37 protein-coding genes (1 of these 37 only partly in view) are annotated in these 40,496 nt (G+C 60.4%); 17 read left to right on the top strand and 20 right to left on the bottom strand.

Annotated elements, in window-relative coordinates:
- The 11 genes from IB244_RS23040 to pcaD all read right to left on the bottom strand — a co-directional run.
- On the bottom strand, positions 1-810 hold the 5' portion of the coding sequence (locus IB244_RS23040) for an MBL fold metallo-hydrolase (RefSeq protein ID WP_192305737.1). It extends 21 nt beyond the left edge of the window; the window shows 810 of its 831 coding nt (coding positions 1-810); it begins with the start codon at positions 808-810; its stop codon lies off the left edge, out of view.
- 363 nt (positions 811-1,173) lie between these two features.
- The gene (locus IB244_RS23045) at positions 1,174-1,890 is read right to left on the bottom strand and encodes an ABC transporter ATP-binding protein (RefSeq protein WP_113161401.1); all 717 of its coding nucleotides are present in this window, start codon (positions 1,888-1,890) and stop codon (positions 1,174-1,176) included.
- Entirely contained in the window at positions 1,871-2,635 is a 765-nt protein-coding gene (locus IB244_RS23050) for an ABC transporter ATP-binding protein (protein ID WP_192305739.1), read from the bottom strand. The genes IB244_RS23045 and IB244_RS23050 overlap by 20 nt, the downstream gene beginning before the upstream one ends.
- Positions 2,632-3,642: a branched-chain amino acid ABC transporter permease gene (locus tag IB244_RS23055; RefSeq protein ID WP_192305742.1), complete on the bottom strand. Its 1,011-nt coding sequence runs from the start codon at positions 3,640-3,642 to the stop codon at positions 2,632-2,634. The genes IB244_RS23050 and IB244_RS23055 overlap by 4 nt, the downstream gene beginning before the upstream one ends.
- 1 nt (position 3,643) lies before the next feature.
- On the bottom strand, positions 3,644-4,507 hold the full coding sequence (locus IB244_RS23060; RefSeq protein WP_192305744.1) for a branched-chain amino acid ABC transporter permease: 864 nt from the start codon (positions 4,505-4,507) through the stop codon (positions 3,644-3,646).
- Between the two features lie 98 nt (positions 4,508-4,605).
- Complete coding sequence (locus IB244_RS23065; protein ID WP_192305746.1) at positions 4,606-5,778, bottom strand: ABC transporter substrate-binding protein; 1,173 nt, start codon at positions 5,776-5,778, stop codon at positions 4,606-4,608.
- Between the two features lie 126 nt (positions 5,779-5,904).
- Positions 5,905-6,954, bottom strand: a complete 1,050-nt coding sequence (locus IB244_RS23070) for a 3-carboxy-cis,cis-muconate cycloisomerase (RefSeq protein ID WP_169683736.1) — start codon at positions 6,952-6,954, stop codon at positions 5,905-5,907.
- Between the two features lie 63 nt (positions 6,955-7,017).
- On the bottom strand, positions 7,018-7,632 hold the full coding sequence (pcaG, locus tag IB244_RS23075; RefSeq protein WP_018856640.1) for a protocatechuate 3,4-dioxygenase subunit alpha: 615 nt from the start codon (positions 7,630-7,632) through the stop codon (positions 7,018-7,020).
- Entirely contained in the window at positions 7,632-8,381 is a 750-nt protein-coding gene (pcaH, locus tag IB244_RS23080) for a protocatechuate 3,4-dioxygenase subunit beta (protein ID WP_192305748.1), read from the bottom strand. The genes pcaG and pcaH overlap by 1 nt, the downstream gene beginning before the upstream one ends.
- Positions 8,382-8,391: 10 nt before the next feature.
- Positions 8,392-8,796: a 4-carboxymuconolactone decarboxylase gene (gene pcaC / locus IB244_RS23085; RefSeq protein WP_018856638.1), complete on the bottom strand. Its 405-nt coding sequence runs from the start codon at positions 8,794-8,796 to the stop codon at positions 8,392-8,394.
- Positions 8,793-9,602 carry a 3-oxoadipate enol-lactonase gene (gene pcaD / locus IB244_RS23090; RefSeq protein ID WP_192305750.1) on the bottom strand — a complete coding sequence of 270 codons (810 nt, stop codon included), beginning with the start codon at positions 9,600-9,602 and terminating at the stop codon, positions 8,793-8,795. The genes pcaC and pcaD overlap by 4 nt, the downstream gene beginning before the upstream one ends.
- Before the next feature lie 152 nt (positions 9,603-9,754).
- Between pcaD and pcaQ the strand changes: the two genes are divergently transcribed.
- Positions 9,755-10,681 (top strand): pca operon transcription factor PcaQ, encoded by a 927-nt coding sequence (gene pcaQ / locus IB244_RS23095; protein ID WP_192305752.1) that lies wholly within the window; start codon positions 9,755-9,757, stop codon positions 10,679-10,681.
- A gap of 68 nt (positions 10,682-10,749) precedes the next feature.
- Positions 10,750-11,178, top strand: coding sequence for a lipocalin-like domain-containing protein (locus IB244_RS23100; protein WP_192240038.1), 429 nt, complete (start codon positions 10,750-10,752; stop codon positions 11,176-11,178).
- Positions 11,179-11,293: 115 nt separating this feature from the next.
- Here the strand turns inward: IB244_RS23100 and pobA are convergent, their stop codons facing one another.
- The gene (gene pobA / locus IB244_RS23105) at positions 11,294-12,466 is read right to left on the bottom strand and encodes a 4-hydroxybenzoate 3-monooxygenase (protein WP_192305754.1); all 1,173 of its coding nucleotides are present in this window, start codon (positions 12,464-12,466) and stop codon (positions 11,294-11,296) included.
- A 113-nt stretch (positions 12,467-12,579) separates the two neighbouring features.
- Between pobA and IB244_RS23110 the strand changes: the two genes are divergently transcribed.
- A complete protein-coding gene (locus IB244_RS23110) occupies positions 12,580-13,467 on the top strand; it encodes a helix-turn-helix domain-containing protein (protein WP_192305756.1) in 888 nt (295 codons plus the stop codon).
- Here the strand turns inward: IB244_RS23110 and IB244_RS23115 are convergent.
- Positions 13,464-14,219, bottom strand: a complete 756-nt coding sequence (locus IB244_RS23115; protein WP_018856632.1) for an IclR family transcriptional regulator C-terminal domain-containing protein — start codon at positions 14,217-14,219, stop codon at positions 13,464-13,466. The two genes, IB244_RS23110 and IB244_RS23115, sit on opposite strands and share 4 nt — an antisense overlap.
- A gap of 184 nt (positions 14,220-14,403) precedes the next feature.
- On the opposite strand from IB244_RS23115, the gene IB244_RS23120 reads away from it, so the two are divergent.
- From IB244_RS23120 to pcaF, 3 genes are read left to right on the top strand one after another with little or no spacing between them, the layout of a single operon-like run.
- Positions 14,404-15,111 carry a 3-oxoacid CoA-transferase subunit A gene (locus IB244_RS23120; RefSeq protein WP_169680117.1) on the top strand — a complete coding sequence of 236 codons (708 nt, stop codon included), beginning with the start codon at positions 14,404-14,406 and terminating at the stop codon, positions 15,109-15,111.
- Positions 15,108-15,812 (top strand): 3-oxoacid CoA-transferase subunit B, encoded by a 705-nt coding sequence (locus tag IB244_RS23125; RefSeq protein ID WP_113161389.1) that lies wholly within the window; start codon positions 15,108-15,110, stop codon positions 15,810-15,812. Before IB244_RS23120 ends, IB244_RS23125 begins: the two co-directional genes overlap by 4 nt.
- A 12-nt stretch (positions 15,813-15,824) precedes the next feature.
- Positions 15,825-17,030 (top strand): 3-oxoadipyl-CoA thiolase, encoded by a 1,206-nt coding sequence (pcaF, locus tag IB244_RS23130; protein WP_192305758.1) that lies wholly within the window; start codon positions 15,825-15,827, stop codon positions 17,028-17,030.
- A gap of 66 nt (positions 17,031-17,096) precedes the next feature.
- Here the strand turns inward: pcaF and IB244_RS23135 are convergent, their stop codons facing one another.
- The 5 genes from IB244_RS23135 to IB244_RS23155 form a co-directional block, all read right to left on the bottom strand.
- Entirely contained in the window at positions 17,097-17,891 is a 795-nt protein-coding gene (locus IB244_RS23135; protein WP_192305760.1) for an SDR family NAD(P)-dependent oxidoreductase, read from the bottom strand.
- 94 nt (positions 17,892-17,985) lie between these two features.
- On the bottom strand, positions 17,986-18,717 hold the full coding sequence (locus IB244_RS23140; protein ID WP_192305762.1) for a glutathione S-transferase: 732 nt from the start codon (positions 18,715-18,717) through the stop codon (positions 17,986-17,988).
- Positions 18,718-18,744: 27 nt separating this feature from the next.
- Positions 18,745-19,059 (bottom strand): plasmid stabilization protein, encoded by a 315-nt coding sequence (locus tag IB244_RS23145; protein ID WP_192305764.1) that lies wholly within the window; start codon positions 19,057-19,059, stop codon positions 18,745-18,747.
- Positions 19,060-19,173: 114 nt separating this feature from the next.
- A complete protein-coding gene (locus IB244_RS23150; RefSeq protein WP_192305766.1) occupies positions 19,174-19,347 on the bottom strand; it encodes a hypothetical protein in 174 nt (57 codons plus the stop codon).
- Between the two features lie 250 nt (positions 19,348-19,597).
- Positions 19,598-19,849 (bottom strand): DUF2934 domain-containing protein, encoded by a 252-nt coding sequence (locus tag IB244_RS23155; protein ID WP_192305768.1) that lies wholly within the window; start codon positions 19,847-19,849, stop codon positions 19,598-19,600.
- A 245-nt stretch (positions 19,850-20,094) separates the two neighbouring features.
- Here IB244_RS23155 and IB244_RS23160 point away from each other — a divergent pair, with 245 nt between their 5' ends.
- The 4 genes from IB244_RS23160 (at position 20,095) to IB244_RS23175 (ending at position 24,135) form a co-directional block, all read left to right on the top strand.
- Complete coding sequence (locus tag IB244_RS23160; protein ID WP_192305770.1) at positions 20,095-21,558, top strand: phospholipase D-like domain-containing protein; 1,464 nt, start codon at positions 20,095-20,097, stop codon at positions 21,556-21,558.
- A 94-nt stretch (positions 21,559-21,652) separates the two neighbouring features.
- Positions 21,653-22,483 carry an endonuclease/exonuclease/phosphatase family protein gene (locus IB244_RS23165; RefSeq protein ID WP_192305772.1) on the top strand — a complete coding sequence of 277 codons (831 nt, stop codon included), beginning with the start codon at positions 21,653-21,655 and terminating at the stop codon, positions 22,481-22,483.
- 142 nt (positions 22,484-22,625) lie between these two features.
- Entirely contained in the window at positions 22,626-23,699 is a 1,074-nt protein-coding gene (locus IB244_RS23170; RefSeq protein ID WP_192305774.1) for an alpha/beta hydrolase, read from the top strand.
- A gap of 154 nt (positions 23,700-23,853) precedes the next feature.
- The gene (locus IB244_RS23175; RefSeq protein WP_192305776.1) at positions 23,854-24,135 is read left to right on the top strand and encodes a type II toxin-antitoxin system ParD family antitoxin; all 282 of its coding nucleotides are present in this window, start codon (positions 23,854-23,856) and stop codon (positions 24,133-24,135) included.
- 788 nt (positions 24,136-24,923) lie between these two features.
- Here the strand turns inward: IB244_RS23175 and IB244_RS23180 are convergent.
- Entirely contained in the window at positions 24,924-25,766 is an 843-nt protein-coding gene (locus IB244_RS23180; RefSeq protein WP_192305778.1) for a class I SAM-dependent methyltransferase, read from the bottom strand.
- Positions 25,767-25,895: 129 nt separating this feature from the next.
- Between IB244_RS23180 and IB244_RS23185 the strand changes: the two genes are divergently transcribed.
- Positions 25,896-27,911 carry a transcriptional regulator gene (locus IB244_RS23185; RefSeq protein ID WP_192305780.1) on the top strand — a complete coding sequence of 672 codons (2,016 nt, stop codon included), beginning with the start codon at positions 25,896-25,898 and terminating at the stop codon, positions 27,909-27,911.
- A gap of 229 nt (positions 27,912-28,140) precedes the next feature.
- On the opposite strand, the gene IB244_RS23190 is transcribed toward IB244_RS23185, so the two are convergent.
- Positions 28,141-29,163, bottom strand: coding sequence for a LacI family DNA-binding transcriptional regulator (locus IB244_RS23190; protein ID WP_192305782.1), 1,023 nt, complete (start codon positions 29,161-29,163; stop codon positions 28,141-28,143).
- Between the two features lie 182 nt (positions 29,164-29,345).
- Between IB244_RS23190 and IB244_RS23195 the strand changes: the two genes are divergently transcribed.
- The 6 genes from IB244_RS23195 to IB244_RS23220 all read left to right on the top strand — a co-directional run.
- The gene (locus IB244_RS23195; RefSeq protein ID WP_192305784.1) at positions 29,346-32,114 is read left to right on the top strand and encodes a glycoside hydrolase family 2 protein; all 2,769 of its coding nucleotides are present in this window, start codon (positions 29,346-29,348) and stop codon (positions 32,112-32,114) included.
- A 76-nt stretch (positions 32,115-32,190) separates the two neighbouring features.
- Complete coding sequence (locus IB244_RS23200) at positions 32,191-33,273, top strand: ABC transporter ATP-binding protein (protein WP_192305786.1); 1,083 nt, start codon at positions 32,191-32,193, stop codon at positions 33,271-33,273.
- Positions 33,273-34,157, top strand: coding sequence for a carbohydrate ABC transporter permease (locus IB244_RS23205; protein ID WP_192305788.1), 885 nt, complete (start codon positions 33,273-33,275; stop codon positions 34,155-34,157). The genes IB244_RS23200 and IB244_RS23205 overlap by 1 nt, the downstream gene beginning before the upstream one ends.
- Positions 34,154-35,002 (top strand): carbohydrate ABC transporter permease, encoded by an 849-nt coding sequence (locus IB244_RS23210; protein WP_018860264.1) that lies wholly within the window; start codon positions 34,154-34,156, stop codon positions 35,000-35,002. The genes IB244_RS23205 and IB244_RS23210 overlap by 4 nt, the downstream gene beginning before the upstream one ends.
- A 75-nt stretch (positions 35,003-35,077) precedes the next feature.
- A complete protein-coding gene (locus IB244_RS23215) occupies positions 35,078-36,382 on the top strand; it encodes an extracellular solute-binding protein (protein ID WP_409564083.1) in 1,305 nt (434 codons plus the stop codon).
- Positions 36,383-37,074: 692 nt separating this feature from the next.
- Positions 37,075-40,496 (top strand): N,N-dimethylformamidase beta subunit family domain-containing protein (locus IB244_RS23220; RefSeq protein ID WP_192305792.1); only part of this gene is annotated, 3,422 nt, incomplete at its 3' end.

Genomic DNA, 40,496 nt, shown 5'->3' on the forward strand with positions numbered 1-40,496 from the left:
GTCCCTTGCGGCGAAAGCTCCTGGAAATGCGGCCTGGGCCTCCTGTTCCATCTGCTCCAGCTGCGTGTCGGTTCGCGATGGAGCATGGTGGAACAAGGCAAACTGCCTGGTACCCGCCATCTTGGCCAGTTCGACGCCATGCTGCCAGGTGGAATGGCCGAAGCCCTTGAAGCGCTGCATCTCGTCTTCGTTGTAGGTGCAATCATAGACGGCGAGATCGACGTCCTTCATCATTTCAAGCGCAACCGGATCGTAAACGCCGGGAATATGCTCGATATCGTAGATCAGGGCGACGGAGCGCCCCTGCCATTCAATGCGGTAGCCGATCGCACCGCCCGGATGGTTCAGCATGAACGTCTTGATCTTGACGCCGGGCCGCGGCTCCAGCGTCTGGCCGGCGTGAAAGTCGCGGAAACTCATCGTCGCCTGGCAGATGTCGGTCTTGACCGGGAACCACGGCGGGCTGATGAACTGCTCGATCATCTCGCGTGTGCTCATCTTGCCGTCGAGATGGCCCGACCAGATCGTCAGGTCGATCGTCGGATAGTAGATGGCCTTGAAGAAGGGCAGGCCGATGATGTGGTCGTAATGGCAGTGGCTGAAGAACAGGTCGACATCCCTGACATCCTCGTTGAGCATGGCAAGCCCGGCTTCGCGCACGCCTGATCCGGCGTCGAAGATCATCCGGTGTTCACCGCAGCGGATTTCGATACACGAGGTGTTGCCGCCATAGCGATCGAATTCGAGGCCCGAGACCGGGATGCTGCCGCGAACGCCCCAAAACTTTACCTGAAACAGATCTTTACTCATCGCGTCTTCAAAATGGGCCGACCTCTCTACGCCATGGTAATCATACTTTGACGAACAAGCGAAGCGTTGAGTTTTGTCGGCGACCCGTATCCTTCGTGCCGTTTCTACCAGCTGCGAGCAGAATGGTAGATATTTCTAAGCAATCGGTTTTCACGCCAGAACGCAACTGCTTATGGTTTGTTTTCAGTAAACGGACGATGACGCCTGACAAGAAGGGAGACGACATGGCCCGCATTGCCTGTCTATTAGATGGTTTCTCGACTGCCGGAATACAATTGAATGCTTCTCCGTCAATAGTATGAGAGCGCCGCGGGCGGTTTGGCCACGGGGCAGGACGACGATCGTGCCCCGTAGTTGCTCCGCCTAATGCAGACCGCCAACGCCAAGCAAGCGCTCGACAGCCGCGTGATCGTCCGACAGCGCCTTTGGCGTCCCGGCCCAGGCGAGGCGCCCGCGCTCCAGCACGATCACATGGTCGGCAAAATCAAGCGCGCTCTGGATGCGTTGTTCAACCAGCAGGATCGTCATGTCGCCGGTCTTCGCGAGCTCGGCGAACGCAGCCATGAGCTCCTCGCAGATGACGGGTGCCAGGCCCTCCAGCGGCTCGTCAAGCAGAAGCACCGACGGACGACCAAGGATCGTGCGAGCCGTCGACAGCATCTGCTGTTCGCCGCCCGAAAGCTGGTTGCCAAGATTGCGGCGTCGCTCCTTCAGGCGCGGGAACATGCCATAGGCTTCCTCAAGCGCGCTCTTCGGCCGGCCCTTGAGGCCGACGAAGAGGTTCTCCTCCACCGTCAATGTCGGAAAGATGCAGCGCGCCTGCGGAACATAGCCCAGTCCCTTGTGCGCGCGTGACGCACTTGGCATGGCCGTCACGTCGGCACCACCGATCCGGATCGTGCCGTCGTAGCGTTTGGTCTGCCCGGCGAGCGTCGCAAGCAGGGTGGTCTTGCCCATGCCGTTGCGGCCTAGAACGGCAAGGCGCGCGCCTGATGGAACGGAGAATGAGATGCCTTCGAGAACCCGTGTCGGCCCGTAGCCGGCCGACAGATTTTCGACCTCAAGCGGCGTGGCTGGCATTGGCATAGCTCCCGAGATAGGCCTCGCGAACGCGGGCATCCTTGGTAACGTCGGCGGGCGATCCATCAAAGATGATCGTGCCTGCCGCGAGAACGACAACGCGCTTGGCGAAACGGAAAACAAGATCCATGTCGTGCTCGATCATCAACACAGCGAGATCGGCGGGCAGGTCGGCGAGCGCCTGCTCGATGCGACCGGTGTCACTCTGGGGAACACCGGCGGCCGGCTCGTCAAGCAGGAGCACCTTTGGCCGCAGGGCCATCGCAACGGCGATTTCCAGGAGCCGCTGCTGGCCGTACGCAATCTCATTCACCTTGCGATGCATGAGGTGGGCGATCCCCAGCGTACTGAGCAGCTCGCTGACTTCATCCATCACATCGGGCATGGCAAGAAAATTCCCGAACATGCGCCCCGTGCGTCCTTGACGCTGGAGGATGGCAAGGGCGACATGCTCGGCCGACGTCATCTCGAGGAAGAGCCGGGTAACCTGGAAGGACCGCACCAGGCCGCGCTTGACACGGCCATTGGCACCAACCTTGGTGACAGTCTCGCCCGCAAGCCGGACATCGCCGGAATCGGGCTGCAAGTTGCCGGTCACGAGATTGACGAAGGTCGTTTTGCCAGCACCATTCGGTCCGATCAGCGCCACGCGATCGCCCGGCGCCATAGACAGCGAGACATCGTTTGTCACGGCAAGGCCGCCGAAGGATTTCTTCAGGTTGGCAACTTCGAAGAAGGCGTTCATTGTCCCGCCTCCTTCCTGCGGTTAAAGAAGGCTGCGGCGGAGCCGTAGAGCCCCTTCGGTGCGAAAAGGACGACGGCGATCAAAAGCGCGCCCACCATCGTCAGCCAGTGGAATGGGTTTGCCGCCGAGACATAGTCCTCGAAGAGCATGAAGATCACCGTGCCGGAAAGCCCGCCGAACAGTGAGCCCGTGCCACCAAGAACGAGCATGACCAGTGACTCCGCCGACAGGGTGAAGGAGAGACTGTCGAGGCCAACGACCTGTGTGGTGATGGCGTTAAGTGCCCCACCGACGCCGGCGACCGCACCCGAGATCACATACATCTTCATCAGGGCAGCCTTTGGCGAGGCCCCCATGGCCCTAATGCGCAACGGATCCTCCTTTATGCCACGGCACAACATGCCAAAGGGCGAGCGCACGATGAGACGCAGAAGCACAAAGACGATGAGCAGCAGGACAATCGCAAAGACGTAGGCTGTATGGCCATAGAGATCGAATTCGAAATATCCGAGGATAGGGTCGGCAGAGATCCCGGACAGACCGTCGCTCCCGCCGGTCCAGCTGGACGCCTTGTTGGCGAACTCGTGGAAGAGATGGATGAGCGCGATCGACAGGACGAGCTGCGGCAGGCCATGGCCACGCAGGATAATGATACCGCTGATCAGTCCCGCGACAGCACCGCCAGCGATGCCCGCAAGGGTCATCAGCAGCGGATCATTGATGCCATAATGCGCCGAGAGAATACCCGCGGCATAGGCGCCCGAACCGAAGAGGGCCGCGTGTCCAAGCGTCGCGACGCCGCAATAGCCCGTGACAAGATCAAGCGAGAGAACAAGCAGGGCGACGGCGACGATGCGGGTAAGCAGCGCAAGATTATCCGGAAACAGGAAGTAGCCGACGACGGCAACGACCAGGATCGCCGCAGCGCCTGCCGCATCACGGCCGAGCGATCGATGGAGGCGGGCGGAGGCGGAAACACCTGCTTCAGTGTTCATGACGGCAGCCATTCTATTTCGTCCTTCCCGCCAGACCGCGCGGGAAGATGCAGATGATCGCAATGACCGCGAGGTAGAAGAAGAATTCGCCGAATTCCGGCATCAGGTAGCGTCCTGTCGTATCGATGCCGCCGAGCACGAGGCAGGCGATCAATGCGCCCGGGATGGACCCCGCACCGCCGACCGAAACGACCACGAGGAAGGTCACCATATAGCGCAGTGCGTAGTAGGGTTCGACCGGCAGCAGTTCGGCGCCGACAACCCCGCCGAATGCGGCAAGGCCAACGGCAACGGCAAAACTTAGCGCATAGACGATCTCGGTGCGTACCCCGAGTGCTGCCGCCATCGCCGCATTGTCGACGGAGGCGCGCAGCTTCACGCCAAAGCTGGTCCTTTCGATCGCATACCAAAGTCCGCCGGCGACTGCGAGACCGCAAAGGATAGCAAACAGGCGGTGGACAGGGATGGTTCGGAAGCCAAGGTCCGCCGAGCCCTGAAGTCCCGATGGCAGCGGGATCGTCTTCAGGGTTGGACCAAACACGTAATTGGCAATGCCGATGATGCAGAAGGTAATGCCGATCGTCATCAGCACCTGCGTCAGCTCTGGCGCCCCATAAATCCGCCTGTAGAGAAAGCGTTCGACAGGAATTGCGATGATGACGGTCCCAACGACAGAGGCAAGCACCGCAACACCGTAGCCAAGCCCGAGATCGCGCGCGGCATAGGACGCGATGTAACCGCCGATCATGGCGAAGGCGCCGTGGGCGAGATTGACGACGCGCATCAATCCCATGGTTACCGACAGACCGATCGAGATGACGAACAGCACCATGCCATAGGCAAGCGCATCGACGGCTATGCTGAAGACTGTTTGCATGAGGCTATCCCGATGCTGTTGGAGCGGGCCGGCATTGCGGTGCTTAGAGCGCGCTCGGCGCCGCAAGCATCCCGGTCCGCTGCAGATGTCAGAGGTCTCTACTTCGCAGCCGCAAGGCCAGGGTCGCCCTGCTTTTCGAACGTCTGGACTTCCTTGTTGTAATAGGTGCCATCATCGGCCTTGGTGACTTCGCGCAGGTAGATGTTCTGCGTGATATGGCGGCTTTCCGGATCGATCGAGACCGGACCGCGCGGGCTGACCCAGGTCAGGCCCTTGACTGCCTCGACTGCCTTGGCTGCATCCTGCTTGCCGCCGGTCGCCCCGATCATCTTGTAGATGACGTTCATGCCGTCATAGGCACCGACGGCCGGGAAGGACAGTTCCGCCTTGCTGCCGATTGCCTTGGCTGCAGCCTCGACAAACGCCTTGTTCTCCGGCGAATCATGCGAGACGGCATAATGGAAGGTTGTCTGAATGCCGAGAGCAGCATCGCCAAGTGCCGGAAGATCGGATTCCTGCGTCAGGTCACCTGGCGCAAAGAACTTGATACCGGCAGCCTTGAGGCCGTTTTCATTGTAGGCCTTGACGAAGCCGAGCGTCGTCGGACCGGATGGCAGGAAGGCGAAAACGCCCTGCGCGCCGGAATCCTTGACCCGCTGCATGATCGGGCTGAAATCGTTGGTCGAGAGCGGCATGCGGATTGCCTCGACGACCTGACCGCCTTCCTTCTCGAAGGCTGCCTTGAAGGCATTCTCGGCGTCGACGCCCGGACCGTAGTCGCTGACAACGGAGATGACCTTGCTGACGCCGGCGTCATGGGCAACCTTGGCGATCGGCGTCGAGGTCTGCCACGTCGTAAACGAGGTGCGCACCACCAGCGGGCTCTTGGTGACGATTGCCGATGTGGCCGCGTTCATGATGACGAGCGGCGTATTCGCCTGCTTCAGGATCGGCGTCACGGCCATCGCGTCAGGCGTGAAATAGAATCCCGCGAGGTACTGGACCTTTTCCTTGACGACCAGCTCCTGCGCCAGCGCCTTCGACTGCGCCGGATCGGCCGCGGGCAGATCGCGATAGATCACTTCGACGGTGTTGTCGCCGACCTTGTTGCCGTTGATCGCCATGTAGGCATCGATACCGGCTTTGAAGTTCTTGCCCTGCAGGGCGAACGGACCAGAGAACGGCCCGACGACGCCGACCTTGATGGTATCGGCATAGGCCGCTGTGCTCATGACGACTGCCGCAACGGCGGCCAGGACAAACCGTTTCATAAATCCTCCCATTGACGATGGCGCACTCCTACGCCGCTTTAGTTCACAGCTAAAGCCTTGGCGATAGTGTCTCATTCAAAACGGTAATGTAAAATGAAATAAACGGCAAAAATCATACCTCGGGGGTTATGATTTGTGCCCAATTCGCTTGATATTGCCGGCCAGTTCAAGCGCCAGGCGAAGCGAAGTGGCCGTCGCCATGACCATTTGCGGCAGAATGAGCCATTCCAGCGTCCACGCCGCGCCCGATCGCTCCTGTTCGTGCACCAGCGACTGATGCATGCCGGAGAGTTGGGTCGCATTGAAGCGCGCCAGAGCAACGAGCGTTTCGGCTGCGACCGGGTTTTGCTTGTGCGCCATTGCGGACGAACCGCCCCCCCCTGATAGCTCGATCTCATCGCCCGCCTGCGCCAGAAGCGCGACATCCTGCCCGAATTTGCCAAGGCTGCCACCGATGAGCGACAGCAGATTGGCGAAATCCGCGACGACCCCGCGTTGGCTTTGCCATTGCGGCGTGTCTGAGAGGCCGAGCTCCTGGGCCAGGGCTGAGCGCACGGCTGGGGCAAGATCCTGAAGCTTGTCGAGAGTACCGGCTGCCCCGCCGAACTGCAGGGGAAAGCCCTGTTCGGTCAGCCGGTCCCGATAACCGGCAAGCGGTGCGCGCCAGGCGCGAAGACGATCAGAGACTGTGATCGCGATCGCAGCCTGCATGCGGGTCCGCCCCATCAAAGCGCTTTTCCCGAACTGCGCGTCGAGACTGTCGAACACCTTGGCAAGCTTCGTGAGCCGATTTGAAAACAGGAACGTGATTGCCTTCAGGCGAACCATCAGGCTGGTATCGATGACATCCTGGCTCGTGGCGCCGAGGTGAACGCAATCAAAGTACGGCTCCCCGACTGCCTCGCGCAGCTGTTTGACAAGATCGGCAACCACAACTCCGTCGCGGGCCGTGGCCGTTCTCAGATTGAGGACATTCGGTTCAAACGTTGCGCAGACCGTGCCGATATGGCGTGCCGCTTCATGCGAAATCAGACCGTGAATGGCCTCGGCCCTGGCGAGTGCTGCTTCGAACCCGAGCATGGCGCGAATATCTGCCGCCGCGGAGAAATACGAAGCCGTCTCCTCGTCGCCGAGCAGGCCGGACAGAAACGGGTGATCAAAGGCTGAGATGGTCATCGGTGTCTTTCTTGCTGCGACCGACAACTGCGCCTGCAATGTCCTTAACGCAAGTCCCTCCGGTCAGATATCGAGGAACACGGTCTCCCGGTCGCCCTGCAGCCGGATGTCGAAAGTATAGGTCGATCCGTCACGTTGGGCGATCAGCGTGTCGACGCGTTCCCGGTGCTCGATGCGCAGAAGCAGCGGGTCGGCCTTGTTGGCCTCTGCCTCCTCTGGAAAATACATGCGCGTATGCAGGCCGATGTTGATGCCGCGTGCGACGATCCAGAAGGTGATGTGTGGCGCCATCTTGCGGCCGTCCTTGAAGGGAACGCGGCCCGGCTTGACGGTGTCGAAGGTGAAAACGCCGTCTTCGGCGCGTGTCGGGCAACGGCCCCAGCCGGTAAAGTTCGGATCTGCCGTGCCCCGCATCTCCGACGGGCTGTTATAGAGGCCGGCGCCGTCGGCCTGCCAGATTTCGATGACTGCATCGCGCACCAGAGCACCGGCACCGTCAAAAACGCGGCCTGTCACCGTGATGCGCTCGCCAAGCGTCTTGTCGTTGACCATCACCGTTCCGAGGTCATTTTCATAGACGCCCTTGATGTCACAGAAGTTCGGGGTCAGGCCGATATGGACATAGGGGCCTGCCGTCTGCGAGGGCGTTTCCTTGAGATAGCCGAGTTCCTGAACCATCAGTTCCCCTCCATGCGGTTTTCGAACATCGTCGAGCGGCGGCCGCGCAAAACGATGTCGAACTTGTAGGCGCGCGCATCCATCGGAATCGTGTTGCCCCAGTCGAGCGGCGCAATCAATTGCTCGATGGCGCGCTTGTCGGGGATCGTGCCGACGATCGGACACTTCCAGATCATCGGATCACCCTCGAAATACATCTGCGTGATCAGACGCTGGGAAAAGCCATGGCCGAAGATCGAGAAGTGGATATGGGCCGGGCGCCAGTCGTTGACGCCGTTGGGCCAGGGATAGGCTCCCGGGCGAACCGTGCGAAACGCATACTGACCATGCTCATCGGTGATGCAGCGCCCGCATCCGCCGAAGTTCGGATCGATGGCGGCGAGATAGGTTTCCTTCTTGTGCCGATAGCGCCCGCCGGCATTGGCCTGCCAGAACTCGACAAGGGCACCGGGTACCGGGCGTGCACGTTCGTCGAGCACACGGCCGTGGACGATAATGCGCTCGCCGATGGCACTTTCGCCCGGCTTGGCGAAGTTGTGGATCAGGTCGTTGTCGAGCTCACCGATGACGGAGTGGCCGAAGACCGGCCCGGTGATTTCCGAAATCGTTCCGTCAAGCGACAACAGCGCGCGCTGCGGCGAACGCAGGACCGAGGTCTTGTAGCCTGGGGTGAAGGCAGGCGCATGCCATTCGCGGTCTCGCGCGAAGAATGCGCCGGTTTCGGGAATGCGGTTGGGAAGATCGGACATCCTATGCCTTTCAGGCCGCCTTGCCGGCGTCCATCTGTTCGAAAACATGCTTGGCGATCTTGATGGCGTGATTGGCGGCGGGAACGCCGGCATAGATCGCCACGTGCAGCAACGCTTCGCAAATATCATCGCGCGAGGCGCCGGTGTTGGCGGTGGCGCGGACATGCATCGCCACCTCGTCGTCCTGGCCAAGTGCTGCCAGAAGCGCGATCGTCACGATCGACCGCTCGCGGCGCGTCAGTGTCGGGCGCGACCAGACATGTCCCCAGGCGGCTTCCGTGATCAGGTCCTGGAACGGCTTGTCAAACGGGGTCGAGCTTGATTCGGCGCGATCGACATGGGCATCGCCCAGCACGGCACGCCGCGTCGCCATACCCTGCTCGAAGCGCTTCGACGGCTGGTGGAGTTCACTCATGAGCTCTTTTCTCCATGCAATGCGAAATCGATGAATGCGCGAATGATTGCCGTCAGCGCTTCCGGCTGCTCGACGCAAGGGATATGGCCCGCATCGCGTATGATCTCGAAGCGGGCGTTGGGAATGAGCCTGGCCGTCGACTTGACGAGATCGGGCGGCGTCGAGCCGTCCTGATCACCGACAATGCAGATCGTCGGAACGCTGATCCTGGAGGCCACGTCCGTGTAGTCGGCATCGCGGATTGCCTCGCAGGTGGCAAGGTAGCCTTCCACCGGCTGGCGCACGAGCATGTTGCTGTAGCCGTGATAAGCCGTGTTCTCAGGTCGCCGGAAAGCCGGCGTGAACCAGAGCTTCATGACGCCGTCGACGATGCTCGCAATACCCTTGCTGGCGACGGTTTCAATCCGTGTATTCCAGCTCTCGGTGGTGCCGATCTTGTGCGCCGTATCGCAAAGGATCAGTCCCTGCACCATGTCGGGCCGCGCCTTGTAGAGCGCCTGAGCAATCAGCCCGCCCACGGAAAGACCGCAGATGAAGGCCTGCTTGACCGCCAGAAGATCGAGCAGGCCGGCAAGATCGGAAGCATGATCTTCGATCGAATAGGGAACCTGGCCGACATCGGAAAGCCCGTGGCCTCGCTTGTCGTAGACAATGATCGCGTAGTCCCCGGCCAGTCGTACGATCACGTCGCGCCAGATGCGAAAATCGGTGCCAAGCGAATTAGCAAAGACGATGACCGGCTTGTCAGCGGGGCCGCTGATCAGCTGGTAGTGGATCGCGATGTCGTTGATACGGGCAAACTGCACGGCAAATCTCCTCTCCGTGCCGGTCACCATGCAAGTCGCGGCCGACTTGAATGAGAGGGGCCGACACAGACCCTGGTTCAAATTGGATGTTTAATCTGGTTAGGTAAAATGATATTTCGTGGCATTTCGATAACTCCGGAGTTATGAAATCCATGATCGACAGTCGGGTGAAGTTTCGTCATCTACAGACATTTGTCGAGGTGGCGCGGCAGAAAAGCGTGATGAAGGCAGCCGGATTGCTCAATGTCAGCCAGCCGGCGGTGACGAAGACGATCCGCGAACTGGAGGAGGTGCTTGGCGTTGCGGTCTTCGAGCGCGACGGGCGCGGCATCAAGATCACCCGCTATGGCGACGTTTTTCTGCGCCATGCGGGAGCAGCGCTCACGGCCTTGCGCCAGGGCCTTGATTCGGTATCCCAGGAGCGTTTCGGCGAGGCCCCGCCGATCCGGATCGGCGCCTTGCCGACGGTCTCGACGCGGATCATGCCGCGCGCCATGGAGCTTTTCCTCAAGGAAAACACCTGGAGCCGCATCAAGATCGTGACGGGAGAGAATGCGGTGCTCTTGGAGCAGCTGCGCGTCGGCGACCTCGATCTCGTCGTCGGGCGGCTTGCCGGCGCGGAAAAGATGGCCGGCTTTTCCTTCGAGCATCTTTACTCCGAACAGGTCGTCTTTGCGGTTCGTGCAGGCCATCCGCTGCTGAAATCGCGCCAGTCGCTGTTTGCGAAGCTCGGTGAATATACCGTGCTGATGCCGACGCGCGCCTCGATCATTCGCCCCTTCGTGGAAGGCTTCCTGATTGCCAACGGCGTCGCCAGTCTGCCGAACCAGATCGAAACGGTGTCTGACTCCTTCGGCCGCGCCTTCGTGCGGTCGAGCAACGCCATCTGGATCATTTCCACAGGTGTGGTCGCAACCGATATCGCCGACGGCCTCCTGGAAGTCTTGCCGATTGACACCAGCGAAACAAAAGGGCCGGTTGGACTGACAATGCGCACGGACGCCATTCCCTCGCTGCCGCTTTCGATCCTCATGCAGACGCTGCGGGAGGCGGCGATGGAGGTTGCCGCCAAGACCTAGCGACCCTGTTGCGGATAGGGCCTGCGTGGTATCGTCCAGCTCGTGCAACTGCGCGTGGGAGCCACACTATGGGAAGTGCAGCCGCATTACATGGAACATGGAGAATGGTATCCTGGACGCGCCGTGCTGTTGCGACCGGGTTGGTTACGAATGCGATGGGACCCGACCCTGTCGGATATCTTTCCTATCATCCGGATGGCCGGGTAATGGCTGTGGTCGTCAGCCGCGAACGGCCGGCGCTGAAAGGCGAAGTCCCGACCGACGCCGAAAAGGTCGCGCTGTTCGATTCCATGCTCGCCTATGCCGGAACCTATACCTTCGAGAATGGACGCGTGGTGCACCATGTCGACGCGAGCTGGAATCCGGCCTGGGGCGTCAGCGACCTGATCCGGCCGTTCTCCATCGACGGCAACAGGCTTGTCATCAGCGGCGCCCCTGGGGTCGATCCAAAGAACGGCGAGGAAGTTGTCTACGAACTCGAGTTCCGCAAGGTCTGACGCCAGCAAGCCTGCCAGCCGACAAGGTGCCGATCGACGGGCGAGCAGCGGTGGGACGCATGAACCACCGCCGCTCCCCGTGCACCCTTCCGTGGATGGCGGAAGGGAAACTAAATTAGTAGGGAAGGCCGACGTAGTTTTCCGCAAGCGCGGTCGAAGCTGCGCGTGAATGCGTCAGATAGTCGAGTTCGGCTTCCTGAATCTTTTGGTCGAAATCACCGGTATCGGGGAACCGGTGCATCATCGTTGTCATCCACCAGGAGAAACGGACCGCCTTCCAAACGCGGGCGAGTGCCTTTTGGGAATAGGTGTCGATGCCTGCGTTCGAACGATCCTGGTAGTGTTCGATCAGGCCCGAGAACAGATAATGCACGTCGCTCGCGGCGAGATTGAGGCCTTTCGCACCGGTCGGCGGAACAATATGGGCGGCATCGCCGACAAGGAACATGCGGCCAAAGCGCATCGGCTCGGCAACGAAGGAGCGAAGCGGTGCGATCGACTTCTCGAAGGAAGGCGCGGTCACAAGTGCATCGGCATGATGCGCAGGCAGGCGGCGGCGAAGTTCGTCAAAGAAGCGGTCATCGCTCCAATCCTCGACCTTTTCATCGAGCGGACACTGGATGTAGTAGCGGCTGCGATGCTCCGAGCGCATGGAACAGAGCGCAAATCCCCGCGGGTGGTTGGCATAGATCAGCTCATGGTTGACGGGAGCGACCTCGGCCAGAATTCCAAGCCATCCAAAGGGGTAGATCTTCTCGAATGTGCGCAACGATTTTTCGGGAACCGCCTTGCGGCTGGCGCCATGGAAACCGTCGCAGCCGGCGATGAAATCACAGTCGATGCGGCGCGTGGCACCATCCTTTTCGTAGGTGACGTAAGGGGCCGCTCCATCGAAATCGTGCGGCTTGACATTCGCTGCCTCATAGATCGTCAGCGCGCCGCTGGCTTCGCGTCGCTCCATCAGGTCGCGGGTGACTTCCGTTTGCCCGTAGATCATGACGCGCTTGCCGCCGGTCAGACCGAACAGGTCGATGCGATGGTCGCGCCCGTCGAAGGCAAGGGAAAAGCCGTCATGCGAAAGACCTTCGGCATGCATGCGCGCGCCAGCCTTTGCCTCATCGATAAGTCCAACGGTTCCTTCCTCCAGCACGCCGGCACGTACGCGGCCAAGGATATAATCCTTGCCAACGCGGTCCAGGATGACGTTGTCGATGCCGGCTTCCGTCAGCAACTGGCCAAGCAAAAGCCCTGAAGGGCCGGAGCCAATGATGGCTACCTTGGTGCGCATGGTGTCCTCCCGCACTTGTCTTTTGTCAAATCTTGACCGGGCAAGGCGCCATCAACAATGGACAAATCCATCATGAAATTGCACAAAGCGAACATCGGGTGATGGAGGCAGGAATGGTAAGGATTGTGCCGACCTACGAGCTCTACGGCGAGAGTACCGGCAAAAAGCCGGAGTTTTGGCTGCACTGCGAAACAATTCCCGCCCGCAGCAGCCTGCATCATTTCGAGATCCGGCCACATCGCCACGACAGTTTCTTTCAGATATTGTACATCGATAGCGGCTCCGGCGAGGCAATGTTCTCAGGCGCCTGGCACCCGATCGAAGGTCAGTCGGTCATTACCGTTCCCCCCGGCCTCGATCACGGTTTTCGTTTCTCCAGGGACATCGACGGCGTCGTCATCACGGTGTTGAGCTCGCATCTGAAGGCCATCCCCGGCGACCGCAGCCGGCTCGGCGAGTGGATGGCATCGCCGCATCTGACCAGGCTCGACATGGACGATGAGGGGGCGCGCTACGTGGCTGCCTGCCTGAAGCGGCTCGGACGCGAATTCGCGCAGCGCAAAAGCGGGCGCAACGACCTGCTCGAGTCCTACCTGACGTCGGCATTGTTGCTGACCGCGCGTCTCTCCTCTGAAAGACAGGACGACGAGGCGGCTGCCGACGAGAATGAACGTCGCATGGAGCTGCTGCACGGCCTGATCCAGCGGCATTTCAAATCGCATCAGCCGGCAGCTTTCTATGCCAGGGCGCTCGGCATCTCGCCGACCCACCTGAACCGGATCGTACGCGCCACGAGCGGTTACGGTGCGCATGAGTTGATTGCCCGAAAGCTCCTCGATGAGGCAAAACGCGAGTTGGTCTTCACCTTTGGCAGCGTCCAGGAGATCGCCTACCGGCTCGGGTTTTCGGACCCGGCCTATTTCTCGCGCTTCTTCCTCAAACAAGCCGGCCAGACGCCTCGATCATGGCGCATGGCGGAGCGTGCGAAGCTTGGTGCCTAGCGCAGCACGAGGCTGAGCGCCTTCTGTGTCTCTCGAAGGAGCGGCAGGTAGCGAGCCGGCATTTCCGCGGCTGGCGCATGGGCTGCAGGCGCGCCGATATTGATTGCCGCCACCGTCTGCCCGCGATCGTTCTCGACCGGAACTGCAATGGAGCAGAGGCCGATTTCCAGTTCCTGGTCGATCACGGCGTAACCCTGATCGCGCACACGCCGAAACTCCGCCATCAGTTCCTCGACGTCGGTCTTGGTGTTTGGCGTATTTTGCTTGAGGTCGGTGCGGGCAAGGACTGCCCTGGCCTCGGCCTCCGGCAGCGCTGACAGCAGGACGCGACCCATGGAGGCACAGAAGGCGGGAAGGCGGCTGCCCGGCGTCAGGTTGATCGACATGACACGCCGCTGCGAAGCGCGGGCGATATAGACGATCTCCGTGCCATCGAGCACGGAGGCGGATGCGCTCTGCCCGGCTTTTTCCGACAATTGATCGAGATGCGGCTGGATGAGGACGGGCAGGGGCGTTGCCGAGAGATAGGAGTGCCCGAGCCGCAGGATCTTGGGCGTCAGGGCGAAAAACTTGCCGTCATATTCGGCATAGCCGAGTTCGGCCAGCGTCAGCAGCGACCTGCGCACCGTGGCGCGGTCGAGGCCGGTCAGCTTCGCGGCGTCGGCGATCGAAAGCCGCTGGCGGGTCTCCTCGAACGCCTCGATGACCTTCAGTCCTCTGGCAAAGCCGCTGACAAAATCAGTTTCTCGCATGGTTCCTCCTTTGCTCGCGAGGTTATTGCCGGATCCCGGTCAGAATGCCATTCGCCACATTATTTTGTGCGATATACGAACAAATGTCAAATACCGCACAAAATGCCTTGCCCACCCTGCCTCCGCGTTTTATCCATCGGTGAAGGGCGCAGAGGAGCATCTCGCCGGCAAGGAGTGATCCAGCATGGACAAGACTATCGGGAGCACGGCTGAGGCCATCTCCGAAATCGGAGACGGAGCAACCGTCATGATCGGCGGCTTCGGCGGGTCGGGCGCACCTATCGAGCTGATCCACGCCCTGATTGACAAGGGGCCGAGGAACCTCACGGTGATCAACAACAATGCCGGCAACGGCCGCATTGGGATTGCCGCGATGATCGACGCCGGCATGGTGAGGAAGATGATCTGCTCCTTCCCGCGCTCGTCCGACCCGCGCGCCTTCACGGACAGGTATCTTGCGGGAGAGATCGAGCTGGAGCTGGTGCCTCAGGGAACGCTTGCCGAGCGCATCCGCGCTGGCGGCGCCGGCATCCCGGCCTTCTACACGCCGACGGGTTACGGCACCGAACTTGCCGAGGGCAAGGTCATCGCTGAATTCGACGGCCGGCATTATGTGCAGGAGCGCTGGTTGAAGGCGGATTTCGCCATCGTCAAGGCCCATGTTGGCGACACCCACGGAAACCTCACCTACAACAAGGCGGCGCGCAACTTCAATCCGCTGATGTGCATGGCGGCGGGCAAGACCATCGTCCAGGTTTCCAGCATCGTTCCCGCCGGCGGCATCGACCCCGAGCATGTCGTCACCCCCGGCATCTTCGTCGACCGTGTCGTCGAGGTCGCCAATCCCGCCCAGGAAGAAGAGCTCGTTCGAGCCGGAGTGGTCTATCAATGACCGTCGATATCAGCATCATCAACACCCGCGAAGACATCAAGCTTTCCAATGCCAGCATCGCATGGCGCGCAGCCCAGGACATTGCCGACGGTGCCTATGTGAACCTCGGCATCGGCTTTCCGGAAATGGTGGCACGCTATCAGCCGCCAGGCCGCCAGGCGATTTTCCATACGGAGAACGGCATCCTCGATTTCGGCGAGGCACCGCCCGCCGGGGAGGAGAACTGGGATCTCATCAATGCCGGCAAGCGGCCGGTGACGTTGAAGCCCGGCTCGGCCTTCTTCCACCATGCCGACAGTTTCGCCATGGTTCGCGGCGGCCATCTCGACGTCGCGATCCTCGGCGCCTACCAGGTGGCGCAGAATGGTGACCTCGCCAACTGGAGGGTCGGCGCCAAGGGCGTGCCGGCGGTCGGTGGCGCCATGGATCTCGTGCACGGCGCCAAGCAGGTCTGCGTCATTACCGAGCACGTCACCAAGAACGGCGAGCCGAAGCTTGTCGACAAATGCACCTTCCCGCTGACCGGGGTCGGTTGCATCACCCGCGTCTATACGAGCCATGCCGTGATCGACATTGTGGAAGGCCGTTTCGTGTTGCGCGAGAAGCTTGCCGCCATGACGGTCGAGGAATTGCAGGCGATGACCGGCGCGCCCCTCTACATCGACGGTCCGGTTGCCGATCTCGTCGTCCCGGAACTCTAAGGGAGAAGCCTGATGACCGAAGCCTATATCTGTGACTATATCCGCACCCCGATCGGGCGCTTCGGCGGTTCGCTGTCAGCGGTTCGCGCTGACGATCTCGGCGCCGTGCCGTTGAAGGCGCTGATTGAGCGCAACGGCAATGTCGACTGGGAAGCGGTTGACGATGTGATCTTCGGTTGCGCCAACCAGGCCGGCGAAGACAACCGCAATGTCGCTCGCATGTCCTCGCTGCTGGCGGGCCTGCCGGTCTCGGTGCCAGGTACGACCATCAATCGTCTCTGTGGTTCTGGCATGGACGCCATCATCGCGGCTGCGCGCGCCATCAGGGCAGGCGAAGCCGAACTGATGATTGCAGGCGGCGTTGAAAGCATGTCGCGCGCGCCCTTCGTCATGCCGAAAGCGGAAACGGCATTCTCCCGCCACGCAGAGATCTACGACACGACGATCGGCTGGCGTTTCATCAATCCCCTGATGAAGAAGCAGTACGGCGTCGATTCCATGCCGGAGACCGGCGAGAACGTCGCCGAGGACTACAAGGTCTCGCGCCAGGATCAGGACGCCTTTGCGGTTCGAAGCCAGGCCAGGGCCGCGGCCGCGCAGGCCAATGGCCGGCTGGCAAAGGAAATCACCTCCGTCACCATCCCCCAGCGCAAGGGCGATCCTGTCATCGTGGAGAAGGATGAGCATCCGCGCGCGACGACAATGGAAGCGCTTGCCAAGCTTGCCACACCCTTCAAGAAAGAGGGCGGGACAGTGACAGCAGGCAATGCCTCCGGTGTAAATGACGGCGCTGCCGCCCTGATCATTGCCAGCGAAGCTGCTGCCAGAAAGTATGGACTGACACCGATCGCCCGCATTCTGGGCGGAGCGGCTGCCGGCGTGCCGCCGCGCATCATGGGTATCGGCCCGGTTCCGGCATCGCGCAAACTGATGGCACGGCTTGGCATGACGCAGGATCAGTTCGACGTCATCGAACTCAACGAGGCATTCGCCTCGCAGTGTCTGGCGGTTCTGCGCGAACTCGGCGTAGCCGACGATGACGGCCGTGTGAACCGCAACGGCGGCGCCATTGCGCTTGGCCATCCGCTCGGCATGTCCGGCGCGCGCATCACGGGGACGGCTGCAATGGAACTGCGGGAAGCCAGTGGGCGCTACTCGCTGTCGACCATGTGCATCGGCGTCGGGCAGGGGATTGCCATCGCGCTCGAGCGCGTCTGATTTCCATCGCAGAACGAAAACGGCGCGGAGATCGTCCGCGCCGTTTTTCTTTGTGCAAGCCAACGCTTACGGCATCAGCTGGCCGCCATTGACCTCGATGATCTGGCCGGTGACGTAGCCGGAAAGCGTCGGCGATGCCAGGAAGAGATAGGCGCCGACGCAATCCTCCGGCGTGCCGACGAAACCCATCGGAATCGTCTTGCGTTGGAGCTCCATCTGTTCGTCGTTGGTGTAGCGCTCATGGAACGGCGTGGCGATGACGCCCGGCGCCACCGCGTTGACCCGAATGCGGTCAGGAACGAACTCCTTGGCATGGCCGCGCGTGATCGTCGAGACGAAGCCCTTCGATGCCGCATAGAGCACGGCACCATTGCCGCCACCATTGCGGGCGGCGATCGAGGTCGTGTTGATGATGAAGCCGCCCTGCTTCTTCAACCATGGATGGGCAGCGCGCGTTGCAGCGAGAACCGAGCGGGCATTCAGATCCATGACCTTCATGTAGTGCTCGTCGGTATATTCGGCGGTTGGCTTGCGACCGAGCATGCCGCCGGCATTGTTTACCAGCCCGTCGAGATGCCCGAAGGTTCTGGCCGTCTCTTCGACGACACGTTCCGTCTCGCCCTCTTTCGACACGTCTCCGTGAACGAGGTGCACGGTTGCGCCGGCTGCCCGGATTTCGTCGGCAAGCGCTTCGGCGGGCTCCCGGCTCGCATTGTAATGAATGCCAACCTTCATGTCCTGCACGGCAAAGGCGCGGGCGAGCGCTGCACCGATACCGGTCGAGGCGCCAGTGATCAGAACCGCCTTGCCGGCGAGGTCCGGGATTTTGATGGATGCAAGCAATTGAGCAAGATTTGCCATGGCAGCGATGGCCTCCGGGAATGTGACGGGACGGTTTGGGGCGAGTTGCGGGGAGCTTATCAGCCTCCCTCAACCCGGGGCAATGCCATATCCGCTATGGCGCGAGATCAAGCTCCGGATAGTGCCGAAAAATTCCGTCCTCGTTGAAGGCAAGCCGGCGGTCCGACTGTAGGTAGGCGGTAATGTTCGGGCGCCTGGCGACGGCATCGTGCAACGCGATCAGCCCCGGATAGTCGGCCGCATAGGCTTTCATCGCTTTTGGAAAGGCATATCGCAAGCCCTCAATGACCTGAAACAGCGACAAGTCGACATAGCTCAGAGCATCGCCAACGATATGGTGCGGCCCCTGAGGGTTTTGTTGCAGCACCTGCTCGAAGTAGCCGAGGAACTTTGGAATGCGCTCGCTGATAAAGGCGGCGGAGCGGGCTTTTGCCGCCTCCTTCTGATCCTCATAGTAAAGGGAGGTGGCAATCGGGTGGTGCGTATCGTGCACCTCCGCCACCAGGTCCGTGATGGTCAGTTGCAGCCCGTTGGCGACGCAGCGCAGTTTCTCATCTTCCGGCGCGAGGCCAAGTTTTGGGCCAAGATAGGAGAGAATATTGGCGACATGCGAGACGATGAGCTCGCCGTCCTTCAGAAACGGCGGCGCAAAGGGAATGTGGGGCTCGCGCTTGCTCCTCATCAGGTCCAGCATCGCTCCGGTTCCCATCGCGGGCCCGGATTGCCTGGCGACATCGACATAATCCGCCTGGGCTTCTTCCAGCGCCAGGCGGACAAACTCGCCGCGGCCTTGAATGCCATCCCAATAGTACAGTACATATGCCATGAGCCCCTCCCGGTGGCTTGCTGGAGATCAGTGATGCGCGTGCTGCGCGTTGCGTTTGCGCGTCGCTGCTGCTTTCTTGGCCGAAGCCGAGCGCTCTGCCGCAGAACGCGATGCGGAGGCGGCGCTGCCCTTGCGCCCACCCTTTTCCGATGCCTCGTGGGTATCTTGCTTGCCACGACCGGAGCCGGACTTGTTGCCGCCACCGCTTTCCTTGTTGACCGTCGCCCAGGCCCGCCGTTCGGCCTCCTTGGTGGAAACGCCACGGTCCGCGTAGCCTTCCTCGATATGTTCGGCTTTTCTTTTCTGCTTGTCCGTGTAAGCGGATTTGTCGCCTCTTGGCATGTCTGGCACCTTTTCTGACAGAGAAAAGGGCAACCAACTGACGCTCGAAAAGTTCCAAGGTTCTCGCAAACCCAAAGGGGCAGCAGCTGACGGAAAGTGCGCCGACTTGGTCGCTTACTTGCGATAATATTTGCGCGACAACGCCATCATCTTCTCAAAGGTGGGAAAATGCAGCGGTAGGGCAGAATGTGCATCAGGAAAGAACAGTGCAACGAGATTGTCGACCGCATAGACAAGGATCAGGGCGAGGGCCAGATAGGCTAACGCGGCAATGACAAGAGCGGTCATTTTACCCTCAAGGCGCGATGCGGAGGCGGCAATCCGCTACGACAAATCTATCAACTTCCAAACCCGATTTTGGTTCCATCGCCGATTGCCGCAGCAGCATTTTTTCTGCGAGGTCGGCGCCATGCGCAGTCATGTATCTTCTTCTCCCTCGACGCACCTTTCGTGCCCCCAGGAACTCAATAGAGCAGAAGCAATGCAGTCATGTGACGAAGGGCATCATTGGCGCCCGCCGTCACAGCGGAAAAAGCAATCACGCCGATTTTCGGCTAGCCGTTTTCCTTGGCGCGGCGACCTTGACGGCGCCGTTTGCGTTTGAAGCGGAGGCGGTGCGTTTGCGCGTCTTCACTTCCTTGCCATCCGGGGAAGCAGCAGACCCTTCGAGCGCTTGACGTTCGGCCCGGGCTTGTTCCCAATGTGCGAACTCCCGTCCCGATGGACGCCCTTCCTCTTCCCAAAGCGCATAGGCACGCTTCCTGATCCACTCTTCGCGAGTTTCTGTCATCGCCGATCTCCAGTCAGTGAGGCCCGTGGTCTAACGCGATACTGGCCTCAGAGTTCCAGAGTAATCGTGCGGTTTCAAGCAATTTTTGACACACTGCAAAAATAAATCTCGCATTGCAGCATTCAGCTGCTGCGCGGTGCGTGCTTCGTGCTTGCCGACGACAGATCTTGCGCCGGCAAAACGGGCGCTTCATGCCCGTGAGTGCGCAATTGAACACTGCAGCTTTGTGTTTATAGTTCAACGCAATGTTTTATCTCATATCGACCTACTGGCCGCATATTCTATTCGTTGTTTCGCTCGCCATGGGCGCCGCGGCAGCGATCCACGCGGCCATGACAAAGGAAGAGGTCCGCGCCGCAATCGGCTGGGTCGGCGTGATCATCCTCTCTCCGATCGTCGGTGCTGTGCTCTATGCGATCGCCGGTATCAATCGTATCCGGCGCGCCTCGCTCAGCCTTCAGCGCGATGCGCTGATCCCCGACGCGGACCTCGATGAGCTCGAAAGCTTCGACGCCGACACGGATATCGTCATCAGCGGCTTTGGCCGGCGTTTCGCTGCCCTCCAGACACTCGGCGACCGCGTCGCCCGCGTTCCGCTCGCAACCGGCAACACGATCGACATGCTGGAGACCGGCGACGACTGCTATGGTGCAATGAAGGCGGCAATCGACAGTGCGGCCCGCAGTGTTCTGCTTGAGACCTACATCTTTGACCGCGACCCGATCGGACTGAGGATCGGCGATTCCCTTATTGCTGCAGTCAAGCGGGGCGTCGAGGTGCGCGTGCTGATCGATGCGGTCGGCGCCCGCTATTCGGTGCCGAGCATACTCGGATATCTTGCAGATGGCGGCGTCACAGTCTCGGTCTTCAACGGCAACGTTATCATGGGGTTGCGTTTGCCCTATGCGAACCTGCGCACCCACCGCAAGATCCTCATCGTCGATGGCCGCGTCGCGCTGACCGGCGGCATGAACATCCGGGCAGGCTTTACCCGCGAAATAGCAGGGGAGGGCTTTGCGCGCGACACCCATTTCAGTGTTACCGGGCCGGTTGTTGCCGACCTCTTCAACGTTGCCGCCGAAGACTGGCGCTTCACGACCGGCGAGATCCTGCAAGGGGAAGCATGGCGAACCGCGATGCCCGAGCGCCAACCGGGAGATCCCGTCTTCATGCGCGTCGTGGCGTCCGGGCCCGACAGAAGCATCGAGACGAACCACAAGATGCTGATGGGCGCCTTCTCCATTGCGCGCAAATCGATCCGCATCATGTCGCCCTATTTCCTGCCGGACCGAGAGCTGATCAGCGCATTGGCGACGGCCGCACGACGTGGCGTCGAGGTTGATATCGTCGTTCCGTCCGTCAACAACCTCGTCCTGGTCGACCGGGCGATGACAGCGCAGTTCGACCAGATCCTCAGCAGCTATTGCCGCATCTGGCGCTCCAGCGGCGCCTTCAGCCATTCCAAACTGCTGTCGATCGACGGGGTCTGGTCCTATGTCGGATCATCCAATCTCGATCCGAGATCGCTGCGGCTGAATTTCGAGGTCGACCTGGAAGTGCTGAATGAAGGCTTTGCCAACGAGATTGACGAGCATATCGACGAGGCCATCAAATCGGCGTCGCCGGTTACGTTGCAGGGGCTGCGTGCGCGACCTTTCGCTGTCCGGCTGCTCGAGAAGGTTCTTTGGCTCGGATCGCCTTATTTGTAGCGGATTTCTTCGGCCTAAAGGCGTGGCAAGTTTCAATAGCCGGCCTATACTCCGGATCAAACCACTTCGACCAACGGAGCGTGAGCAAACTCCGATGCATGCCAAAAAGGACAGTCTGCCCTCAAACATCCTCGCATCGATCCGCAATCGAAAAAAGCGACTGGATGCAGCACATTCGGAGAAGAAGCCGCGGTCGGACGGCACTTTGATTGCCTCTTATAACGTTCACAAATGTGTCGGCAACGACCGGCGTTTCGATCCGGAGCGCACCAGCCGGGTCATCCACGAAATCGATGCCGATGTGATTGCGCTTCAGGAAGCCGACACCCGGTTTGGCGAGCGTACCGGCATTCTCGATCTCGGCCGGCTGGAACGGGAGACCGGACTGATCCCGGTGCCGGTTAACGGCATGGCCAAGGCTCACGGCTGGCATGGCAATGTCGTGCTCTTTAAGCGTGGCCTCGTCCGTGACGTGCACCAGATCAACCTCCCCGGGCTTGAGCCGCGCGGCGCGCTTGTCGCCGAACTCGATCTCGAACGCGGCGGGGCCTTGCGCATCATCGCCGCCCATTTCGGCCTGCTTCGCCATTCGCGCGCACAGCAGGCCAAAATGCTGGTCGAACTGATGGCCGACAAGCGTGAGGTCCCGACCATCCTGCTCGGCGATCTCAACGAGTGGCGGCTCGGTGACCGTTCATCACTGCACACGTTCCAATCCGCCTTTGGCCCGCAGCCGCTGGCCGTACCGAGCTTTCCCGCACGACTTCCCGTTCTCGCGCTTGATCGCATCATGGCAAATCGCAAGGGGGTTGTGACAGCGGTCGAGGCGCACGACACGCCGCTTGCCCGCATTGCCTCCGATCACCTGCCGGTAAAGGCCGTGGTCAATCTGAAGCGCATGGAAGAACTCGCGGCCAAAGCCTAGCCGACATACGACAGAGGCATTACTTTCACACGCCGAAAAGGGTCGCTTCCTAAACCATGGCGAGCTTGACAGGGCCCGTGGTCGTGGCAGGTTTCACCTGTCTCGACAGATGTCCTGAATCGGAGGTTTCGCGGTGCTTGTGATGGAGATTTTGCGGCGGCGGGTCGACATATCGCGCGGGCTTGCGTCCGCGGCGATCATGCGCTCAATAGCGGGACTGACCAAAACATGTCTGGTCGCAAGCCTTGCCGTCGCCTTCTCGGTGTCGCCAACCCCCGCCGGGGATACGCCGGTCCAGACGCAGGTTTCGAAGGACCAGGTCCGCAAGCTCGTCGAAACATGGAAGCACTATTATGCGAAGGCCGACAGCCTGCGCGATCGGCGCAACGCGTTCGAAGACATGATGGAAGCCACCCCCGAGCCGACGCGCGTGCAAATCAGGCCTGTCGATGCAGATGGTGTCGACGCGCAGCTCATCTGGCCGGCAAGGCTCCATCATCCGATCGGCAAGCGCGCCATTCTCTATATCCACGGCGGCGGCTTTTATGGCGGTTCGTTGCGCACGCACCGGGCCATAGCGGGCTCACTGGCCAAGGCGGCGTCCGCCGACGTGCTTCTCATCGACTACAGGCTTGCACCTGATAACCCCTATCCCGCACAAATCGACGACGCGTTGACAGCCTACCGGTGGCTGCTTGGTTCTGGCTATGAGGCCAGCAACGTCGTCGTCGTTGGCGAATCCGTCGGCGGAAACCTCGCGATCGAAGCCACGCTCAGGCAGATGCGGGTCAAGGGACCGTTGCCTGCGGCCGTCGTGGCGATGAGCCCCGTTACGGATCTGGCTGCAACAGGCGCATCGCTGACGGCCAACGCCAGCACCGATCCACTGATCGACGCCGCTCAGCTCGATCTCATGCGCAAGGCTTATCTCGGAACACGCTCGCCCACTGATCCGATGGTGTCGCCCCTCTATGGCGACATGACCGGGTTTCCACCATTGCTTGTCCAGGTCGGTTCGGGCGAGGCATTGTTGGACGATACGCTAAGGCTGGCTGAAAAGGCCCGAAAGGTCGGAGTCGACGTTGAGACCGAAATCTGGCCTGGCATGATCCACCAGTGGCAACTCTTCCCGTTCTGGCTCGATGACGCAAGGCAGTCGAACCAGCGTGTTGCGGAATACGCGATCAAGCATTTCGCCGACAAACCGCGGCCATAGTCTTTACGGCATCGTCAAGACGTCGATGAGGTAGAGCACATCTTTCAGATCGTCAGAGTGTGCAGAATTCTACGGTTTTGGCCTATGGAAGTGCGCTTGGGTCGATGGCATGAACTTTCATACCACGTGATGTGATGGATGCTGGAGGTGTATCGTGGCGACCATCGAGAAAAGAACCATCAGCCTGCCGAGCGATCAGGCAGCGTCTATCGACGCGAAGGTGAGCGCGGGTGATTGTGCTTCGGCGAGCGAGGTGGTCCGCGAGGGTATTCCTGCGCTGAAAGAACGCGATGAGCCGGTCGGGCGCTGGCTCCAGCATCAGGCAGCCCCGAGCTTCGACGCGATGAAGGCCGATCCCGCGCGCGGTGTCAGTGTCGATGATGCGTTCGCCAGCGTGCGCGCCCGTCATGCGGAGCGGGTGAAAGACCAGACGTGAAGTGCCGCACGGTTATATCACCGGAAGCTCGGCCGATCTGCTGTCGCTCTATGCTTGGATTGCGGATGCGACATCCTCCGACATCGCACTTGGCTATATCGACCGCCTGGAAGCCTATGTGCGCGGCTTCGATGTCGCCTCCGAGCGCGGAGCGTTGCATGACGGTATTCGTCCCGGCCTTCGCACGGTTGGGTTCGAGCGGCGTGTGACATCGCGTTCACCGTCACAGACGAGCAGGCCATCATTCTCGGCTTCTATTATGGCGGCCAGAACTGGCAGGGTATTCTCTTCGAGCATTGATCCATGTTTGCGAAAGCGAGAGATCGGCTCATTGAGCTCCGCCGGAGCGGGTTTCTTAACTGCCAGGATCCTCCGCAAGGACACGAGCCTCCAGAATGGAAACGCCATAGGCAGCCATGAGCCACAGACACAAGGCGACACAACGAGGCACAGGCTTCTCTCCAGAGGCAAGCTGGCTTCTGGTTCGTTCGTCAATGCCAAGCAGTTCCTGAATGTCGCTTGCCGACATTCTTGCGACCACCACGGCCGCGCTAAACTCAGACGGTGTCATGTTGCCCCCAGGCGCGATTTCAAACGCGCGAAATCCTGGTTGAGTCTCCTCTCCAATCAGGGGCAGTCTGCCAGCAGCCGGGCTTTCGTTTCCAAGATCAGAGCGTTGTTCCAACTCCAAGCGGGCGGCATCGCCTGGCTCGAAAACAACACGCTCGACCTGACGGCCGAGCATCGGGATATGAAGCCCATGCCCGGCCGGTGTCGGAAGCCTGTGTTCAGAGCCTCGTGACGATGACCTCCAAATATTCGCTTGGCACGACCACGGTGCCGTCATCGGCGCGATTGAAGCGTTCCATGAGCGCCAAAAGGTCGTCGGTCAGTGTATCTCGCGCCGCCGGGTCAAGGGCGGCGAATGTTTTCAGCACTGGACCATAATAGGTCCGGAAGACCTCAAGCCAATGGTCCGGTGACTTGTAGCGGAACACGAACTGCCTGGGCGTTGCCGCGATCGACGCGACGGCTTTCGGGAACAATTCGGCAAGCCGTGCCCGCGAGCCCCAGAGCGCCGGCGAGCGAGCGCCTGACGGAGGCGGCACATGCTTGCCGATCGTCTTGAACATCTGCCCGATGAAACCGTCAGGGGTCCAGTTCGCAAGGCCAACCGAGCCGCCGCGCTTGCAGACCCGAATGAGTTCGGACGCAGCGCGCTCCTGGTCGGGCGTGAACATCACGCCGAAAATCGACAGCACATTGTCGAAGGACTGATCGGCAAACGGCAGATGTTCTGCATCGGCCTCCTGGAAGACGATCGGCAGCCTATCGGCTTTTGCGCGCTCCTGGCCACGTTCGAGCAGCGCCGGAACGTAATCGGTTGCCGTGACCTCGCACCAGCGTCGGGCTGCGGCAAGCGCGCCGTTGCCGTTGCCGGCCGCAACGTCAAGCACCTTCGAACCGGCGCGCAGATCGAGCGCTTCGCAGAGGCTTTCCCCGACAATCTGCAAGGTCGTCCCAACGATTGCGTAGTCGCCCGAGGACCATGCACTTTGTTGCCTGGCCTTGAGCACGCTGAAATCGACGGCGGGCTGAGGATTACTGGCGACGGCCGCAGATGTGGACATTGTTTTCTCCTTGGGTCAGATTGATCAGCCTCATGGTGCGTCTATGGCAACCGTGGTTGGGCACGTGTCGTGCCACGGTCTCTGGCTTAGACAGGGATAGTGGGGGTCGGCGTGGCAGCTGGCGTGGGAATGAGCGTGGAATCGAGCGGCGGGGACGCAAATCAACCCGGAGGCCCGCTCGAGATCCGACTGCTCGGCCCGATGGCGATCCGGCGAGAGGGCATCGATCTGAAGCTCCCCGGCTCCCGGAAGGTGCGATCTCTTCTGGCCTACCTTGCGCTTTCACCGAGGCCGTGCGGCAGGGCGCAGCTTTGCGATCTGTTGTGGGATATCCCCGACGATCCGCGTGGCGAGTTGCGATGGTGCTTGAGCAAGATTCGCACGCTGATCGGGGAACAACGCGTCATTACGAAGGGCGATACCATCAGACTGGATCTGTCGGACTGCTTTATCGATGCGATCGAGGCGACTGCGGCTTATCAGCATGGATTCAAGACGCAGTCACTGGGCCAGTTGCGGTCCCTGGCAGCCCTGTTTGCCGGGGACTTTCACGAAGGATCGAGCGTCGAGCGTAGCCCGGCATTCGAAACATGGCTGCTGTCGCAACGTCGTCGGCTGCGCGACATCCATACAGCCCTTCTCGAGCATATGGTGCAGCGTTTCCCGCCCGAAGAGGCACAAACCTATCTCGATCGCTGGATCCAGCTTGCGCCCTTCGACCTTCGCCCGCACGAATTGCTATTGATGTCCCTTGCCAAGGCGGGTCGTTTTCGAGAAGGCGAGGAGCATCTGGAAGCGACCGCGAAGCTGTTTGATGCCGAGGGTATCAACGAGCGATCGTTGCGCGACGCCTGGCAGACGGCCAGAACCCAGACAGACGAGACCTTCCGGCAGCAGCGCCCAAGCGCCAGCGCTGTGGCTGCATCGTCTCCACCCGAAACCGAAAGCTTGCTCAAGGAGCCTCGGCGCGCATCGATTGCGATCATGCCGTTCAATGAGCTGTCGGCCGTAGCCGCTCCCGGCGGTCCGTCCGATGCATTGGCATACGACATTATCACACGGCTCGCGAAGCTGCGCTCGTTCCATGTAATCGCGCAGGGCACGATGTTTGCGCTGAGGGACCGGCACCACACGGTTGACGAGACAGCACGGCTGCTCGGCGTCGACTACGTGGTCGACGGATCGTTTCAGCGCGTCGGCGACCGCATTATCCTTCGCGTCGAGTTGACAGAGGCAAGAACAGCGCGCATCGCCTGGACGGAGGTCTTCGAGCGCCGTGTGGCCGATACCTTCCTCCTCCTTGAGGAAATCGGCAGCAGGATCGTCGTCTCGATCGAGCGCGAAGTCGAAACGATCGAGAGCAATCGTGCCCTCCTGAAGACGCCGAACTCTCTCGACGCCTGGGAGGCCCACCACCGGGGGCTCTGGCACATGTATCGCTTCACCAAGAGCGACAACGAGCAAGCCCAGCGCTTCTTCGAAAGGGCGATTGGCCTCGACCCCACATTTGCCCGTGCGCATGCGGGGCTCTCCTTCACCCATTTCCAGAGTGCCTTCCAGCATTGGGCGGATCGCGACGCCGAGGCCGAGCTTGCCTATCGAGCAGCGAGCCAGAGCATGATGGTCGATGATCGCGACCCGACGGCACATCTCGCCATGGGCCGGGCGCTATGGTTGAGAGCGTTGCACGATCAGTCCGTCAGCGAGCTGCAACAGGCGGTCGAACTGAGCCCCAGTTTCGCGATCGCGCATTACTCCCTCGCTTTCGTTCAATCCCAGTCCGGGGATCCAGGCGCCGCGATCCTGGCGGCCGATCACTCCCGCGCGCTCAGTCCTTTCGACCCGCTGCTCTTCGGCATGCTTGCAAGCCGAGCGTTGGCTCTCGTGCGCCTCGGAAGCTTCGAGGATGCCGCGGACTGGGGCGTCAAGGCCGCCGCCCGTCCGAATGCTCACGCTCACATTCTGGCGATCGCCGCACTTTGCCTGTCGATCGCGGGACGGCTGAGTGAGGGGAAGTCTTATCTCGCCATGATACACGATCGGTATCCCGCCTATCGGCTGAACGATTTCATCTCGGCATTCCATTTGCCGCCCACTGACCAGGCGCTGTTCCGCCAGGCAGCCCAGCGCCTCGGCTTTGAGTAAGCGGCCCCGGGAACCCACCAAATCACCTGCCGCCGCCCAGCATCGACGATGCGTGAGTTTCAAGCTTGCTGAACGCTGACAATGGAAACCACTTCAGGAAAATCACGGGGCGCGCGCGCGCCAGGGCGCGCGACATCCCGCGATTCCTGATCGACATGATCCCGTTCCTTGGTGGACCGACAATGATCTTCTTCCAAGGTCAAAACGACGAGGCAATGTATCAACCGTATCAAGACTGAGGGGCTGCGATCGAACCGCGTTCAACGAATGGGCACTCGAGCTTGATCCTCTGGGTGGTTCGGTGGGATGAAATACCCTCGTTGTGGTCGAGGAGGGCACCGACGGCCCATCGCGCCATTTCGTCATGGGGCAACAGCACCGTTGAAAGTGGTGGCACCATGTAGGAGGCCAGATCCTCGTCGTCGAATCCCACCACGGAGATGTCTTCGGGCACACGCAGGCCGCGGCTTTTGATGGCATCATATGCGCCGACTGCCATTCGGTCATTGAAGCAGAAGATGGCAGTCGGCGGGTCTTTCCGATCAAGCAATTTGAGGGTCAGTTCGCGGCCGCCATTAACGGTCCATCCTCCCATCAATACCAGCTCTTCGTCGACGGGCACATCCCATGTGGTCAGCGCTTGCCGGTATCCCTTCTCGCGGTCCCTGGCAGCTTCGATCCAGTCCTCGCCCTTCAGGTGCGCGATCCTTCGGTGACCGGCCTTCAGCAGCGCCTCGGTCGCCGCATGCCCGCCGGCGATATCGCCGGGAACGACCGAGGGATGACGCCGATGCTTCTCATAGCAATTCACGAGAACTGTGGGGATGTCGTTCAGCCGTTCCGGGACAACGATCTGTCGGGTCGTCAGGGTGGTATAAAGAATGCCGATGACGTTCAATTCCTGAAGCAGATCGAGAGCCGCGCTCTCGATCCTGGGATCCGAGCGCGTGCAGAAGGTCGCGATCAGGATATCCTGCAGGGCGGCTTCATCGCGCGCGCCCTCGATGAAGGGCATGGCAAACGGTGTTGTGCTGACTTCATCGAGCAGCAGCCCGATAACGGGTCGCCGATGCTCGGGAACATTGTGTCGAGGGCCCTTGCGATAACCAAGCGCTTCGGCCGCTTCCACGACGCGTGATCGAGTCATCTCGGAAACGCGGGGATTGCTGACCCCATTTAATACCAGCGACACCGTTGCCTGTGAGACGCCTGCACGCTGTGCAACGTCAACCATGGTTGCACGCTTGGTCAATGCTTATCCCACTTCATCGATCGGCCCATCCCATTCATCAAATTATAGAAAACCCACTTTTCCGACAACCGTCCACTGTGGGTTTTGCGGGTCCCGAATTTTCCGGCTTGCCAGGTAGTTATATTCTCTGTACCCATAACTAATAATATAACTAATAACATAATTCGCAAGGGAGAGAGTACATGACCGCCCCTGTCACGCCCGCGTTGCCGCTATCCCAGGACGCGCGCAAGCGAATGACACTCGACGGCCTCTGGCAGTTCAAATTCGAAGGGGATGCCGACTGGCGCTCGATTTCCGTTCCATCCGTTTGGCAATCCGAATTTGCCGATCTTCGCGACGCGTTTGGCACCGCAAGCTACCGTCGACAGTTCTTTCTGCCGCAAGAATGGGCGGAGCGCGACATCTCCCTTCACTTCGGCGCGGTGAACTATTTTGCTGAAGTCCTGGTCAATGGTCAGCCTATCGGCAACCACGAAGGAGGCTACCTTCCGTTCTCGTTGACGATTCCGAACAGCATCCTCAAAGCGGAAAATGAGATCGAGGTCTCGGTTACGCTTCCGAGCGCCGACGCGACCAGGTACCCGCAGTTTCCTTTTGCGGAAATTCCGCATGGCAAGCAAAGCTGGTACGGCCCTCTCGGCGGCATATGGCAATCGGTGACGTTGGAGGCGCGTGATACCAGCCACATCAAGCATGCCGAGGTAAGGGCAGACCTTTCCTCGGGTGCCGTTCGCTTCGATCTGGACCTTTCCGCATCCGCAGCAGACGCTGAGGTGCGCGTCGCTGTCTACGGGCCGGACGGAGCCCTGGAGGCGGCGGCAAAGGGATCTGGTCGCACCCTGAGCGTCGTTGTTGGCGAGGTGAAGTCCTGGTCGCCTGATGCACCGCAGCTTTACCGTGCCGACATCAGTCTTTCGGTCGCAGACGCAATCGTCGATGCGACTTCGGTTACATTCGGGTTTCGCACCATCGAGACCAGGGGCGGCCAGCTCTTCCTCAACGGTGCTCCGCTCTACATGCGTGCCGCACTTGATCAGGACTACTATCCCGAAGGCATCTGCACGCCGCCTTCGCTTGAGTTCCTCGTGGACCAGGCGCGCAAGGCCAAGGCACTTGGGTTGAATACTCTGCGCATCCACATCAAGGTTCCCGACCCGCGCTACTACGATGTGGCGGACCGTATCGGTCTTTTGATCTGGACCGAAATTCCGAACGTCCAGACCTTCAGCGATCCCTCGGCCAGGCGAATGCGCGAGACCATGCAGGGAATCGTCAGGCGCGATGGCCATCACCCGTCGATCATCGCCTGGACGATCATCAATGAGGATTGGGGAACCCGTATCGTCGAGAACGCCGATCATCGCCAGTGGCTCGCCGAGACCTACAACTGGTTGAAGACGCTCGACCCGAGCCGTCTTGTTTCGGACAATTCCGCCTGCTTCCCGAACTTCCACGTGAAGTCGGACCTCAATGACTACCACTACTACCGCTCCATTCCGGAACGACGCGAAGAGTGGGACGACATCACCAGGCAATTCGCCGAGGGCGCAGCGTGGACCTATTCTGGCCTTGGCGATGCGCAGTGGCGAGGCGAAGAGCCTCTCATCGTCTCCGAGTTTGGCGTGTGGGGCTTGCCCGATCCCTCGAAACTCCTTCTGGAAGATGGTTCCGAGCCCTTCTGGATGGAAACCGGTGCGACATGGGGTGATGGCGTCGCCTATCCGCATGGCGTTCAAAAGCGCTTCCGCGCGCTCCATCTGGACACCGTCTTCAAGGACTTCGGATCGTTCATCGAGGCCGCGCAATGGTACCAGTTCGCGAACCTCAAATATGAAATCGAGGTGATGCGCGCCCATCCCAAGATCGTCGGCTACGTCATCACCGAATTCACGGACGTTCATTGGGAGGCAAACGGCCTTCTGGACATCAACAGAAATCCGCGTGTCTTCCACGACGACTTCGCGAGCATCAATAGCGACATCGTCGTGATCGCCCGCCCGAATGCCTGGTCTGCCTACGCCGGCGAAGTGCTGGAGGTGGATCTCTCGGTAGCGACCGGTGGCGCGTCCATTCCTGATGGCGCAACGATCCGCTGGACCTACGGGCAGGACGGCGAGCGGGCACTGCCGGCAACGGGTGCCAACGCGGTGGCGAGCGTCGGCATCGTGCCGATGCAAATGCCGGAAACCGACGTCAATCGCACGCTTCGCATCGAACTTGAGGTCCTGTCCAGCGGACGGCGGCTTGCGACCAATGTTCTCGATATCGCGCTGTACGCAAAACGCGACCGAGCCAACCTGCCGAGCATCGCTTCGAAGGATCCGGCGCTTTGCGCTTTTGCGGAGACGCTGGGCTATCCGGTCACTGACCCTGATAAAGCGGAGGTCAATCTGGCGCATGCCCTTGATGAGAGCGACATTGAGGCCATGCGTCACGGCGCGCGCTATCTTGTGATCGCCGATGGCAGCATTCCCACGCACCGCAATCTGCGCAAGGACATTCCTGCCGGCGAAAAGCTCTATCGCGAGATGACCATCGATGAACGGGATATGCCTGTTGGTATCGATCAGCAGCTTCCAGGAATCGGACTGATCGCACGTGAAGGCACGCTATGGCGCGGCGACTGGATTGCCAACTTCAGCTGGATCAGACGCAAAGGTGCGTTTGCTTCATTGCCGGGTGGTCCGTTGCTCGACCTGTCCTTCGAGAAGGTCGTTCCGCATCATGTCATGACGGGCTTCCGCACCTTCGAGTATGCCGGACCGGTCCATGGCGGGCTAGTCATTGGTTGGGTCCACAAACCCGCGGTCACCATCGCTGAACGACGTGTCGGGCGCGGCAATCTCGTTGCAACGACCTTCCGGTTGACGAGCCACCCGGCCGGCACCGATCCGGTCGCTGCTGCCTTGTTCGATGCCATGATCGCGACCGTCAATCAGAGCAAATGAACGAGCTGAGGCGGGCGCGGAAAACCGCGCTCGGCCTCAAACGGCAGGCTCTGGAACTCAATCAGCGGAGGAATACGTGGCGCTCATCGAACTGGTGAACATCAGCAAGCAATACGGTGCGGTGCAGGTCATCGACAACCTGTCCCTGACGATCAATTCCAACGAGTTCATGGTCTTCCTCGGCCCATCCGGCTGCGGAAAATCCACCTTGCTGCGAATGATTGCCGGCCTGGAGAGCATCGACGGCGGCGAGATACGCATCGACGGCAAGCGCATCGATCATCTGCCGCCGGGCGAGCGCGGTATCGCCATGGTGTTCCAGCACTATGCGCTCTACCCGCATATGAGCGTGCGCGACAACATGGCCTTCGGCTTGCGCAACATCGGGATCGACGAAGCGGAAATCGTTCGCCGGGTAACGGAGGCGGCAAAGGTTCTTGTTCTCGACAAGCTGCTTGATCGCAAGCCGGGCCAACTGTCCGGTGGCCAACGTCAGCGCGTCGCCATTGGTCGCGCGATCGTCAAGGAGCCGCAAGCCTTCCTGTTCGACGAGCCCCTGTCGAATCTCGATGCGGCACTTCGCGTCAGAACGCGCGTCGAGTTGGCGCAGCTTCACAACCGCGTCAAATCGACAATGGTCTTCGTGACGCATGACCAGATCGAGGCGATGACGCTCGCACACCGGATCGTGGTCATGAACAATCGCCGCATCGAACAGGTCGGCACACCAATGGAGATTTATGCACGACCTGCGACACGTTTCGTCGCCGAGTTCGTCGGTTCTCCTGCCATGAACTTCCTGCCCGTGAAACTGGACCGCGATTTTGTTCGCCTAACCGACGGGACGACTGTCCATACGTCGGTTCCAATCAAAGAATTGGCGCCGGCCAGTGACTACACGATGGGTGTCCGCGCTGAAGCCATTTCGATCGGGCGATCCGGCACAGGCGACACGGATGCCGTTGTCGAGGTCATCGAGCGGCTGGGGGATCGCACGCTCGTCTATGCTCGCATCGCAGATAACTCGCTGCTGGTGGCAGAAGCCAAGGGAGACAGCCCACTCGCGCCAGGCGCAGCCGTGGCCCTGACGTTCGACGGCCGCCGGACCCACCTCTTTGACGCGGCCGGCCGCGGCTATCACACCGCGGAGGCAGCGTGATGAGCCAGGCCATCCACATGAACGAATCCCGATTGCGAAACGGCTTGTTCGTTGCGCCTTTCGTGCTTGTTTTCGTCTGCCTGCTCGTCATTCCTCTCTTTTGGGGTTTCTGGCTAGGCCTGACGAAGGCTGACCTGTTCGGCCCCGGCAAGTTTGTGGGGCTTGCAAACTATACGCGCCTCTTCAACGACAAGATTTTCCGCGGGGCAGTTCTGAATACGCTCTATTTCGTTGCCTTGACCGTACCGGTTCTCGCAGTCTTCGGTCTTGCATTGGCGCTGGCCCTCAATCGCAAGACACGCTTCGCCTCGGTGATGCGCGCCGTCTTCTTTGCCTCGTCGGTGCTGTCGGTCACGGTCGTCACCCTGATATGGCGCATCGTCTTCATTCCCGACATTGGCCTGCTTTCCAATATCTTCGGCTGGTTCGGTCTGCCGCAGGTTACCTTCCTCAGCAATGCGCGTCTTGCGCTTCCGGCCGTTGCGATCGCAACGGTCTGGTGGGGCGTAGGCTTGCCGATGATGCTGTTTCTGGCCGCGCTGCAACAGGTGCCGGGCGAGATTTATGAAGCGGCTGCGCTCGACAATGCCGGGCGCTGGAAGACGCTGTGGCGCATTACGCTTCCGTCGATACGTCGGACATTCCTGCTCGTGCTGATCATTCAAAGCGTGCTTCAGTTCCAGGTATTCGGCCAGGCCCAGCTGATGACGCAGGGCGGCCCCAACAATGCTTCGAGACCGATTGTCCTTTACATCTACGACGTTGCCTTCACCCGCTTCGATGTCGGCATGGGCGCTGCGACCTCGCAGGTCCTGTTCGCGATCATCCTGATGGCCGGCATGCTGCAGTACTTCCTTTCCAACCGGCAGGGAGAAAATCGATGAGCCGCACGAGCTCCGGCATTGTCGGAAAATCCCTGGGAGACCGGATCATCCTTCTCGCCGTCGTGGCAGCCGGCCTGATCATGGTATTGCCGATCCTTTGGGTGGTCGGGCTGTCGTTCAAGCTCAATGCGGAACTGAAGCTGGATACGAATTCGGTCTTCCACGTTCCGTACACGATCAAGAACTACGCAGACGTGTTTGGCGGATCCAATGTCTTCCGCTGGTTCTTGAACAGTCTCATCGTTTCGTCGGGGATGACGCTCGGTGTGCTGATCCTGTCGTCGCTTGCCGGCTATGGTTTCGCGCGGCTACGGTTTCCGGGGCGCGACATTCTGTTTGTCATCGTTCTGTTCGGCCTTGCCGTTCCGGAGCAGGCGGTGATCGTCGCACGTCATCAGATCTTCAGCATGCTCCGACTGCACAATACCTATCCTGGCCTGATCCTGCCCGGTTTGGCTGCGCCATTTGGTGTTTTCCTGATGACGCAGTACTTCCGGGAGATTCCCAAGGAACTGGATGAGGCAGCACTGCTCGACAACGCGTCGCGCTTCAAGATCTTCTGGACGGTTCTTCTACCCCTCACCATCCCGGCCCAGGCGACACTCGGTGTGTTCACCTTCCTCGGTGCCTGGAACGACTATCTGTGGCCGCTCATCTCGGCGACCAAGAAGGACATGTATACGATCACGACCGGCATTGCTTCCATGCAGATGAACTTCGCCCAGACTGAAGGCCTCGGCTTCCTGATGGCTCAGGCTGTGTTCGCGGGCCTGCCAACGCTCGCTGTCTACCTGTTCTTCCAGAAATACATCGTCACCGCGGTTTCGGGTTACGCAGTGCGATGACGATCATGATCTGACAATCCGGTTTCAACGCGCACTTTCGCAAGCAATAGGAGGAGATTGCAAATGAAGATTGGCATGAGGAATATCTTACTGGCGGCGACCCTGACCATGGCGTCGTGGCCGGCTCTCGCCGGTGGTCCGGTCGAAATTACAGTTCAACGGTTCTTCGGAGCGTGTGACGCCGATTGGGGAACCAACACCGACGTCAGCAAGGCTGTAGGCGAGTGCGGAATCATCACGTCGCAGATCAACAAGTTCGTTGCCGACAATCCCGACATCAAGATCAATGTGAACACCGTCGAATGGCCTGGTTACGACCAGCTGACGGCGCAGCTGGCATCGGGCGAGCCGCCGGATGTCGTCACCATCCATGAATCCGTACTGTCCGACTATCAGTCGAAGGGTCTTCTTGAGCCTCTGGACGCAGTACTGAAGGCTGCCGGCGTGGATTCTTCCACTTTCACCGCGGCGGGCCGGGAAGGGGTGACGAAGGAAGGCCAGATATTCGGCCTGCCGATCGATTCCCACACCATGTTGTGGCACATCAACATGAACTATTTCCGCAAGGCGGGTCTGGTCAATGATGACGGAACGCCGGTGCTACCGAAGACGGCCGATGAACTGCTCGCACAGGCTAAGCAGTTCAAGGAAAAGACCGGCAAGCCCTATCTCGTTCAGAGCATGGCCAACGAAAAGGGTGCGTTCTATCGTGCCCTCTATATCTACCTGACCCAGATGAAGTCCGACTTCTTCGCAGATCCGACCCATGTCAAACTCAACACACCTGAAGCCAAGAAGATCGTCCAGCTGTTCAAGGACGTCTACGATCAGGATCTGACCACGAAAGACCAGGACTATGCTGCATCCCTGTCCGGCTTTACCAAGGGGGACGGTGGTGTTCTTCTGAATGGTACCTGGGTTGTGGGTGACTTCGATGCCCTGTCGAAAGAGGCCGACAACGCGCTCACCAACGGCTACGCGGTCTATCCGTATCCGCCAGTGTTCGGTGGCGAACCGGCCTATTGGTCGGATGGCCACTCCTGGGCGATGACAAAGAAGGATCGTACCCCGGAGCAGGTTGCGGCAATCGGCAAGTTTCTGAAGTTCATGGCCGATCACAACTTCGATTGGGCCCGGACCGGTCACTTGCCGGCTCAGCAGGCGGTCATTGATTCAGCAGAGTTCAAGGCGCTGCCGCATCGCGCCACGATCCTCAGCATCGCAAACGTCGCAAAACCCCTGCCTGCACAGGTTCGTCATCAGTTCGCGGTCAACGACATCATCGGCGAAGAGATCGCTTCTGCGATCACTGGGCAAAAGGAGATCGATGCCGCGCTCACAGACGCCGAAACCCGCGTCAACGATCTGCTTGCAAACTAGCCATAAAGGGGCTGTCCGAGCATTCCGGACAGCCCTTTGGCAATTTATGCCTCTGTAGAGGGGAAGCCGGACGCGGTCAGCAGATCGGCACTCTGCAAGACCGCGCTCCAAAGACAGGAACCGTCCTTGACAGCTCGGTGCTTAACTCCTGGCCCCCCGGCTGGAATCGCAGCAAGCGTCCTGGCGAGGTAATTCCTTTCGTTCTCGATCGGTCGCATGGCCATCCTGACGCGTTCCTGCTCACCTTCGGTACAGTTCTGCCCTTCCAAGCTCGAGCGTTCGCTGCCCGCAACAAGGCTCCCCGGTGAGCTTAAGGCTGCTCCGGCCGGAGAGTTGGACCAGCGATCAGGATCGGATGGGTCAGTTGTATCCTGCAATGTTTGATATCCCTAAAAAAGAGCAGCGATGGTCACATCATCGTCATGGAAGGCGAGGGAGGCTTCAACCTCGAAAACCATGTCCATTCGTGGTCTTAGTGGACATGACCCGCTTCTCTAGCGATTTCATAAAACGCCCGCATGGCGTCGCTGACGCCTCCAACGGCGTCTCTCCGTCATGCGAGAGCGGTATGGTCCTCATTGGCCAAAAGGTGATCGCCCGATTTAGCTCGAAAGGCGTACAAGGTATTTTGCGCTTCTTCGGCTATGATTCGACAATCTGCACATTGGTAGATTTTCGCGAGGGGGCATGCCATGCATCGCAAAGCTCTCCGTTGGGCATCTCGCTCAATGCTATTGGATTCGTTGACTCCCCGGTGGCTAGCGGGCCGAAAGGCAAAGCTTCGCAACACCGCCTATAGGGAGGATAACAACTATCAACTCGCGCTGGCCGCACAAACGACCGATGCGATCAAGTCTGGCACTGTCTCCGACAGTCCCGTCAACACCATCGCGGTCAATGAGGATGACGATCGGTCGACGGGGGTGGTCTGCGACGCTCACGGCCAGGTCAATAACGACACCACACTGCCGTCGTTGGCCGATAGTTTCGCAACGATCTGCGGAGCCGGAGTTCAACGCGGCGACTTTGTAGCACATCAGCCGTTTGCTGTTGACGGTGCTGCGCAGACAGCGTCCGGACCAGGTTCGATTAGTGTAGGGAGCGGGTCCGCTTCCGGCAAAGTCGTTAGCCCTGAATCGACCCCCTCAGCGCGGGCGAGTGTTCACGGATCGCACTCATTCCTGGCGTTTGGCATCGGCGGCTACCATACCTCTCCGACGCGAATGCTCGATTGGGCGCAAGGCGGCGGCATGCTCCAGCGTGACGGCCAACTGCCCGGAACCAGACTGACCGAGGGATCGGACTATGTACCGACCGGCAAGGGAACATTTTGCGACCCGCTTCCGAACCGTGACCTTTCGCCCTTGTCAGGCTGGCACGGAACAACAATGTGGGCGGGCTCAACAGTCTCGAACCGGTCATTGCCAGGCCGCGGGGAGATCGGAGCGGGAAGCGCAACCTCCAAGGGTGTGAATATCCTTTCCGGCGCGGTGACTGAACCGGTGGGCACGCAAAGCGCAGGGACGCAGAGTCTGGCGGCGGCGGCCGCCACCACCAATGCGATTGTGGCGGAAAACCAGAAGCAGGGCAATCCACAGAGCGAATGGGGCATCACGGGAGCCGGAAGCTCGAACATCGAGGGGTTCGCCACCGACATCAGCATCAATCGGGGCCAGACCGTCAGCTTCAAGATCAATACCAATTCCAACAACTATCGGATCGACATCTATCGCCTCGGTTATTACGGCGGCATGGGAGCACGCAAGGTTGACACCATTCAGCATACGGGCGTCCAGAACCAGCCTACAGCGTTGCGCGACAGCACCACCGGTTTGGTCGACGCCGGCAACTGGTCGGTTTCAGCGTCCTGGGCAATTCCGGCCGACGCAACGTCGGGAATCTACATCGCGAAGCTCGTGCGTCAGGATGGTACCTTCGGCGAAAACCAAATCCCGTTCATCGTGCGCGACGACAGCAGCCACAGCGACGTCCTCTTCCAAACGTCGGATGAGACCTGGCAGGCCTACAATCCCTGGGGCGGGGCCAATTTATACCAGGGCAACGGGCCGGGGGGCGACTCGTCCCCAGGGCGCGCATACGCGGTTAGCTACAATCGCCCGATCACCACGAGGGGCGGCGGCCTGGCGGCCGGACCACAGGATTATATATTCGGTGTCGAGTACCCAGCCATCCAGTGGTTGGAGAAGAACGGCTATGACGTTTCCTACATGGCCGGAGTGGACTCGGATCGCCTCGGCAGCCTGATTCAGAACCACAAGATGTTCCTGAGCGTCGGCCACGACGAGTATTGGTCGGGACAACAGCGCACCAACGTCGAGGCAGCGCGGGATGCTGGTGTAAACCTCTGCTTTTGGAGCGGCAACGAGGTCTACTGGGAGACGCGCTTCGCTCCGAGCATCAGTTCCGGCGCCCAGGCGTATCGCACCCTGGTGTGCTACAAGGAAACCAGGGCCGGACCCATCGATCCGGATAACCAATGGACCGGAACCTACCGGGATCCACGGTTCGTCTCGCCGACCGCGGTCGGCGGAGGGCGGCCGGAGAATGCGCTGACCGGCACCATGTTCCAGGTCGACTCGTACCGAAGCGATTCGATCACCATCCCGTATGACGACGCCAATCTACGCTTCTGGCGCGATACCAGCGTGGCAAACCTGCAACCTGGCCAGACGGCCACGCTCCAGCAGAACTATCTCGGGTATGAATGGGATCAGTCACCCGATAATGGCTGGCGTCCGGCCGGACTGATCGAACTGTCGTCGACCACCTTGCCCGTGGACCAATATCTGCTGGACTACGGCACCGTCACCGGGACTGCCACCGCAACGCACAATCTGACGCTTTACCGAGCTCCTAGCGGCGCCCTGGTGTTCGGCGCCGGCACGGTTTACTGGGCATGGGGACTCGATCAGAACCACGATCTCGAGGCCACGCCGGTCGATCCACGGGTCAAGCAGGCCATGGTCAACCTGCTGGCGGACATGGGGATCCAGCCTGGCACATTGGAGGCAGGCCTGGTATCAGCAACGCAGTCGACGGATACGACAAAACCGGTATCATCGATCACCGCACCGAACGACGGGACCCCTCTTAAGGTAGGCAACGCCATCACCATCAGCGGAACCGCATCGGACGTCGGCGGCGTCATCGCTGCCGTCGAGGTGTCGACCGATGGCGGGACAACGTGGCACCGGGCCGTTGGAGACGAGAGCTGGACCTATAGCTGGGTCGCGCAGACAGCCGGTACGTTCACTATCAAGACCCGGGCGGTGGACGACAGCGTCAATCTGGAGACCCCCGGTGCCGGCCGCACTGTGACGGTAACCGGCAACAACTTCTTTTCCGCTTCGGCGGTTCCGCCCATCGTGCCGGACGTCGATCCCAACGCAATCGAAGTGGGAATGAAGTTCCAATCCTCAGTGGCAGGCACGGTCACGGGCGTGCGGTACTACAAGAGCGACTTGAACATCGGGCCACACACGGGGTCGCTGTGGTCGAGCACGGGAACCAGGCTGGCAACGGTCACCTTCACCAACGAGTCAGGTGTAGGCTGGCAGGCGGCGAGCTTTTCCAACCCGGTCGCGATCACCGCTGGTACGACCTATGTGGTCTCGTATCACACCAACTACGGACACTACACGGCAACGGGAAACTACTTCGCTTCTTCCGTGACAAACGGATTCCTAACGGCTCCGGCGAATGCCGGTGTCTACACCTATAATTCGGCCAGCGTCTTCCCGAGCAGCACCTTCAACAGCGAGAACTACTGGGTTGATGTATTATTCAACCAGGCAACGCCAAACACGGCGCCGACGGCGGTTGCCGATGCCGGCGATGCGACCGAGAAGGGCGGCGTTGCCAATGGCTCGGGCGGTTCTGTCGCCAGCGGCAATGTGCTGACCAACGACACCGATCCGGACGCCGGCGACACCAAGACCGTCACGGCCGTCAGCTTCGGCGCGACAACAGGCACGCTCGGCACCGCACTTGCCGGTGCCTATGGCAGTCTCGTCCTCGCGGCCTCGGGCGCCTATACCTATACGATCAACGAGGCCAACTCCGCGGTGCAGGCGCTGCGGCTGTCGACCAACAC

It is taken from the genome of Rhizobium sp. RHZ02 (genome assembly GCF_014851575.1).
Taxonomy (GTDB): Bacteria; Pseudomonadota; Alphaproteobacteria; order Rhizobiales; family Rhizobiaceae; genus Rhizobium; species Rhizobium altiplani.

Coding starts and splice junctions, on each gene's coding strand:
- pcaG (WP_018856640.1), bottom strand. CDS start 7,632: ATGGTTCAGGAACTCGGCTATCTCAAGGAAACGCCCTCGCAGACGGCA.
- IB244_RS23140 (WP_192305762.1), bottom strand. CDS start 18,717: ATGGCATATGTACTGTACTATTGGGATGGCATTCAAGGCCGCGGCGAG.
- pcaH (WP_192305748.1), bottom strand. CDS start 8,381: ATGTCCGATCTTCCCAACCGCATTCCCGAAACCGGCGCATTCTTCGCG.
- IB244_RS23115 (WP_018856632.1), bottom strand. CDS start 14,219: ATGCGAGAAACTGATTTTGTCAGCGGCTTTGCCAGAGGACTGAAGGTC.
- pobA (WP_192305754.1), bottom strand. CDS start 12,466: ATGCGCACCAAGGTAGCCATCATTGGCTCCGGCCCTTCAGGGCTTTTG.
- IB244_RS23180 (WP_192305778.1), bottom strand. CDS start 25,766: ATGTCCACATCTGCGGCCGTCGCCAGTAATCCTCAGCCCGCCGTCGAT.
- IB244_RS23155 (WP_192305768.1), bottom strand. CDS start 19,849: ATGACAGAAACTCGCGAAGAGTGGATCAGGAAGCGTGCCTATGCGCTT.
- IB244_RS23125 (WP_113161389.1), top strand. CDS start 15,108: ATGACCGTCGATATCAGCATCATCAACACCCGCGAAGACATCAAGCTT.
- IB244_RS23070 (WP_169683736.1), bottom strand. CDS start 6,954: ATGACCATCTCAGCCTTTGATCACCCGTTTCTGTCCGGCCTGCTCGGC.
- IB244_RS23045 (WP_113161401.1), bottom strand. CDS start 1,890: ATGCCAGCCACGCCGCTTGAGGTCGAAAATCTGTCGGCCGGCTACGGG.
- pcaF (WP_192305758.1), top strand. CDS start 15,825: ATGACCGAAGCCTATATCTGTGACTATATCCGCACCCCGATCGGGCGC.
- pcaC (WP_018856638.1), bottom strand. CDS start 8,796: ATGAGTGAACTCCACCAGCCGTCGAAGCGCTTCGAGCAGGGTATGGCG.
- IB244_RS23060 (WP_192305744.1), bottom strand. CDS start 4,507: ATGCAAACAGTCTTCAGCATAGCCGTCGATGCGCTTGCCTATGGCATG.
- IB244_RS23195 (WP_192305784.1), top strand. CDS start 29,346: ATGACCGCCCCTGTCACGCCCGCGTTGCCGCTATCCCAGGACGCGCGC.
- IB244_RS23185 (WP_192305780.1), top strand. CDS start 25,896: ATGAGCGTGGAATCGAGCGGCGGGGACGCAAATCAACCCGGAGGCCCG.
- IB244_RS23160 (WP_192305770.1), top strand. CDS start 20,095: ATGTTTTATCTCATATCGACCTACTGGCCGCATATTCTATTCGTTGTT.
- IB244_RS23110 (WP_192305756.1), top strand. CDS start 12,580: ATGGTAAGGATTGTGCCGACCTACGAGCTCTACGGCGAGAGTACCGGC.
- IB244_RS23150 (WP_192305766.1), bottom strand. CDS start 19,347: ATGACCGCTCTTGTCATTGCCGCGTTAGCCTATCTGGCCCTCGCCCTG.
- IB244_RS23210 (WP_018860264.1), top strand. CDS start 34,154: ATGAGCCGCACGAGCTCCGGCATTGTCGGAAAATCCCTGGGAGACCGG.
- IB244_RS23120 (WP_169680117.1), top strand. CDS start 14,404: ATGGACAAGACTATCGGGAGCACGGCTGAGGCCATCTCCGAAATCGGA.
- IB244_RS23145 (WP_192305764.1), bottom strand. CDS start 19,059: ATGCCAAGAGGCGACAAATCCGCTTACACGGACAAGCAGAAAAGAAAA.
- IB244_RS23205 (WP_192305788.1), top strand. CDS start 33,273: ATGAGCCAGGCCATCCACATGAACGAATCCCGATTGCGAAACGGCTTG.
- pcaQ (WP_192305752.1), top strand. CDS start 9,755: ATGATCGACAGTCGGGTGAAGTTTCGTCATCTACAGACATTTGTCGAG.
- IB244_RS23050 (WP_192305739.1), bottom strand. CDS start 2,635: ATGAACGCCTTCTTCGAAGTTGCCAACCTGAAGAAATCCTTCGGCGGC.
- IB244_RS23165 (WP_192305772.1), top strand. CDS start 21,653: ATGCATGCCAAAAAGGACAGTCTGCCCTCAAACATCCTCGCATCGATC.
- IB244_RS23135 (WP_192305760.1), bottom strand. CDS start 17,891: ATGGCAAATCTTGCTCAATTGCTTGCATCCATCAAAATCCCGGACCTC.
- IB244_RS23065 (WP_192305746.1), bottom strand. CDS start 5,778: ATGAAACGGTTTGTCCTGGCCGCCGTTGCGGCAGTCGTCATGAGCACA.
- IB244_RS23215 (WP_409564083.1), top strand. CDS start 35,078: ATGAGGAATATCTTACTGGCGGCGACCCTGACCATGGCGTCGTGGCCG.
- IB244_RS23100 (WP_192240038.1), top strand. CDS start 10,750: ATGGGAAGTGCAGCCGCATTACATGGAACATGGAGAATGGTATCCTGG.
- IB244_RS23170 (WP_192305774.1), top strand. CDS start 22,626: ATGGAGATTTTGCGGCGGCGGGTCGACATATCGCGCGGGCTTGCGTCC.
- IB244_RS23055 (WP_192305742.1), bottom strand. CDS start 3,642: ATGGCTGCCGTCATGAACACTGAAGCAGGTGTTTCCGCCTCCGCCCGC.